The sequence below is a fragment of the Alkalibacillus aidingensis genome (assembly GCF_014595945.1).
GTDB lineage: Bacteria > Bacillota > Bacilli > Bacillales > Alkalibacillaceae > Alkalibacillus > Alkalibacillus aidingensis.
Genome location: NZ_JABXWU010000011.1, coordinates 1 through 56,126, shown reverse-complemented (window position 1 = coordinate 56,126; position 56,126 = coordinate 1). Strand labels below are relative to the sequence as shown.

General features: G+C 40.0%; 70 protein-coding genes and 2 riboswitches (1 of these 72 running past the window's edge). Of the genes, 67 read left to right on the top strand and 3 right to left on the bottom strand.

The features are described 5' to 3' along the window. From rpoC to rpsI, 56 genes are all read left to right on the top strand, one after another. A protein-coding gene (gene rpoC, locus HWQ49_RS12785) for a DNA-directed RNA polymerase subunit beta' (protein ID WP_188208017.1) crosses the window boundary here: on the top strand, positions 1–2,955 show its 3' portion. 669 nt of this gene lie to the left of the window's left edge; 2,955 of the gene's 3,624 nt are visible here — the last part of the coding sequence; the start codon falls outside the window, past its left edge; its stop codon occupies positions 2,953–2,955. Between the two features lie 221 nt (positions 2,956–3,176). Then, positions 3,177–3,428 (top strand): ribosomal L7Ae/L30e/S12e/Gadd45 family protein, encoded by a 252-nt coding sequence (locus tag HWQ49_RS12780; RefSeq protein WP_188208016.1) that lies wholly within the window; start codon positions 3,177–3,179, stop codon positions 3,426–3,428. 98 nt (positions 3,429–3,526) lie between these two features. Beyond that, positions 3,527–3,940 (top strand): 30S ribosomal protein S12, encoded by a 414-nt coding sequence (gene rpsL, locus HWQ49_RS12775; RefSeq protein ID WP_188208015.1) that lies wholly within the window; start codon positions 3,527–3,529, stop codon positions 3,938–3,940. 43 nt (positions 3,941–3,983) lie between these two features. After that, positions 3,984–4,454, top strand: a complete 471-nt coding sequence (gene rpsG / locus HWQ49_RS12770) for a 30S ribosomal protein S7 (RefSeq protein ID WP_188208014.1) — start codon at positions 3,984–3,986, stop codon at positions 4,452–4,454. 41 nt (positions 4,455–4,495) lie between these two features. Next, entirely contained in the window at positions 4,496–6,574 is a 2,079-nt protein-coding gene (gene fusA, locus HWQ49_RS12765; RefSeq protein WP_188208013.1) for an elongation factor G, read from the top strand. A 125-nt stretch (positions 6,575–6,699) separates the two neighbouring features. Beyond that, positions 6,700–7,890 (top strand): elongation factor Tu, encoded by a 1,191-nt coding sequence (gene tuf / locus HWQ49_RS12760; RefSeq protein ID WP_188208012.1) that lies wholly within the window; start codon positions 6,700–6,702, stop codon positions 7,888–7,890. Positions 7,891–8,638: 748 nt separating this feature from the next. Continuing rightward, positions 8,639–8,947 (top strand): 30S ribosomal protein S10, encoded by a 309-nt coding sequence (gene rpsJ, locus HWQ49_RS12755; RefSeq protein WP_188208011.1) that lies wholly within the window; start codon positions 8,639–8,641, stop codon positions 8,945–8,947. 26 nt (positions 8,948–8,973) lie between these two features. Continuing rightward, on the top strand, positions 8,974–9,600 hold the full coding sequence (gene rplC, locus HWQ49_RS12750) for a 50S ribosomal protein L3 (protein WP_188208010.1): 627 nt from the start codon (positions 8,974–8,976) through the stop codon (positions 9,598–9,600). Between the two features lie 28 nt (positions 9,601–9,628). After that, on the top strand, positions 9,629–10,252 hold the full coding sequence (gene rplD, locus HWQ49_RS12745) for a 50S ribosomal protein L4 (RefSeq protein WP_188208009.1): 624 nt from the start codon (positions 9,629–9,631) through the stop codon (positions 10,250–10,252). Then, a complete protein-coding gene (gene rplW / locus HWQ49_RS12740) occupies positions 10,252–10,542 on the top strand; it encodes a 50S ribosomal protein L23 (protein WP_188208008.1) in 291 nt (96 codons plus the stop codon). The genes rplD and rplW overlap by 1 nt, the downstream gene beginning before the upstream one ends. Before the next feature lie 33 nt (positions 10,543–10,575). Next, positions 10,576–11,406, top strand: a complete 831-nt coding sequence (rplB, locus tag HWQ49_RS12735; protein WP_188208007.1) for a 50S ribosomal protein L2 — start codon at positions 10,576–10,578, stop codon at positions 11,404–11,406. 54 nt (positions 11,407–11,460) lie between these two features. Then, positions 11,461–11,739: a 30S ribosomal protein S19 gene (gene rpsS, locus HWQ49_RS12730; RefSeq protein ID WP_188208006.1), complete on the top strand. Its 279-nt coding sequence runs from the start codon at positions 11,461–11,463 to the stop codon at positions 11,737–11,739. A 19-nt stretch (positions 11,740–11,758) separates the two neighbouring features. After that, positions 11,759–12,103 carry a 50S ribosomal protein L22 gene (gene rplV / locus HWQ49_RS12725; RefSeq protein WP_188208005.1) on the top strand — a complete coding sequence of 115 codons (345 nt, stop codon included), beginning with the start codon at positions 11,759–11,761 and terminating at the stop codon, positions 12,101–12,103. Between the two features lie 3 nt (positions 12,104–12,106). Further along, positions 12,107–12,748 (top strand): 30S ribosomal protein S3, encoded by a 642-nt coding sequence (gene rpsC, locus HWQ49_RS12720; RefSeq protein WP_188208004.1) that lies wholly within the window; start codon positions 12,107–12,109, stop codon positions 12,746–12,748. A gap of 18 nt (positions 12,749–12,766) precedes the next feature. After that, a complete protein-coding gene (gene rplP, locus HWQ49_RS12715; protein ID WP_188208003.1) occupies positions 12,767–13,201 on the top strand; it encodes a 50S ribosomal protein L16 in 435 nt (144 codons plus the stop codon). Then, positions 13,191–13,394: a 50S ribosomal protein L29 gene (gene rpmC / locus HWQ49_RS12710; protein WP_188208002.1), complete on the top strand. Its 204-nt coding sequence runs from the start codon at positions 13,191–13,193 to the stop codon at positions 13,392–13,394. The genes rplP and rpmC overlap by 11 nt, the downstream gene beginning before the upstream one ends. 20 nt (positions 13,395–13,414) lie before the next feature. After that, positions 13,415–13,678: a 30S ribosomal protein S17 gene (gene rpsQ / locus HWQ49_RS12705; protein ID WP_188208001.1), complete on the top strand. Its 264-nt coding sequence runs from the start codon at positions 13,415–13,417 to the stop codon at positions 13,676–13,678. A gap of 46 nt (positions 13,679–13,724) precedes the next feature. Next, positions 13,725–14,093, top strand: coding sequence for a 50S ribosomal protein L14 (rplN, locus tag HWQ49_RS12700; protein ID WP_188208000.1), 369 nt, complete (start codon positions 13,725–13,727; stop codon positions 14,091–14,093). Positions 14,094–14,131: 38 nt separating this feature from the next. Then, positions 14,132–14,443, top strand: coding sequence for a 50S ribosomal protein L24 (rplX, locus tag HWQ49_RS12695; protein ID WP_188207999.1), 312 nt, complete (start codon positions 14,132–14,134; stop codon positions 14,441–14,443). Between the two features lie 26 nt (positions 14,444–14,469). Further along, complete coding sequence (gene rplE / locus HWQ49_RS12690) at positions 14,470–15,009, top strand: 50S ribosomal protein L5 (RefSeq protein ID WP_188207998.1); 540 nt, start codon at positions 14,470–14,472, stop codon at positions 15,007–15,009. A gap of 24 nt (positions 15,010–15,033) precedes the next feature. Then, positions 15,034–15,219 (top strand): type Z 30S ribosomal protein S14, encoded by a 186-nt coding sequence (locus HWQ49_RS12685; RefSeq protein WP_188207997.1) that lies wholly within the window; start codon positions 15,034–15,036, stop codon positions 15,217–15,219. A 30-nt stretch (positions 15,220–15,249) separates the two neighbouring features. Further along, positions 15,250–15,648, top strand: coding sequence for a 30S ribosomal protein S8 (rpsH, locus tag HWQ49_RS12680; protein WP_188207996.1), 399 nt, complete (start codon positions 15,250–15,252; stop codon positions 15,646–15,648). A 31-nt stretch (positions 15,649–15,679) separates the two neighbouring features. After that, positions 15,680–16,216, top strand: a complete 537-nt coding sequence (rplF, locus tag HWQ49_RS12675; protein WP_188207995.1) for a 50S ribosomal protein L6 — start codon at positions 15,680–15,682, stop codon at positions 16,214–16,216. 32 nt (positions 16,217–16,248) lie between these two features. Further along, positions 16,249–16,611 carry a 50S ribosomal protein L18 gene (rplR, locus tag HWQ49_RS12670; protein ID WP_188207994.1) on the top strand — a complete coding sequence of 121 codons (363 nt, stop codon included), beginning with the start codon at positions 16,249–16,251 and terminating at the stop codon, positions 16,609–16,611. A 24-nt stretch (positions 16,612–16,635) separates the two neighbouring features. Further along, positions 16,636–17,139 (top strand): 30S ribosomal protein S5, encoded by a 504-nt coding sequence (gene rpsE, locus HWQ49_RS12665; RefSeq protein ID WP_188207993.1) that lies wholly within the window; start codon positions 16,636–16,638, stop codon positions 17,137–17,139. Between the two features lie 13 nt (positions 17,140–17,152). Continuing rightward, on the top strand, positions 17,153–17,335 hold the full coding sequence (rpmD, locus tag HWQ49_RS12660; RefSeq protein ID WP_188207992.1) for a 50S ribosomal protein L30: 183 nt from the start codon (positions 17,153–17,155) through the stop codon (positions 17,333–17,335). A gap of 31 nt (positions 17,336–17,366) precedes the next feature. Further along, a complete protein-coding gene (gene rplO / locus HWQ49_RS12655) occupies positions 17,367–17,807 on the top strand; it encodes a 50S ribosomal protein L15 (protein ID WP_188207991.1) in 441 nt (146 codons plus the stop codon). Continuing rightward, the gene (gene secY, locus HWQ49_RS12650; protein WP_188207990.1) at positions 17,807–19,099 is read left to right on the top strand and encodes a preprotein translocase subunit SecY; all 1,293 of its coding nucleotides are present in this window, start codon (positions 17,807–17,809) and stop codon (positions 19,097–19,099) included. The genes rplO and secY overlap by 1 nt, the downstream gene beginning before the upstream one ends. Before the next feature lie 41 nt (positions 19,100–19,140). Then, entirely contained in the window at positions 19,141–19,794 is a 654-nt protein-coding gene (locus tag HWQ49_RS12645; RefSeq protein WP_188207989.1) for an adenylate kinase, read from the top strand. Beyond that, positions 19,791–20,537 (top strand): type I methionyl aminopeptidase, encoded by a 747-nt coding sequence (map, locus tag HWQ49_RS12640; protein ID WP_188207988.1) that lies wholly within the window; start codon positions 19,791–19,793, stop codon positions 20,535–20,537. Before HWQ49_RS12645 ends, map begins: the two co-directional genes overlap by 4 nt. Positions 20,538–20,553: 16 nt before the next feature. Beyond that, complete coding sequence (locus HWQ49_RS12635) at positions 20,554–20,892, top strand: KOW domain-containing RNA-binding protein (RefSeq protein ID WP_188207987.1); 339 nt, start codon at positions 20,554–20,556, stop codon at positions 20,890–20,892. After that, positions 20,870–21,088: a translation initiation factor IF-1 gene (infA, locus tag HWQ49_RS12630; RefSeq protein WP_017185218.1), complete on the top strand. Its 219-nt coding sequence runs from the start codon at positions 20,870–20,872 to the stop codon at positions 21,086–21,088. The genes HWQ49_RS12635 and infA overlap by 23 nt, the downstream gene beginning before the upstream one ends. Positions 21,089–21,123: 35 nt before the next feature. Further along, positions 21,124–21,237, top strand: a complete 114-nt coding sequence (gene rpmJ, locus HWQ49_RS12625; protein ID WP_003156543.1) for a 50S ribosomal protein L36 — start codon at positions 21,124–21,126, stop codon at positions 21,235–21,237. A gap of 24 nt (positions 21,238–21,261) precedes the next feature. Beyond that, positions 21,262–21,627, top strand: a complete 366-nt coding sequence (gene rpsM / locus HWQ49_RS12620) for a 30S ribosomal protein S13 (protein WP_188207986.1) — start codon at positions 21,262–21,264, stop codon at positions 21,625–21,627. A 24-nt stretch (positions 21,628–21,651) separates the two neighbouring features. Next, entirely contained in the window at positions 21,652–22,053 is a 402-nt protein-coding gene (gene rpsK / locus HWQ49_RS12615) for a 30S ribosomal protein S11 (RefSeq protein WP_188207985.1), read from the top strand. A 183-nt stretch (positions 22,054–22,236) separates the two neighbouring features. After that, positions 22,237–23,181: a DNA-directed RNA polymerase subunit alpha gene (locus tag HWQ49_RS12610; protein ID WP_188207984.1), complete on the top strand. Its 945-nt coding sequence runs from the start codon at positions 22,237–22,239 to the stop codon at positions 23,179–23,181. 46 nt (positions 23,182–23,227) lie between these two features. After that, positions 23,228–23,590 (top strand): 50S ribosomal protein L17, encoded by a 363-nt coding sequence (gene rplQ, locus HWQ49_RS12605; protein ID WP_188207983.1) that lies wholly within the window; start codon positions 23,228–23,230, stop codon positions 23,588–23,590. A 273-nt stretch (positions 23,591–23,863) separates the two neighbouring features. Next, positions 23,864–24,691, top strand: a complete 828-nt coding sequence (locus HWQ49_RS12600; RefSeq protein WP_223155175.1) for an energy-coupling factor transporter ATPase — start codon at positions 23,864–23,866, stop codon at positions 24,689–24,691. Then, positions 24,667–25,533: an energy-coupling factor transporter ATPase gene (locus tag HWQ49_RS12595; RefSeq protein ID WP_188207981.1), complete on the top strand. Its 867-nt coding sequence runs from the start codon at positions 24,667–24,669 to the stop codon at positions 25,531–25,533. The genes HWQ49_RS12600 and HWQ49_RS12595 overlap by 25 nt, the downstream gene beginning before the upstream one ends. Then, positions 25,530–26,327, top strand: coding sequence for an energy-coupling factor transporter transmembrane component T family protein (locus HWQ49_RS12590; protein WP_188207980.1), 798 nt, complete (start codon positions 25,530–25,532; stop codon positions 26,325–26,327). The genes HWQ49_RS12595 and HWQ49_RS12590 overlap by 4 nt, the downstream gene beginning before the upstream one ends. An 11-nt stretch (positions 26,328–26,338) precedes the next feature. Continuing rightward, complete coding sequence (gene truA / locus HWQ49_RS12585) at positions 26,339–27,076, top strand: tRNA pseudouridine(38-40) synthase TruA (RefSeq protein ID WP_188207979.1); 738 nt, start codon at positions 26,339–26,341, stop codon at positions 27,074–27,076. A gap of 100 nt (positions 27,077–27,176) precedes the next feature. Then, positions 27,177–27,278, top strand: a riboswitch (purine riboswitch). Positions 27,279–27,380: 102 nt separating this feature from the next. After that, on the top strand, positions 27,381–27,875 hold the full coding sequence (gene purE / locus HWQ49_RS12580; RefSeq protein WP_188207978.1) for a 5-(carboxyamino)imidazole ribonucleotide mutase: 495 nt from the start codon (positions 27,381–27,383) through the stop codon (positions 27,873–27,875). Next, positions 27,869–29,002, top strand: a complete 1,134-nt coding sequence (purK, locus tag HWQ49_RS12575; RefSeq protein WP_188207977.1) for a 5-(carboxyamino)imidazole ribonucleotide synthase — start codon at positions 27,869–27,871, stop codon at positions 29,000–29,002. Before purE ends, purK begins: the two co-directional genes overlap by 7 nt. Beyond that, entirely contained in the window at positions 28,995–30,287 is a 1,293-nt protein-coding gene (gene purB, locus HWQ49_RS12570) for an adenylosuccinate lyase (RefSeq protein WP_188207976.1), read from the top strand. Before purK ends, purB begins: the two co-directional genes overlap by 8 nt. A 124-nt stretch (positions 30,288–30,411) precedes the next feature. Continuing rightward, positions 30,412–31,131 (top strand): phosphoribosylaminoimidazolesuccinocarboxamide synthase, encoded by a 720-nt coding sequence (gene purC / locus HWQ49_RS12565; protein ID WP_188207975.1) that lies wholly within the window; start codon positions 30,412–30,414, stop codon positions 31,129–31,131. A 26-nt stretch (positions 31,132–31,157) separates the two neighbouring features. Further along, a complete protein-coding gene (gene purS / locus HWQ49_RS12560) occupies positions 31,158–31,415 on the top strand; it encodes a phosphoribosylformylglycinamidine synthase subunit PurS (protein WP_188207974.1) in 258 nt (85 codons plus the stop codon). Continuing rightward, positions 31,412–32,095 (top strand): phosphoribosylformylglycinamidine synthase subunit PurQ, encoded by a 684-nt coding sequence (gene purQ / locus HWQ49_RS12555; protein WP_188207973.1) that lies wholly within the window; start codon positions 31,412–31,414, stop codon positions 32,093–32,095. Before purS ends, purQ begins: the two co-directional genes overlap by 4 nt. Next, on the top strand, positions 32,079–34,304 hold the full coding sequence (gene purL / locus HWQ49_RS12550) for a phosphoribosylformylglycinamidine synthase subunit PurL (protein WP_188207972.1): 2,226 nt from the start codon (positions 32,079–32,081) through the stop codon (positions 34,302–34,304). The genes purQ and purL overlap by 17 nt, the downstream gene beginning before the upstream one ends. Further along, positions 34,280–35,734, top strand: coding sequence for an amidophosphoribosyltransferase (gene purF / locus HWQ49_RS12545; RefSeq protein ID WP_188207971.1), 1,455 nt, complete (start codon positions 34,280–34,282; stop codon positions 35,732–35,734). The genes purL and purF overlap by 25 nt, the downstream gene beginning before the upstream one ends. Continuing rightward, a complete protein-coding gene (gene purM, locus HWQ49_RS12540) occupies positions 35,731–36,771 on the top strand; it encodes a phosphoribosylformylglycinamidine cyclo-ligase (protein WP_188207970.1) in 1,041 nt (346 codons plus the stop codon). The genes purF and purM overlap by 4 nt, the downstream gene beginning before the upstream one ends. Further along, a complete protein-coding gene (purN, locus tag HWQ49_RS12535; protein WP_188207969.1) occupies positions 36,768–37,367 on the top strand; it encodes a phosphoribosylglycinamide formyltransferase in 600 nt (199 codons plus the stop codon). The genes purM and purN overlap by 4 nt, the downstream gene beginning before the upstream one ends. Beyond that, positions 37,342–38,874 (top strand): bifunctional phosphoribosylaminoimidazolecarboxamide formyltransferase/IMP cyclohydrolase, encoded by a 1,533-nt coding sequence (gene purH / locus HWQ49_RS12530; RefSeq protein WP_188207968.1) that lies wholly within the window; start codon positions 37,342–37,344, stop codon positions 38,872–38,874. The genes purN and purH overlap by 26 nt, the downstream gene beginning before the upstream one ends. 82 nt (positions 38,875–38,956) lie before the next feature. Then, on the top strand, positions 38,957–40,219 hold the full coding sequence (gene purD / locus HWQ49_RS12525) for a phosphoribosylamine--glycine ligase (RefSeq protein ID WP_188207967.1): 1,263 nt from the start codon (positions 38,957–38,959) through the stop codon (positions 40,217–40,219). 2 nt (positions 40,220–40,221) lie between these two features. Then, positions 40,222–40,307, top strand: a riboswitch (ZMP/ZTP riboswitch). A gap of 34 nt (positions 40,308–40,341) precedes the next feature. Then, on the top strand, positions 40,342–41,205 hold the full coding sequence (locus HWQ49_RS12520; protein ID WP_188207966.1) for a bifunctional 5,10-methylenetetrahydrofolate dehydrogenase/5,10-methenyltetrahydrofolate cyclohydrolase: 864 nt from the start codon (positions 40,342–40,344) through the stop codon (positions 41,203–41,205). 226 nt (positions 41,206–41,431) lie between these two features. After that, complete coding sequence (gene rplM / locus HWQ49_RS12515) at positions 41,432–41,869, top strand: 50S ribosomal protein L13 (RefSeq protein ID WP_188207965.1); 438 nt, start codon at positions 41,432–41,434, stop codon at positions 41,867–41,869. Between the two features lie 21 nt (positions 41,870–41,890). Continuing rightward, complete coding sequence (gene rpsI, locus HWQ49_RS12510; protein ID WP_188207964.1) at positions 41,891–42,283, top strand: 30S ribosomal protein S9; 393 nt, start codon at positions 41,891–41,893, stop codon at positions 42,281–42,283. A 187-nt stretch (positions 42,284–42,470) separates the two neighbouring features. Here rpsI and HWQ49_RS12505 read toward each other — a convergent pair whose 3' ends face one another. Beyond that, positions 42,471–43,442 carry a sodium:calcium antiporter gene (locus tag HWQ49_RS12505; protein ID WP_188207963.1) on the bottom strand — a complete coding sequence of 324 codons (972 nt, stop codon included), beginning with the start codon at positions 43,440–43,442 and terminating at the stop codon, positions 42,471–42,473. A gap of 394 nt (positions 43,443–43,836) precedes the next feature. Here HWQ49_RS12505 and HWQ49_RS14860 point away from each other — a divergent pair, with 394 nt between their 5' ends. The 9 genes from HWQ49_RS14860 to HWQ49_RS12460 all read left to right on the top strand — a co-directional run bounded on the left by HWQ49_RS14860 (position 43,837) and on the right by HWQ49_RS12460 (position 53,102). Beyond that, complete coding sequence (locus HWQ49_RS14860) at positions 43,837–44,835, top strand: TAXI family TRAP transporter solute-binding subunit (RefSeq protein WP_188207962.1); 999 nt, start codon at positions 43,837–43,839, stop codon at positions 44,833–44,835. Between the two features lie 120 nt (positions 44,836–44,955). Further along, positions 44,956–46,971: a TRAP transporter permease gene (locus HWQ49_RS12495; RefSeq protein WP_188207961.1), complete on the top strand. Its 2,016-nt coding sequence runs from the start codon at positions 44,956–44,958 to the stop codon at positions 46,969–46,971. Positions 46,972–47,223: 252 nt separating this feature from the next. Next, a complete protein-coding gene (locus tag HWQ49_RS12490) occupies positions 47,224–47,664 on the top strand; it encodes an RDD family protein (RefSeq protein WP_188207960.1) in 441 nt (146 codons plus the stop codon). 103 nt (positions 47,665–47,767) lie between these two features. Continuing rightward, the gene (gene sppA / locus HWQ49_RS12485; RefSeq protein ID WP_188207959.1) at positions 47,768–48,757 is read left to right on the top strand and encodes a signal peptide peptidase SppA; all 990 of its coding nucleotides are present in this window, start codon (positions 47,768–47,770) and stop codon (positions 48,755–48,757) included. A 13-nt stretch (positions 48,758–48,770) separates the two neighbouring features. Continuing rightward, positions 48,771–49,256, top strand: coding sequence for an RDD family protein (locus tag HWQ49_RS12480; RefSeq protein ID WP_223155174.1), 486 nt, complete (start codon positions 48,771–48,773; stop codon positions 49,254–49,256). 23 nt (positions 49,257–49,279) lie between these two features. Next, entirely contained in the window at positions 49,280–49,759 is a 480-nt protein-coding gene (locus HWQ49_RS12475) for a PH domain-containing protein (protein ID WP_188207958.1), read from the top strand. After that, positions 49,749–51,188 carry a PH domain-containing protein gene (locus tag HWQ49_RS12470; protein ID WP_188207957.1) on the top strand — a complete coding sequence of 480 codons (1,440 nt, stop codon included), beginning with the start codon at positions 49,749–49,751 and terminating at the stop codon, positions 51,186–51,188. The genes HWQ49_RS12475 and HWQ49_RS12470 overlap by 11 nt, the downstream gene beginning before the upstream one ends. 60 nt (positions 51,189–51,248) lie before the next feature. Then, positions 51,249–51,959, top strand: coding sequence for an N-acetylmuramoyl-L-alanine amidase CwlD (gene cwlD, locus HWQ49_RS12465; RefSeq protein ID WP_188207956.1), 711 nt, complete (start codon positions 51,249–51,251; stop codon positions 51,957–51,959). Positions 51,960–52,046: 87 nt separating this feature from the next. Continuing rightward, entirely contained in the window at positions 52,047–53,102 is a 1,056-nt protein-coding gene (locus tag HWQ49_RS12460) for an Mrp/NBP35 family ATP-binding protein (protein ID WP_188207955.1), read from the top strand. A gap of 135 nt (positions 53,103–53,237) precedes the next feature. Here the strand turns inward: HWQ49_RS12460 and gerD are convergent, their stop codons facing one another. Continuing rightward, positions 53,238–53,888: a spore germination lipoprotein GerD gene (gerD, locus tag HWQ49_RS12455; RefSeq protein ID WP_188207954.1), complete on the bottom strand. Its 651-nt coding sequence runs from the start codon at positions 53,886–53,888 to the stop codon at positions 53,238–53,240. Positions 53,889–54,031: 143 nt separating this feature from the next. Here gerD and HWQ49_RS12450 point away from each other — a divergent pair, with 143 nt between their 5' ends. Further along, positions 54,032–54,700, top strand: coding sequence for a KinB-signaling pathway activation protein (locus HWQ49_RS12450; protein ID WP_188207953.1), 669 nt, complete (start codon positions 54,032–54,034; stop codon positions 54,698–54,700). A gap of 1 nt (position 54,701) precedes the next feature. Here the strand turns inward: HWQ49_RS12450 and HWQ49_RS12445 are convergent, their stop codons facing one another. Then, positions 54,702–55,457, bottom strand: a complete 756-nt coding sequence (locus HWQ49_RS12445; protein WP_188207952.1) for a polysaccharide deacetylase family protein — start codon at positions 55,455–55,457, stop codon at positions 54,702–54,704. 143 nt (positions 55,458–55,600) lie between these two features. Here HWQ49_RS12445 and HWQ49_RS12440 point away from each other — a divergent pair, with 143 nt between their 5' ends. Further along, a complete protein-coding gene (locus tag HWQ49_RS12440) occupies positions 55,601–55,828 on the top strand; it encodes a hypothetical protein (protein WP_188208041.1) in 228 nt (75 codons plus the stop codon). The last annotated feature ends 298 nt before the right edge of the window (positions 55,829–56,126 follow it).

Here is a 56,126-nt window from a genome sequence, read left to right as displayed (position 1 = left end):
GCGTGGATGATTTTAGATGTATTACCAATTATCCCACCGGAATTACGACCAATGGTTCAATTAGATGGTGGTAGGTTCGCAACATCTGATTTAAATGACTTATATCGCCGTGTGATTAACCGAAATAACCGTTTAAAACGCTTGTTGGACCTAGGAGCACCGACTATTATCGTGCAGAATGAGAAGAGAATGCTTCAAGAGTCTGTTGACGCATTAATTGATAACGGCCGTCGTGGTCGCCCAGTTACTGGTCCAGGAAATCGTCCGTTAAAATCTCTATCTCATATGCTGAAAGGTAAGCAAGGTCGTTTCCGCCAAAACTTACTTGGTAAACGTGTTGACTATTCTGGCCGTTCAGTTATTGTCGTCGGTCCAAACTTGAAAATGTATCAGTGTGGATTGCCAAAGGAAATGGCAATTGAATTATTCAAACCATTTGTAATGCGTGAGTTAGTTGATCGTGGATTAGCACATAACATTAAGTCAGCTAAACGTAACATTGAACGTTTACGTCCTGAAATATGGGATGTATTAGAAGATGTTATTAAAGAGCATCCAGTATTGTTAAACCGTGCTCCAACATTGCACCGTTTAGGGATTCAATCATTTGAACCAGTGTTGGTTGAAGGTCGCGCTATTCGCTTACACCCATTAGTGTGTACAGCATATAACGCTGACTTTGATGGTGACCAAATGGCGGTACACGTTCCACTTTCACCAGAAGCACAAGCGGAAGCTAGAATCTTAATGCTGGCTGCGCAAAACATCTTAAATCCAAAAGATGGTAAACCAGTTGTAACACCCTCACAGGACATGGTATTAGGAAACTACTACCTAACACTTGAACGTGAAGGGGCTCTTGGTGAAGGGAAAGTCTTCTCGACACCAAAAGAAGCAATTACGGCTTATGATAATGGTTATGTACATTTACACAGCCGTATTGGTGTTCAAGCAAGCTCGCTAGAAAATCCTCAATTCACAGAGGAACAAAACAAGAAAGTTATTGTGACGACTGTCGGTAAGTTAATATTTAATGAGATTTTACCTGAATCATTCCCTTATATTAATGAACCAACATCATCAAACTTAGAGGTTGCTACACCGGATGTTTACTTTGTAGACACTTCCGAAGATCTTAAGGAAGTCTTAAAGAATCGAGATTTGGTTAAACCGTTTAAGAAAGGGATCTTAGGAGATATCATTTCTGAGGTCTTCAAATACTACAAACTTTCTGAGACGTCTAAGATGTTAGACCGAATGAAAGATTTAGGCTTTAAATATTCAACAAAAGCAGGTATTACCATTGGTGTATCTGACATCGTTGTCCTAGGTGATAAACAAGAGGTGCTAGAGAAAGCTCAAGAGAAGGTTGATAAAGTTCTAAAACAGTTCCGTAGAGGTCTAATCACTGAAGAAGAACGTTATGACCGTGTTGTTGCCATTTGGACTGAAGCGAAGGATGTTATCCAAGATAAATTAATGGATTCATTAGGTACACTTAACCCAATCTTCATGATGAGTGATTCAGGAGCTCGTGGTAACGCATCTAACTTCACACAGTTAGCAGGTATGCGTGGACTAATGGCAAACCCATCAGGTCGAATCATTGAGCTACCAATTAAATCAAGCTTCCGTGAAGGTTTAACAGTTTTAGAGTACTTCATATCCACTCACGGTGCTCGTAAAGGTCTGGCAGATACAGCACTAAAAACAGCCGACTCAGGTTACTTAACGCGTCGTCTTGTTGATGTGGCACAAGATGTTATCATCCGTGAAGAAGACTGTGGTACTGACCGTGGTATGTCGGTTGAGACGTTACGTGAAGGTAACGAAATTATTGTTCCTTTATATGACCGTTTGGTTGGACGTACGGCATTCAAATCTGTGAGAAACCCAGAAACTAATGAAGTAATCATCGGCAGAAATGAATTGATTACAGAAGACATTGCTAAAGAAATCACTGAGGCTGGTGTTGAGCAAGTAGTAATCCGTTCTGTATTCACTTGTAATACACACCATGGTGCTTGTAAGAAGTGTTACGGACGTAACATGGCTACGGGTGATCAGGTTGATGTAGGTGAAGCGGTAGGTATTATCGCGGCGCAATCTATTGGTGAACCAGGTACACAGCTAACAATGCGTACATTCCACACAGGTGGTGTAGCAGGAGACGATATCACTCAAGGTTTACCACGTATTCAAGAAGTGTTTGAAGCTCGTAACCCTAAAGGTCAAGCGGTGATCAGTGAGATCTTTGGTACGGTTAAAGAGATCAATGAACTTAAAGATAAGAAAGAAATTGTCGTACAAGGAGATATCGAACCAAGAACTTACTCAGCATTGTACAATGCAAGAATGAAAGTTGAAGTTGGTGACGAGGTTGTACCAGGTCAAGCACTGACTGAAGGTTCAATTGACCCTAAAGAGTTAATCAAGGTTCAAGGGCTTCAAGGTGTTCAAGAGTATCTCTTGAAAGAAGTTCAAAAAGTTTACCGTATGCAAGGTGTTGAGATTAGCGATAAACACGTTGAAGTAATGGTTAGACAAATGCTACGAAAAGCACGTGTAATCGAAGGTGGGGACACTGATTTACTGCCAGGTTCACTTCTTGACTTCCAACAGTTTAAAGAAGCTAACCAAAAGGTACTCGTTGAAGGTGGTCAACCAGCAGTTGCTAAACCGATCATCCTCGGTATCACTAAAGCTTCACTTGAGACAGATTCATTCTTATCAGCGGCTTCATTCCAAGAAACAACACGCGTGTTAACAGACGCTGCAATTAAAGGTAAGTATGATGAGTTATTGGGTCTTAAAGAGAACGTCATTATTGGTAAACTAGTACCAGCAGGAACTGGCTTACATCGATATCGCAATCTAGAACCAGTAAAAGATCAAGAGTTTGTCGAAACAGAAGAAGAAGTAGTCGAAGCAGAAGAAGTAACAACCGAATCCTAGTCAGTGATTGACGATCTAATATAATCGTGAAAAGCTGACTCGATAAGAGTTACCATGATTTAAGACCAATAACAGGTTATCGCACCTTGAATATACACTGTAATGACAAGGGTGGAACTTTACTCGAGTTTTTCTTACAATATATATTGACAATAGACATAACACAGTGATAATATATTCAAGGTGCTTCATTTAACCTGGTTACTTTGGAGGATGGAAGAATGTCTTATGAAAAAGTAGCGCAGGCACAAAATCGTTTGATTATTGGAGCAAAACAAGTACAAAAGGCCATGAAAAATGGTGAGGTACTAGAAGTCGTTGTTGCCGAAAACGCAGAACGACGTATTACAGATAAAATCATAAAAATTGCTGATCAATTCAAGGTCACCGTAAACTACGTTGATTCGATGAAAGAATTAGGAGAAGCTTGCGGGATTGATGTTGGTGCAGCTACAGTGGCAATTAAAAAGTAAACTTGTGTATTTTGATAATACATAAAGTTTGTTTTTTTGCCCAATTATGAACCACCTGGATGTGTGGCATTGAAAAATGAAGAAGGGAGGAAATAAACATGCCAACTATTAACCAACTTGTACGTAAAGGACGTAAGTCAAAACAAAAAGGTTCAGACTCACCTGCGTTAAACAAAGGTTATGACTCTCAAAAGAAAGTCCAAACAAATAACCCTGCGCCTCAAAAGCGTGGTGTTTGTACACGTGTAGCGACAATGACACCAAAGAAGCCTAACTCAGCGCTACGTAAATACGCTCGTGTACGCCTATCAAACCAAATTGAGGTAACAGCTTATATCCCTGGTATTGGTCACAACCTGCAAGAACACAGTGTTGTACTAATTCGCGGTGGACGTGTTAAGGACTTACCTGGTGTACGTTACCACATCGTACGTGGTGCATTAGACACTGCAGGAGTTGAAGGTCGTATGCAAGGTCGTTCTAAGTACGGAACTAAGAGACCTAAGAAATAAATAACGATTATTATAAAGTCTTCATCGAAGGGAGGAAACAAATATGCCACGTAAAGGATCAGTACCAAAAAGAGATGTATTACCAGATCCAATTCACAACTCAAAACTAGTTACCCGTTTAATTAACCAGATTATGGTTGATGGTAAGAAGGGTACTGCTCAAAAAATTCTATATAAAGCATTTGATCTAGTAGAAGAACGTAGTGGTCAAACGCCTATGGATGTTTTTGAGGAAGCTATGAAAAATGTTATGCCTGTACTTGAGGTACGTGCTAGACGTGTTGGTGGTTCCAACTACCAAGTACCAGTTGAAGTGCGTCCTGAACGTCGTCAAGCATTAGGTCTACGTTTTATCGTAAACTATGCAAGATTACGCGGTGAAAAGACAATGGAAGAACGTCTTGCTAATGAAATTTTAGATGCTGCAAATAATACAGGTGCAGCGGTTAGACGCCGTGAAGAAATGCACAAGATGGCTGAAGCGAACAAAGCGTTTGCTCACTATCGTTGGTAATCAATCAAACAAAAACCTAATAACAGGAAGGAGAAATTATTATGCCAAGAGAGTTCTCCTTAGACAAGTATCGTAATATTGGCATCATGGCACACATTGATGCTGGTAAAACAACAGCTACTGAACGTATCCTATTCTATACAGGACGCATTCATAAGCTGGGAGAAACTCACGAGGGTGCTTCCCAAATGGACTGGATGGACCAGGAGCAAGAGCGTGGTATTACAATCACATCTGCTGCGACAACAGCCCAGTGGAATGACCATCGTATTAACATTATCGATACGCCAGGACACGTAGACTTCACAGTAGAAGTTGAGCGTTCTCTTCGTGTGCTAGACGGCTCTGTAGCCCTACTAGATGCACAGTCAGGTGTTGAACCACAGACTGAGACTGTTTGGCGACAAGCTACTACTTACGGGGTACCTCGTATTGTATTCATTAACAAAATGGATAAAATGGGAGCTGATTACTTATACTCTGTAAGTACACTTGAAGACCGTCTAGGTGCTAATGCACACCCAATTCAGTTACCAATTGGTGCTGAAGATGACTTCGAAGGAATCATTGACTTAGTAGAAATGAAAGCTTACTTCTATGGAGATGATTTGGGTAACCAAATCACAATTGAGGAAATCCCAGATGAGTACCAAGATCAAGCAGAAGAGTATCGCACTCGTCTAGTAGAGGCTGTAGCTGAATTAGATGAAGATTTAATGGAGAAATACTTAGAGGGTGAAGAGTTCACAACCGATGAATTGAAAAAAGCAATCCGTCGCGCAACTTGTGATGTTGAATTCTACCCTGTACTAGTTGGTTCTGCATTTAAGAACAAAGGTGTTCAATTACTACTTAATGCAGTTATTGACTACTTACCGTCTCCGTTAGATGTACCTGCAATTGAAGGTCATATGGCTGGAACAGAAGAAAAGGTTGTTCGTAAATCAGACGATAAAGAGCCTTTCTCTGCTTTAGCGTTCAAGGTTGCAACAGACCCATATGTTGGTAAGATCACATTCTTCCGAGTATACTCTGGTATCCTAGAGAGTGGCTCATACGTAAAGAACTCTACTAAAGACAAGCGTGAGCGCGTCGGACGTATCTTACAAATGCACGCCAATCACCGTGAAGAGGTAAATGCCGTTTATGCTGGTGATATTGCAGCGGGTGTAGGTCTTAAAGATACAGGTACTGGGGACACACTTTGTGCTGAAAAAGACAATGTTATCCTAGAATCAATGGAATTCCCAGATCCAGTTATTGCGGTTGCGATTGAGCCTAAGTCAAAAGCTGACCAAGATAAAATGGCGATTGCTTTAGGTAAACTTGCAGAGGAAGACCCAACATTCAAAACTGAAACAAACGAAGAAACTGGTCAAACGATTATCCATGGTATGGGTGAACTTCACCTAGATATCATCGTCGACCGTCTAAAGCGTGAGTTTAAAGTTGAAGCTAACGTTGGTGCTCCACAAGTAGCTTACCGTGAAACATTCCGTAGTTCAGCAGAGGTTGAAGGTAAGTTCGTACGTCAGTCAGGTGGTCGTGGACAATACGGTCACGTTTGGGTCGAATTCGAACCAAACGAAGAAGGTGCTGGCTTCGAATTTGTTGATAAAATTGTTGGTGGTGTTGTTCCTCGTGAATACATCCCAGCTGTTGAGCAAGGAATTAAAGAAACAATGGAAAATGGTGTTTTAGCTGGTTATCCGTTAATTGATATTAAGGCTACACTTTATGATGGTTCTTACCACGATGTTGACTCTAACGAGACAGCGTTTAAGGTAGCTGCTTCTATGGCATTAAAAGCAGCTAAAAATAAATGTAACCCAGTACTTCTTGAGCCAATGATGAAAGTTGAAATTGTTGTTCCTGAGGAATACATGGGAGACATCATGGGTGATGTAACATCACGCCGTGGTCGTGTAGAAGGTATGGGTTCACGTGGTAATGCATCAGTAGTAGATGCATTCGTGCCGCTATCCGAGATGTTTGGTTATGCAACTGCATTACGTTCAAACACACAAGGACGTGGAACATACACTATGCACTTTAGTCACTATGAAGAGGTTCCAAAATCAATCTCTGAAGAAATTATTAAGAAAAATAGTGGCCAATAATTGATTTTTTAGTTTAAATTAAGTATAAAGAGTATTGTAAGTAGTTATCTTTCGAGGGAAACCTCGAAAGATAACCTAACAATATAAATACATTAAAAATAATTATTTTTAAGGAGGAAATATAAATGTCAAAAGAAAAATTTGACCGTTCAAAACCCCATGTTAACATTGGTACAATTGGACACGTTGACCATGGTAAAACTACTTTAACTGCAGCAATTACTACAGTACTACACAAGCGTTCTGGTTCTGGTGAATCAATGGCTTATGACCAAATTGATGGTGCGCCTGAAGAGCAAGAGCGTGGAATCACAATCTCAACTGCACACGTTGAGTACGAAACTGACAACCGTCACTATGCACACGTTGACTGCCCAGGTCACGCTGACTATGTTAAAAACATGATCACTGGTGCAGCACAAATGGACGGTGCGATCTTAGTTGTATCTGCAGCTGATGGCCCAATGCCACAGACTCGTGAACACATTCTACTATCTCGTCAGGTTGGTGTACCTGCAATCGTTGTTTTCCTTAACAAAGTAGACATGGTAGACGACGAAGAGCTATTAGAATTAGTAGAAATGGAAGTTCGTGACCTACTATCTGAGTACGACTTCCCTGGTGACGACATCCCAGTTGTTAGCGGTTCTGCTCTAATGGCAATCGAAGGTGAAGAGAAGTACGAAGATGCAATCATCGAACTAATGAACGCAGTAGATGAGTACATTCCAAACCCTGACCGTGACACTGACAAGCCATTCATGATGCCAGTTGAGGACGTATTCTCAATCACTGGTCGTGGTACAGTTGCTACTGGCCGTGTTGAGCGTGGTCAAGTATCAGTTGGTGACGAAGTTGACATCATCGGTATGGCTGAAGAGTCAAGCAAGACTACAGTTACTGGAGTAGAAATGTTCCGTAAGCTTCTAGACTATGCTGAAGCTGGCGATAACATTGGTGCACTACTACGTGGTGTTGCACGTGAAGATATTAGCCGTGGCCAAGTACTAGCTAAGCCTGGTTCAATCACTCCACACACTAACTTCAAAGCTGAAGTTTACGTTCTATCAAAAGACGAAGGTGGACGTCACACTCCATTCTTCTCAAACTATCGCCCACAGTTCTACTTCCGTACTACGGACGTAACTGGTGTTATCCAACTACCTGAAGGTGTAGAAATGGTAATGCCTGGTGACAACGTAGAAATGGACGTTGAGCTAATCGCTCCAATCGCGATCGAAGAAGGAACTAAGTTCTCAATTCGTGAAGGTGGACGTACAGTAGGCGCTGGCGTTGTATCAACAATCGTTAAGTAATTAAATAATCTTTTAATATAAAAACTACCGGGGAATTTTACTCGGTAGTTTTTTATTTTGTTTAATAGCCCTACTGTAGCAGCATAATAGACGGATGATCTTCATAATCACTCAGACGTTCTTGGGCTCTCAATGACGTTTTGGTCTAGTGTGAAGCGCAAAATGTAAGAGAGAAGCGGTCTCAATGACGTTTCGACACCAAGTGAGGCGCAAAATGTAAGAGAGAAGCAGTCTCAGTGACGTTTCGGCCTCCTGTAAAGCGCAAAGTGTAAGAGAGAAGTGGTCTCAATGACGTTTTGGTCTCATGTGAAGCGCAAAATGTAAGAGAGAAGCACCCTCAATGACGTTCTGCAACCGTATGAAGCCCGAACCGTCAATTAAAAAAACGGCCTAGCCAAAAGTTACTGAACATCATATAACATATGCCCAACAAAACATAATTTACATGATTAACAAAGCACTAGACCTTACCGATTTACATGCTCGCAATAACATTTTTCTGAATATTACCTTGAGGCTTGAAATTTATAGTCTAGATTTGTATAATACTTGAGTGGCTGCAAAAGGAAATATAGTGATTTCCCTTGAAAAACAAGAGAGATTTATATATAATGAGAAATGTTGCAGTCGAAACAAGGCGATGAAGTGGAAGGTTGCTGACACACCCGGCCCCTTTGCCATGGCAAGGTGTGGGGAAATTTCCGCGGAGAATGTCTGTTGAAAAGATAGGCGTAAAGGAGGGAAAGTAATGGCAAGTGAAAAGATTCGTATTAGATTAAAAGCTTATGATCACAAGGTGTTAGATCAATCAGCTGAAAAAATCGTAGACACGGCAAAGCGTGCTGGAGCAGAGGTTTCTGGTCCAATCCCATTGCCAACTGAGCGCTCTGTTTATACAATCTTACGTGCGACACACAAGTACAAAGATGCTCGTGAACAATTCGAGATGCGTACTCATAAGCGTTTGATTGACATTCTGAGCCCAACTCCACAAACTGTGGATTCTTTAATGCGTTTAGATTTACCATCTGGCGTAGATATCGAAATTAAACTATAAATTTATTTTTTTAGGAGGTGTAACGGATGGCGAAAGGAATCTTAGGACGTAAAATCGGTATGACACAGCTTTTCTCTGATGATGGAGAATTAGTCCCTGTAACAGTTGTTCAAGCTGAGGGTAATGTTGTACTTCAGAAGAAAACAAACGAAAATGATGGTTATGAAGCAGTCCAAATCGGATTCGCTAATGAGAAACCAAACCGCGCAAATAAAGCGGAAAAAGGTCATGCTGAAAAAGCTGAAGCAGACCCTAAGCGCTTCGTTCGTGAAGTCCGTAACGCAAATCTTGACGAGTATGAAGTAGGTCAAGAATTGAGTGTGGATATTTTTGAACCTGGACAAATGGTAGATGTAACTGGTACATCTAAAGGTAAAGGTTTCCAAGGTGCGATCAAGCGTCACAACCAAGGTCGTGGGCCTGAAACTCACGGTTCTCACTTCCATAGAGCACCAGGTGCGATGGGTGTAATTGACCCAATGCGCGTGTTTAAAGGAATGAAGGGACCTGGACAAATGGGTGGAGAAACTGTAACAATCCAAAACCTTGAAGTGGTTAAGGTTGATACTGAGAATAACCTAATCCTTATTAAAGGTAATGTTCCAGGTGCGAAAAAGTCTTACGTAAAAATCTCAAGTGCGGTTAAGGCGTAACAATTAACTAACGAAGGGAGGATATGTCATGCCTAAAGTAGCACTATATAACCAAGCGGGATCTCAAGTAGGCGATGCTGAACTTGCAGAAAACGTATTTGGTATTGAGCCTAACGAAAAAGTCTTAAAAGAAGCTATCGTGATGCAACAAGCATCTAAACGTCAAGGAACTCACAAAGTGAAAGGTCGCTCTGAAGTTAGTGGTGGTGGACGTAAGCCATGGCGCCAAAAAGGTACTGGCCGTGCACGTCAAGGATCTATTCGCTCACCTCAATGGGTAGGTGGAGGAACTGTCTTTGGTCCAACACCTCGCAGCTATAGCTACAAGCTACCTAAGAAGGTCCGTCGTTTAGCACTATTATCTGCACTAGCTTCTAAAGTGAAGACTGAAGATATTTTTGTGTTAGATGGTTTAAACATCGAAGCACCAAAAACAAAAGAAGTTGTATCTATGTTAAATAGCTTCAATGTTGAAGGTAAAGCATTAATCGTTACAGCTGATGCTGATGAAAATGTGGCACGTTCAGCTAATAACCTACCAGGTGTTGAAGTTCTATCATTAGATCAAATCAATGTTTTAGATTTAGTGAAGCATGACACGCTGTTTATTACTAAAGAAGCAGCTGAAAAAGCAGGGGAGGTGCTTGCATAATGAAGGAACCAAGAGATATCATTAAGCGCCCAATTATCACTGAGCACTCTGCTGATTTAATGGCTGATAAGAAGTATACGTTTGAAGTATCACCTAAAGCTAACAAAACAGAAATTAAAAATGCAGTAGAGTTAATCTTTGATGTAAAAGTAGATAAGGTTAACACATTGAACTTAAAAGGTAAGTTTAGAAGAATGGGTCGTTACGGTGGTTACCGTCCAGATCGTAAAAAAGCAATCGTTAAACTTACAGAAGATAGTCAAGATCTAGATTTCTTTGAAGGTGTATAAAAAGATATTTTAATTTAAAAGGAGGGAAAACAGATGGCGATCAAAAAGTATAAACCAACTTCAAATGGACGTCGTCACATGACAACATTAACAAATGATGAAATTACGACATCCACGCCGGAAAAATCCCTACTTGCGCCAATTAAAAAGCGTGCAGGTCGAAACAACCAAGGGAGATTAACCGTTCGTCATCAAGGTGGAGGTCATAAGCGTAAATACCGTGTAATTGATTTCAAGCGTGATAAAGATGGTATACCAGGACGCGTTGCTACTATCGAATACGATCCTAACCGTTCTGCTAACATCGCGCTAGTTCATTACGCTGATGGTGAGAAGCGCTATATCCTTGCACCTAAAGGTCTAAAAGTAGACCAAGAGATTATGTCAGGTGAAAAAGCTGATATTACACTAGGAAACTCATTACCACTTAAAAATATTCCAGTAGGTACAACTGTACACAACGTTGAGTTAAAACCAGGTCGTGGAGGACAGTTAGTACGTTCAGCTGGTTCTCAAGCTCAAGTACTAGGACGTGAAGAAAAGTACGTATTAGTACGTCTATCTTCAGGTGAAACTCGTAGAATCCTTGCAACTTGCCGTGCAACAGTAGGTCAAGTTGGTAATACTGAGCATGAGCTTGTTAAAGTTGGTAAAGCTGGACGTAGCCGTTGGAAAGGTATTCGTCCAACAGTACGTGGTTCTGTAATGAACCCTAGCGATCACCCACACGGTGGTGGTGAAGGTCGTGCGCCTATCGGAATGCCTTCTCCAGTAACACCATGGGGTAAACCAACGCTTGGATATAAAACTCGTAAGCGTAACAAAGCTTCAGACAAATATATCGTACGTCGTCGCAAGAAGTAATGATGGTAAGCAACCTAAAAAATTAGTTGCTTAAACACGAAGGGAGGTTTATTCATGGGTCGTAGTTTGAAAAAAGGACCTTTCGCGGATGATCATCTGATGAAAAAAGTCGAGAAGTTAAGTGAAGAAGGTAGTAAGCAGGTCATTAAAACATGGTCTCGTCGATCTACAATCTTCCCACAGTTCGTAGGGCACACAATCGCCGTTTATGACGGACGCAAACATGTACCAGTATATGTAACGGAAGATATGGTTGGTCACAAACTAGGTGAGTTTGCACCAACACGTACGTTTAAAGGTCACTCTGGTGACGATAAGAAAACAAATCGCTAGATGAGAGGAGGTATGCATGATGCAACAAGCTAAAGCTGTAGCTAAAACGGTACGTATCGCTCCTCGTAAGGCTCGTTTAGTTATCGATTTAATTCGAGGAAAAGAAGTAGGCGAAGCTTTCGCAATCTTAAAGCACACAAACCGTGCTGCTTCACCACAGATTGAAAAAGTTCTTAACTCAGCTGTTGCTAATGCAGAGCACAACTACGAGTTAGATGTTGATAACTTAGTTGTATCTGAGGCATACGTAAATGAAGGTGTAACGCTAAAAAGATTCCGCCCACGTGCACAAGGGCGTGCGAGCGCTATTAATAAGCGCACTAGCCACATTACAGTAGTGGTATCAGAAAAGAAGGAGGGATAAGTAGTGGGTCAAAAAATTAACCCTAAAGGTCTTCGTGTTGGCGTCATTCGCGACTGGGAGTCTAAATGGTACGCTGAAAAAGACTACGCAGATCTTTTGCATGAAGATATTACAATTCGTGAATATATCCAAGGCCGCCTACAAGATTCAGCGGTATCAAAAATCGATATTGAACGCGCAGCAAACCGTGTAAACATCTCCGTTCATACTGCTAAGCCAGGCATGGTTATCGGTAAAGGTGGTTCAGAAGTTGAAGCACTACGTACAAACTTGAGCCAGTTAACTGGTAAACGTGTTCATATCAATATCGTAGAAGTTAAAAAACCAGAATTAGATGCAACATTAGTTGCTGAAAATATTGCTCGTCAATTAGAAAATCGTGTATCTTTCCGCCGAGTACAGAAACAAGCAATCCAACGTGCTATGCGCGCAGGTGCAAAAGGTGTTAAAACACAAGTTTCTGGTCGTCTAGGTGGAGCAGATATCGCTCGTGCTGAACAATACAACGAAGGAACTGTACCACTTCACACGCTTCGTGCAGACATTGATTACGGTACTGCAGAGGCTGACACCACTTACGGTAAGTTAGGTGTTAAAGTGTGGATCTATCGTGGTGAAGTCCTTCCAACTAAAACTGATGAATAAGGAAGGGGGATCAGCAATATGTTAATGCCTAAACGTGTAAAATATCGTAAACAACACCGTACAAACCTAAAAGGTAATGCAAAAGGTGGAACTGAAGTATCATTTGGTGAATTCGGTTTGCAAGCGCTAGATGGTGCTTGGATTACAAGCCGTCAAATTGAGGCTGCTCGTATTGCAATGACTCGTTATATGAAACGTGGCGGTAAAGTCTGGATCAAAATCTTCCCAGATAAGCCAAAAACAGCTAAGCCACTAGAAGTTCGTATGGGTTCCGGTAAAGGTGCTCCTGAAGGATGGGTAGCTGTTGTTAAACCAGGTAAAGTAATGTTTGAAGTAGCAGGTGTAAGTGAAGAGGTTGCTCGTGAAGCACTACGTCTTGCATCTCATAAACTTCCAGTAAAGACGAAGTTCGTAAAACGTGAAGAAATTGGTGGTGATAGCAATGAAGGCTAATGAAATCAGAGAACTAACCACTGCCGAAATCGAACAAAAAGTTAAATCATTAAAAGAAGAACTGTTTAACTTACGCTTCCAACTTGCTACAGGACAGTTAGAAAACACTGTACGTATTCGCGAAGTTAAAAAAGCAATTGCGCGTATGAAAACAGTTATTCGTGAAAGAGAACTCGGCGTTAATAATCGATAATTGAGAGGAGGTTAACCTCAATGGCTGATCGTAAATCTCGTAAAGTATATAGTGGTCGTGTAGTTTCAGATAAAATGGATAAGACAATTACTGTTTTAGTTGAAACATATAAATTCCACCCATTATATGGTAAGCGTGTTAAGTATTCAAAGAAATTTAAAGCTCATGACGAAAATAATCAAGCTAAAACAGGCGACGTTGTACGCATTATGGAAACTCGTCCATTATCAGCTAGCAAACGTTTCCGTCTAGTAGAAGTCGTTGAAGAAGCTGTTATTATTTAATTAAAGATCGCTCGGAAGAATGTTTCCGAAGGGAGGTTACTATCGTATGATTCAAGAGGAAAGTCGTTTAAAAGTTGCTGATAACTCTGGTGCTCGTGAAGTTCAAGCGATTAAAGTACTAGGTGGTTCTGGACGCAAAACAGCTAATATTGGTGATGTTATCGTTTGTTCGGTCAAACAAGCAACACCAGGAGGCGTTGTTAAAAAAGGCGAAGTTGTTAGAGCAGTAATCGTTCGTTCTAAGAGTGGTGTTCGCCGTAAAGACGGATCTTACATTCGTTTCGACGAAAATGCAGCTGTTATCGTACGTGATGATAAAAGCCCACGCGGAACTCGTATCTTCGGACCTGTAGCACGTGAATTACGTGATAACAAGTTTATGAAGATCGTTTCCTTAGCTCCAGAAGTTTTATAGAAGAGAAAAATGAGCCTTGTTAAGGAGGTGCACGATTCATGCATGTAAAGAAAGGCGATAAGGTAAGAGTGATTACCGGTAAAGATAAAGGGAAAGAAGGCACGGTGTTAGAAGCTTTTCCTAAAAAAGAACGTGTTTTAGTAGAAGGTGTGAACCACGTGAAGAAGCACACACAACCTTCTCAAGAAAACCCACAAGGCGGAATCTTAAACCAAGAGGCGCCAATTCATGTTTCTAACGTTATGCCTATTGATCCTAAAACGGATGAACCAACTCGTGTTGGATATGAAGTTCGTGACGGTAAAAAAGTTCGCATAGCTAAGAAATCTGGTGAAGCATTAGATAAATAGTCTAGCGATGAAAGGAGGGCTACTTGATGAACGAACTTAAAAAGAAGTATCAAGAAGAGATCGTACCAAGTTTAGTAGAAAAATTTAATTATAGTTCTGTGATGCAAGCACCAAAAGTTGAGAAGATCGTAATCAATATGGGTGTTGGTGATGCAGTACAAAATTCAAAAGCACTTGATAATGCAGTTGAAGAATTAGAGTTAATTTCCGGTCAAAAACCGACAGTTACTAAAGCGAAAAAATCAATCGCAGGTTTCCGCTTACGTGAAGGAATGCCGATTGGAGCTAAAGTAACACTACGTGGTGAGCGTATGTATGAGTTCTTACAAAAACTGATTGCAGTTTCACTACCACGTGTTCGTGACTTCCGCGGAATCTCAAGCAAAGCGTTTGATGGACGTGGAAACTACACTTTAGGTGTAAAAGAACAATTGATTTTCCCGGAAATTGATTACGATAAAGTAAGTAAAGTACGTGGTATGGATATCGTAATTGTTACATCTGCTGATACGGACGAGGAAGCTCGCGAATTACTTGGACAATTCGGAATGCCGTTCAGACAGTAACCTTGACCTAAAGGAGGGAAAATTGTGGCTAAAAAATCTATGGTTGCGAAACAACAACGTAAAGCTAAGTACAAAGTACGTGAATATACTCGTTGTGAGCGTTGTGGACGTCCACATTCGGTCATTCGTAAATTTAAATTATGCCGAATTTGTTTCCGTGAATTAGCATACGAAGGTCAAATTCCAGGCGTTAAAAAAGCTAGTTGGTAAGCCCAGTGTGGGGAAGGAGGTAATGTAAAAATGTCAATGACAGATCCAATTGCAGATATGCTAACAAGAATTCGTAATGCAAACATGGTACGTCATGATCAGTTAGAAGTACCTGCTTCTAAACTGAAACAAGAGATTGTTGATATCTTGAAGCGTGAAGGTTTCATTCGCGATTACGAATTTGTTGAAGATAATAAACAAGGCGTTTTACGTCTATTCCTTAAATACGGTTCTAATAACGAGCGCGTTATTACAGGAATTAAAAAGATCAGTAAGCCTGGCTTACGTGTGTATGCAAAAGCTGAAGAGCTACCACGCGTATTAAACGGTCTAGGTATCGCTGTAGTTTCAACTTCCAAAGGTGTTTTAACGGATAAGGAAGCTCGTGAGCAAGCAGTAGGCGGCGAAGTGCTAGCTTACGTTTGGTAATCAAAACTGAACAGTCAGGAGGTGTAAGGGAATGTCTCGTGTAGGTTTAAAACCAATTGAAATCCCAAACGATGTAGAAATTAAAGTGGATGGTACAACAGTTACAGTTAAAGGCCCTAAAGGCGAATTGTCTCGTACAATTCACGATGAAATGAAAGTTAACATTGAAGATAATCAATTAACAGTTGAACGCCCAAGCGAATCTAAGGAACACCGCTCATTACACGGTACAACACGCAGCAACATTGCTAATATGGTTGAAGGTGTGTCTAAAGGTTACGAGAAATCTTTAGAGGTTGTCGGTGTTGGTTACCGTGCTCAAATGCAAGGTAAGAAGTTAGTGGTTAACGCTGGATATTCACACCCAGTTGAGGTTGAACCAACTGAAGGTGTTGATATTGAGTGTCCATCTAACACAAAGATCGTTGTTAAGGGTATTGATAAAGAAAAAGTCGGTGCTGTAGCAGCTAACATTCGTGCTATTCGTACACCTGAACCTTACAAAGGTAAAGGAATTCGTTATGAGAACGAACATGTACGTCGTAAAGAAGGTAAGACTGCTAAATAATATCCGTTAAAAGACAGAAAGGAGTGACCTAGATGATTACGAAACAAGATAAAAACGCTGTTCGTAAAAAGCGTCATAGCCGTGTTCGTCGTCATTTAACCGGTACTTCAGAGCGTCCACGCTTGAATGTTTACCGTTCGAATAAACACATTTATGCACAGTTGATTGATGACCTTACTGGTGTAACAATCGTTAGTGCCTCAACGGTTGACCCTGAATTCAAAGCTGAAGGTACGGGTAATGTTGAAGCCGCTAAGCAAGTAGGCGAATTGATCGCTAACCGTGCTACAGAAAAAGGTTATAAATCAGTCGTTTTTGATCGTGGTGGTTACTTATACCATGGTCGTGTTAAAGCATTAGCAGAAGCTGCTCGTGAAGCAGGTTTAGAATTTTAATAAAGTTATAAAGGAGGGAAAGGCATGAACACAAAAATTGATGCAAGTAAGCTTGATATCGAAGAGCGCGTTGTTACAGTTAACCGTGTATCTAAGGTTGTGAAGGGTGGTCGTCGTTTTCGCTTCACAGCACTAGTCGTTGTTGGTGATAAAAATGGTCACGTTGGTTTCGGTACTGGTAAAGCACACGAAGTACCAGAAGCTATTCGCAAGGCGATTGAAGACGGTAAGAAAAACTTAATCCGTGTACCAATTAAAGGTACGACAATTCCACACGAAATTCATGGTCAATTTGGTGCTGGGAACATCCTACTAAAACCTGCAGCTGAGGGTACTGGAGTAATCGCAGGTGGTCCGGTACGTGCGGTGTTAGAATTAGCAGGAATTCACGATATTTTATCTAAGTCTTTAGGTTCAAATACACCAATCAATATGGTTCGTGCAACTATTCAAGGTTTAAGTGAACTTAAATCAGCACAGGACGTTGCTAAGTTACGCGGTAAATCAGTTGAGGAACTGTTAGGATAAGGAGGGATAAGACATGGCTAACAAATTAGAAATTACCCTCACACGTAGTGTTATTGGTAGAAAACAAGATCAACGTGACACGGTTAAAGCTCTAGGCTTAAGCAAAATTAGTCAGACAGTTGTTCATGAAGATACAGCTGCAATCCGTGGAATGATTAACAAAGTATCCCACTTAGTAGAAGTAAAAGAAGCGTAAGTGACGATTAACGTAAAGAGGAGGTGCTCGAATGAAACTTCATGAGTTAAAAAAGGCTGAAGGATCTCGTAAAAAGCGTAATCGTGTAGGACGCGGTATGGCTACAGGAAATGGGAAAACTTCAGGTCGTGGTCATAAAGGACAAAAAGCTCGTTCAGGCGGTAGTGTACGTCCTGGCTTTGAAGGTGGACAAATGCCTTTATATCAACGCCTTCCAAAGCGTGGTTTCACAAACATTAACCGTAAAGAGTATGCGATTGTGAATTTAGATTCATTAAATCGTTTCGACGAAGGTACAGAAATAACACCAGAACTTCTTTTAGAGACTGGTGTCATCAGCAAAGTGAAAGCAGGAGTTAAAGTACTAGGTAGTGGTAACCTAGAGAAAAAATTGACTGTAAAAGCTCATAAGTTCTCAGCTTCTGCTAAAGAAGCTATTGAAGCGGCAGGCGGTCAAACTGAGGTGATTTAATGTTCCGCACACTTTCCAATTTAATGCGTGTAGCTGACATCCGACGAAAGATCCTTTTCACACTTGCTATCTTAGTTGTTTTCAGACTCGGAACATTTATTCCTGTTCCTTTTTCGGATAAAGAAGCATTAACGATGATGAATGATGTCAATGCATTTGGTTTCATTGACACATTCGGAGGCGGAGCGTTAAGTCAATTCTCCGTTTTTGCTATGGGTGTTTTCCCATACATCACAGCTGCGATTATTATGCAGCTACTGCAAATGGATGTCGTTCCGAAATTTACTGAATGGCGTAAGCAAGGTGAAATGGGACGTCGTAAGCTAGCTCAGTTTACGCGTTATTTCACAGTGATTTTAGCATTCATTCAGGCAATTGGTATGTCAATTGGGTTCAACTACATGACAGAAGGTGCTTTGATTAGTAATCCTAGTCCGATGACTTACTTCATTATTGCGGTTGTCTTAACGGGTGGTACAACATTCTTAATGTGGTTGGGCGAACAAATCACTGAATTCGGCGTTGGTAATGGTATTTCCATTCTTATTTTTGCAGGTATTGTTGCCGGAATACCGAACAGTGTCAACCAATTATGGGAACAGTATATTGCAGGTTCTGGAGATCAGCTGTTTATCAACCTAGCTATTTTGGGAATCATTTTATTAGTGGTTATTGCCGTAATTGTTGGTGTAATCTTCATTCAACAAGCGCTACGTAAAATCCCAATCCAGTATGCTAAACGAACAGTTAATCGCTCTCCAGTTGGAGGTCAATCCACGCATTTACCTTTAAAGGTTAATGCAGCTGGGGTTATCCCAATTATCTTTGCAATATCTTTTATTGTCGCACCTCAGACGATAGCTGGATTTTTTGAAGGTAATGAATTTGCAGCAACAATGCAGTGGATTTTTGATTACAATGAGCCAGTAGGTATGGTTCTCTACTTTGCTCTAATCATTGCATTTACGTATTTCTATACATTTGTTCAAGTTAACCCAGAGCAGATGGCTGAAAACTTACAAAAACAAGGCGGTTATGTACCGGGAATTAGACCTGGTAAGAATACAGAAACGTATTTAACTCGCGTAATGTACCGCTTAACGTTCGTTGGAGCCTTATTCTTAGCTGTTGTAGCGATCTTCCCAATTATTTTAGGAGGTATCGCAAACTTGCCAGCAGCTGTACAAATTGGCGGAACTAGTTTACTAATTGTTGTCGGTGTTGCATTAAACACGATGAAACAGCTAGAAAGTCAATTAGTCAAACGTCACTATCGTGGCTTTATCAAGTAGGGCTTTAACGGATATGGATAAATGAGAGCGAGGGGAAAGATATGAATCTTATATTGATGGGACTGCCAGGTGCTGGTAAAGGCACACAGGCAGAAAAAATCGTGGAAAAATATGATATCCCTCATATCTCAACTGGAGATATGTTCCGTTCTGCGATCAAAGAAGGAACGCCACTAGGAAAAGAAGCAAAGTCATATATGGATCAAGGGGATTTAGTACCTGATGAAGTAACTGTGGGTATTGTTAAAGAACGTTTAAGTAAACCCGATTGCCAAAAAGGTTTCTTATTAGACGGTTTCCCAAGAACAGTTGCTCAAGCTGAAGCTCTTGAAGCCCTTTTAGATGATTTAAATAATAAACTTGATTATGTTTTACATGTTCAAGTACCAGAAGAGAAGTTAGTTGATCGTTTAACAGGTCGTAGAATCTGCCCTGAGTGTGGAGCGACTTATCATGTTGAATTTAACCCTCCTAAAGAGGAAGGTAAGTGTGACCTTGATGGCGCTACTTTAATTCAACGTGAAGATGATCAACCTGAAACCGTCAAAAATCGCCTTAGCGTAAACATGGAGCAGACAAAGCCATTATTAGATTTCTATCAAGATAAAGGTTATCTAGTAGATGTTGATGGTGATCAGCATATCGATGATGTGTTCAAGCAGATCGACGAAACAATCGGAGGCTTAGCTAAATGATTATTCGTAAAACTCCACGAGAAATAGAATTAATGCGTGAAGCCGGTAAAATTGTCGCTTTGACTCACCAAGAGTTAAAAAAGCATATTAAACCTGGTGTCACTACCAATGAATTGGACCAGATTGCTGAGGACTTCATCAGAAGTCACCAAGCAACACCATCATTCAAAGGTTATAACGGTTTTCGTGGCAGTATATGTGTTTCAGTCAATGAGGAGTTAGTTCACGGGATTCCAAGTGATCGAGCATTAAAGGATGGCGATATTATTAGTATCGACATCGGTGCCAATTTTCAAGGGTACCATGGTGATTCGGCCTGGACTTATCCAGTAGGAGACGTTGATGAAGAAACACAAAAATTACTAGATGTGACGGAAAAATCATTATATGAAGGTTTAGAGCAAGTTAAACCTGGCAATCGTTTAACCGATATATCACATGCTATTCAAAGTTATGTTGAACTATATGGTTATACGATTGTTCAAGAATATGGTGGTCATGGTATTGGGCAAGATTTACATGAAGATCCTCACATCTCAAACTTCGGACCACCTAATAAAGGTCCACGTTTGAAAAAAGGTATGGTATTAGCTATTGAGCCAATGGTTAACTTAGGCGAACGTTTTGTTCGAACACTAGATGATAATTGGACTGTTGTAACAGCTGATGACAAATACTGCGCTCACTTTGAGCATACGATAGCTGTTACGGATCATGGTTATGAGATTTTAACGAAAGCTTAAGTGAAGGTGATGACGATTGAACGATGGTGAATCGGGGAGTCCTAAGCTCGGACAAATAGTTAAAATACTAAGAGGTCGAGAAGCAAACCAGTATGCAGTGATTATTGGATTCGTGGATCAAAAGTTTGTTATGCTAGCAGATGGAGATAAACGAAAATTTGATCGACCGAAGCGCAAAAACCTTCATCATGTTGAATTAACTGATTTTGTCTCTCCTGAAGTTAAAACTAGCCTAGAAGAGACGGGTCGTGTAACGAACGGAAAACTTCGCTTCGCAATATCAAAATTTGTCAACGAAGCGCTGACAGATTGGAAGAAGGGAGATTCTCTCGATGGCGAAAGACGATGTAATTGAAATGGAAGGAACGGTCCTTGAGACTCTACCAAATGCAATGTTTAAAGTAGAGTTGGAAAACGGACACGAAATCCTAGCACATGTTTCAGGTAAAATTCGTATGCACTTTATCCGTATTTTGCCTGGAGATAAAGTTACGGTTGAGATGTCACCTTATGATTTATCAAGAGGTCGAATCACATATCGTTATAAATAACGAGTAGACTCCGATCTAATAAGGAGGTAGGAAAAATGAAGGTAAGACCGTCAGTAAAACCTATTTGTGAAAAATGTAAAGTTATCCGCCGTAAGGGTAAAGTAATGGTAATTTGTGAAAATCCTAAGCACAAACAAAAACAAGGATAATTTTAAAGGAGGTGCAATGCACTCATGGCTCGTATTGCAGGTGTAGATATTCCACGTGAAAAGCGTGTTGTTATCTCATTAACATACATTTACGGTGTTAGTCATTCAACTGCTAAAGAAATCTTAGAAGCAGCTGGTGTAAGTGAAGATACACGCGTACGTGATCTAACTGAAGAAGAACTATCAAATATCCGTAAAGAGATGGACAATTACACGGTAGAAGGTGACCTTCGTCGTGAAACATCTCTAAACATTAAACGTTTAATTGAGATCGGGTCTTATCGTGGAATCCGTCATCGTCGTGGCTTACCAACACGTGGTCAGAAGACAAAGAACAACTCTCGTACACGTAAAGGTCCACGCCGTACAGTAGCGAATAAGCGAAAATAATAGAAAAAAGGAGGTATGCTAGTCATGGCTCGTAAGGGTAATAAAACAACAACGCGTAGAAAGCGTCGTGTGAAAAAGAATATAGAATCCGGTGTTGCTCATATCCGTTCTACTTTTAACAACACTATCGTAACCATCACTGATACAAATGGTAACGCAGTAGCATGGAGCAGTGCTGGAGCTTTAGGTTTCAAAGGTTCTCGTAAATCAACTCCATTTGCAGCTCAGATGGCAGCAGAAGTAGCGGCGAAATCAGCTCAAGAAAACGGCATGAAAACTATTGAAGTGGCCGTAAAAGGTCCAGGGGCAGGTCGTGAAGCAGCAATTCGTTCTTTACAAGCTGCAGGTCTAGAAATCACTGCAATTGTTGATGTTACACCAGTACCTCACAATGGTTGCCGCCCACCAAAACGTCGTCGTGTTTAATTAGAAGTATATAATTTGTCATCCCGTCTATAATGGGATATGATAGCTAAAAAAGCTTTGCACGGTTATTTGGGTTTTTGTTCCGCGTTTTTAAAACGTGGGACCCACCCGCTTTTGGCGAATAACGATGATTTTAGATAAGTAATCATCGTTGTTTCGACGTTTTGAAGGAGGGTTTTGTGAATGATTGAAATTGAAAAACCGAAAGTTGAAACAATTGAAGTTAGCGATGATGCTAAGTTCGGTAAGTTTGTAATTGAACCATTAGAGCGTGGATATGGTACAACGATGGGTAACTCTATACGTCGTATCCTATTATCCTCACTTCCAGGAGCAGCAGTGACATCAGTTCAAATTGAAGGTGCTTTACATGAGTTCACAACTTTAGATTATGTTGTTGAGGATGTAACAACGATCATCTTAAATCTTAAGAAGTTAGCTTTAAAGATTTACTCAGATGATGCCAAAACTTTAGAGATTGAGACTCAAGGTGAAGGTGTTGTTACGGCAGCAGATATACAGCATGATAGCGATGTTGAGATTCTAAACCCTGACTTGAAGATTGCAACGATTACTGGTAATGGTAAGCTTAACATGAAGATTTTCGCTGAGAAGGGTCGAGGTTATCGCCCTGCAGATGCAAATAAGAGTGATGAGCAACCAATTGGTGTCATTCCAGTTGATTCGATCTTCACACCAGTGGAGCGTGTGACGTACCAAGTAGAAAATACACGTGTCGGTCAAATCAGTAACTATGATAAGCTGACATTAGATGTATGGACTGATGGTAGCATTCGCCCAGAAGAAGCTATTTCTCTTGGTGCGAAGGTGTTCACAGAACATTTAAATGTGTTCGTTGGCTTAACTGATGAAGCGCAAAATGCGGAGATTATGGTTGAAAAAGAAGAAGACCAGAAGGAAAAAGTGTTAGAAATGACAATTGAAGAGTTAGACCTATCCGTTCGTTCTTATAATTGTCTGAAGCGTGCTGGTATTAACACGGTTCAAGAACTAACACAAAAATCCGAAGAAGACATGATGAAGGTTCGTAACTTAGGACGTAAATCACTTGATGAAGTGAAACACAAGCTAGAAGACCTTAACTTAGGCTTACGTAAAGAAGATTAAGTATAAAAGACATCGTATGAATTCCTAAACGAAGGAGGTTTTGAGGATGGCAAAAGCGAAATTAGGTCGTACAACTGACCAACGTAAAGCTCTGTTACGTAACTTAGCTACTGATCTTATTGTTCATGAACGGATTGAGACAACAGAAGCTAAAGCTAAAGAGCTACGTCCAGTTGTTGAGAAAATGATTACATTAGGTAAGCGTGGAGACCTTCATGCTCGCAGACAAGCAGCATCTTATCTACGTAAAGTAGAAGCAGATGAAGAAGGTAATAACGCATTACAAAAACTATTTTCTGATATTGCTCCACGTTTTGAAGAACGTCAAGGCGGTTACACTCGTATCCTTAAGCTAGGTGAGCGTAAAGGTGACGGAGCAAAGACAGTGATTATTGAATTAGTTGACTAATTGAATGATTGATAAGAAAGGGGTGCTCAGATTCCATTAACTTGTGGGAGCTGTGCCCTTTTTTTGTTTCTTCTCCTGTTCAGAGGGTAATCGGCCTTGGGTGACTAGAAGAGATAACGCATCATTTGGGGTCATTACGTACCTGTTATTTCCACGGCAATATCCGTATTCTGTTAGTCTTTTCAGTAATTATATATAACGCAATTAAGATAAAAATTAAAACAAACTATGTGGTACAATGAAAAAAAGTGTGATTGAGGAGTGTACAAGAGGTTGATCAAATTTGATCGTGTATCATTTCGTTACCGGGATGATTCGTCGAAAGTAATAAATGATATAAATTTATCTATAGACCGTGGAGAATGGGTTGCCTTAATTGGTCATAACGGATCAGGGAAATCAACGGTTGCCAAGATGATGAATGGATTACTGCTTCCATCTGAGGGACAAGTGTTTATAGATGACATAGAACTCACAGAGCAGAACTTAATTGAGGTTAGGCAAAAGGTAGGAATGGTTTTTCAAAATCCCGAGAATCAGTTTGTAGGTACGACTGTTCTTGATGATGTAGCGTTTGGGTTAGAAAACTTAGGTGTTGATCCTGAGTATATGTATGAGCGTATCCAACAGAGTTTAAAACAAGTTAGCATGGATGGATATGAGCAACATGAACCCCATCGTTTATCGGGAGGACAAAAGCAACGAATTGCGATCGCAGGTGTATTGGCCATGTTGCCTGAAGTTATTGTTTTCGATGAAGCAACAACGATGTTAGATCCAATGGGGAGGAAGGACTTACTACAAACGATGAAAACGTTAAAGGAAGAAAGAGGCCTTTCGATCGTTTCGATTACGCATGATCTAACAGAAGCCGCTTTTGCCGATCGTGTTTTGGTTTTAAATCAAGGAGAGGTTTGGTTTGAGGGTGAACCTAGACAATTGTTCGCAAAAGGTGAAGAGCTTGAGAATATTGGTCTAGAACCCCCTTTTGTCACTAAATTATACCATCAATTGAAGTCTGAAAATATCACTTTAGAGCGAGAGCCGTTAGATTTTAAGGAACTGGTGGATGAACTATGGACATTACATTTAAAGAAGTAGATTATATTTACCAATATAATACCCCTTTTGAACACCAAGCGTTACATAACTTATCGTTTCATATTCCGAGTGGTTCGTTTACGGCTATAATTGGCCATACAGGATCCGGTAAGTCAACGTTAATTCAACATTTGAATGGTTTGATTAAACCCATACAAGGAGAGGTCACTATAGGGGAATTTACGCTTAGTAGTGAAAAGAATCATCAAGTGAAAGATTTGCGCAAACATGTTGGAGTTGTCTTCCAATATCCTGAACATCAGCTGTTTGAGGAAACGGTTAAGAAGGATATTTTATTTGGTCCTAAGAACTTCGGGTTTGATTTAGATAGGAAAGAGGACGAACTGGCAGATGTATTAAACAACGTGGGATTACCAGTGGACGTACTTGACCGGTCTCCTTTTGAACTAAGTGGTGGACAAATGCGTCGTGTGGCGATTGCAGGTGTGATTGTACTAGAACCAAGTGTACTAGTTTTAGATGAACCGACAGCTGGATTAGATCCATTAGGAAGAAGTCAAATGCTCAAACTTTTTAGTCATTTACATCAAAGCCGTCAGCAGACAACGGTGTTAGTTACACACCATATGGAAGATGCATTAGCTTATGCCGATCAGGTTATTGTCATGAACCAAGGCAAAGTCGAGATGATCGGTGAGCCTAAGGAATTGTTTAAGAAGAAAGAACGGTTAAGGGATATTGGCTTAGATATTCCAGAGGTTTTTGAATGCGCTAATTATATTGAGAACAAGTTAGGAGTATCAGTTAATGAATGTCAGTCCAACATGGAGGGAATTAGCCAGGTCTTGGTGGACTTCGTGAAGGCAGGTGCGCGTTCTTGAATCAGTCACTAATTATTGGTCAGTATGTGCCAGGCGAATCGTTTATTCACCGATTAGATCCACGTTTGAAGATTCTGATCGTCTTTATATTTGTTTTAGTTATTTTTTCAGCGGAAACTTGGATGAGCTTTATGACTCTCTTTACCCTAGCGATTGGAAGTGCAATCATTTCACGTATTTCGGTTTCATATATCCTAAAAGGGTTAAAGCCTGTCTGGTTTATTATTGCCTTAACATTCATACTACATATTTTCCTAACTCGTGAAGGGAATATTTTATATTCGTTTTGGGGGGTTAATCTATATGATCAAGCCTTGATTCAAGGGGCTAATATTTCTGCACGGTTATTTTTGTTGATATTAATGACAACTTTGTTAACGTTAACGACAACACCAATCTCGATCACAGATGCAGTTGAGGCCTTATTAAAACCTTTAAATAAGTTACGGTTTCCTGTACATGAATTAGCTTTAATGATGTCTATATCACTTCGTTTTATTCCGACATTAATGCAGGAAATGGACAAGATCTCAAAAGCTCAGGCTTCACGAGGATTAGATCTAACTACAGGCCCGATAAAAGAACGTGTTAAAGCCATTATCCCTCTGTTAATTCCACTATTTATTAGCGCTTTTAAACGTGCAGAGGATTTAGCCTTAGCGATGGAAGCACGTGGTTATCGTGGGGGAGAAGGTCGGACCAAGCTAAGAGAATTAACGTTTCAGAAGGTTGATCTTCTTGCCGCGATTGTATTTATTGGTATCATGATTGTTTTTTGGTTGACCAGAACGTAAGGAGAATAGCTATGGAACGGATTAAAATCACATTTGCATATGACGGGACTTATTTTTCAGGTTACCAGGTTCAGTTAGAAAAAAGAACGGTCCAACTTGTTATTGAAAAGGCATTAGCTAAAATGCACGGTGAAGAAGTACGCATTTATTCTTCAGGTCGTACGGATGCTGGTGTCCACGCTTATGGCCAAGTGATTCATTTTAATTCACCTTTATCCCTTGATAGAAATGCTTGGCACCGTGCTTTAGAAACGTTGTTACCAAATGATATTCAAATCCAAAGGGTTGAAAAAGTAGACGATAATTTTCACGCACGAAAAAGTGCTAAGGGTAAAACGTATCGTTATATCGTACTTAATGATCATGAGTACGATCTATTTCAGCGATTATACGAATGGCATGTCAAGAAGCCCTTAAACGTTGAAAAAATCCAAGAGGCGGCACAACTTTTAGTTGGAAGACATGATTTCACGGCTTTCTCTGCTTCAAAATCGAATGTCAAGGGAGATAAAACCCGAACAATCTATTCGCTTGATGTATGGCAAGAGGGGAAGCGTGTCATTTTTCAAGTGCGTGGAGATGGTTTTTTAACCCATATGGTACGGATTATTGTTGGAACCTTAGTTGAAATAGGGTTAGGTAAACGAAATTCATCATGTATAAAAGACGGCTTGGAAACCTTTAATCGTCAGGTGGTGGGAATGACCGCACCTGGACATGGTTTGTGCTTATGGGAAGTAAATTACTAAAATCCGAACATTAATTTGATTTTTTATATTTTTTTACGGTTTTTGGTTTTATATGTTTCATTATGGTTGAGATGATGTTATAATGGCACTGTAATTACGAAGGTTAACAGTTAAATACCCTCATATAAAGTTGGGAATAAGGCCCAAAAGTTTCTACCTAGTCGCCGTAAACGACTAGACTATGAGGGAAGTTATCTAATCATAAAGGACGTAGTGTCTCTTTGGGATACATATGTGCAGATTACTTTCCTTGTAGTGTAGGAGAGTAATCTGCATTTTTATTTTAACAGGGAGGATGGAATCGATGAAACCAGTTGTTGGAGTCATTATGGGGAGCACATCCGATTGGGATACGATGAAGCACGCATGTGAGATTCTAGAAGAGTTAGAGGTACCATATGAGACGGAAGTGGTCTCAGCACATCGTACGCCTGAGAAGATGTATACATATGCAGAGCAAGCTTATGATCGTGGTTTAAAAGTGATTATTGCAGGGGCGGGCGGAGCTGCACATTTACCAGGAATGGTTGCAGCTAAGACAGTTGTACCAGTCATTGGTGTTCCAGTTCAATCCAAAGCTTTAAATGGCTTGGATTCTTTGTTATCGATTGTTCAGATGCCAGGTGGTGTTCCAGTAGCAACAGTAGCGATTGGTAAGGCTGGTGCAACGAATGCTGGGTTATTAGCTGCTCAACAGCTTGCTATATTTGATTCAAAATTATATCAAAAACTTTTGACCTATCGTGAGCAATTACAAGAGAAAGTTGAACAAAGTAATGAGGAGTTAAAATCATGGTGAACTCTATACAGCCGGGTAAGACAATAGGAGTCATAGGTGGAGGACAGCTTGGACGAATGATGGCTATAGCTGCTAAGCAGATGGGTTTTCGTGTGGTTGTTTTAGATCCAAAAGATCATTCGCCAACAGGTCAAGTGGCAGATCTTGAAATTGTCTCAGCTTATGATGACTTTGAAGCTGCTAAACACTTAAAAGAGGAAGCAGATGTCATAACTTACGAGTTTGAAAATGTGGATTCAGAGACTTTGAAATGGTTAGAAGAGCATGCATATGTGCCACAAGGAAGTAAACTTATTCAGACCACACAAGACCGAGCTTATGAAAAACAAGCGATTGAACGAAGTGGTGCGAATGTCGTTGGCTACGAACTAATCAGCAGTATGGAAGAATTGAAGAGTGGTCTTTTAAAGATAGGTTATCCGGCCGTTATAAAAACACGGCGCTTCGGCTATGATGGCAAAGGCCAAATGAAATTAGAAAGTGAAGCTGATTTGAAGGATGCAGAACCTATCTTAGCAAAGGGACCATGTATCTTAGAACAGTTTATTGCCTTTGATAAGGAAATTTCAGTGATGGTTGCTAGGAGTGTCAGTGGTGAAGCGATGACCTATCCAGTCTCTGAAAACATTCATAAAAACCATATATTACACCAATCGATTGTACCGGCTCGAATTAATGAAAAAACCGAGTCTAAAGCGAAAAAGCTAGCTTTACAAATTGCGGAATCTTTGAAGTTAGTTGGGGTACTTGGGGTGGAAATGTTTTTAACTGCTAGTGGTGAGATATACATAAACGAAGTAGCACCAAGACCACACAATTCAGGACATTACACGTTGGACGCTTGCGAAACATCACAATTTGAACAGCATATTCGTGCTGTTTGCGATTGGAAATTAGGAGAAGCTAATTTATATACACCTGTTGTCATGACGAATATCTTAGGACAGCATGTTGATAAGGTCTATTCAGATATTCCTGGTGATTTAAAAGCAAAGCTACACTTATATGGTAAGGATCAGGCAAAACCAAACCGTAAAATGGGACATATTAATTTTATCGGTGATAACATAGAAGACCTATTAGAACATATTAAACAATTATCAATTTGGAGGGTACAACATGATTGAACGCTATACACGAGAAGAGATGGGAAGCATTTGGACAGAGGAAAATCGTTTTAAGGCTTGGTTAGAGGTTGAAATTTTAGCCTCTGAAGCTTGGGCAGAATTAGGCGAAATCCCTAAAGAAGATGTTAGGCGGATTCGAGAAAAAGCTAGATTTGACGTTGATCGAATTAAAGAGATCGAAGCGGAAACACGCCATGACGTTGTTGCCTTTAGTAGAGCCGTTTCAGAAACGCTAGGTGATGAGAAGAAATGGGTTCATTACGGCCTAACTTCAACAGATGTTGTCGATACCGCATTATCCTATTTAATAAAGCAAGCTAATGATCTTTTAAGAGATGACTTAGAGCAATTCTTGAATGTAATCAAGGAAAAAGCAAAAGAGCATAAATACACTATCATGATGGGGCGTACTCACGGTGTCCATGCTGAACCAACTACCTTTGGCTTAAAGTTAGCCCTTTGGTATGAAGAGATGAAACGCAATATAGAGCGCTTTGATGCAGTGGCAGCAGGCATTGCTTATGGAAAATTATCAGGGGCAGTAGGTACATACGCTAACATTGACCCATTTGTTGAAAAATATGTTTGTGAACAGCTTGGCTTAAAACCGGCGCCTATTTCAACCCAAACTTTACAACGTGACCGTCATGCCGATTATATGTCAACCTTAGCATTAATCGCAACATCGATAGAAAAAATGGCAATAGAAATTCGTGGTTTGCAAAAAAGCGAAACTCGTGAAGTTGAGGAGTTTTTTGCTAAGGGTCAAAAAGGTTCATCAGCGATGCCGCATAAACGTAACCCAATTGGTTCTGAAAATATGACCGGAATGGCACGTGTAATTCGCGGTTATATGATGACAGCCTATGAGAACGTTCCGCTATGGCATGAGCGTGACATTTCACACTCATCAGCAGAACGTATCATTATTCCAGATGCTACAATCGCTCTTGACTATATGCTTAATCGATTTAGTGGCATTGTGGAGAAGCTTACTGTGTTTGAGGACAATATGAAAGCTAACATGGATCGGACTTACGGATTAATTTACTCACAGCGTGTGTTGTTAACACTAATTGATAAAGGCTTCGCTCGTGAGCGTGCCTACGACTTAGTGCAACCTTTAGCTATGCAGGCATGGGAGGAAGGACGTTCATTCCCAGATTTAATTCGAGCAACAGAAGAAATCACTTCAGAACTGAGCGAATCCGAGTTAGAGGATTGTTTCGATCCAACTTACCACTTAAAGAATGTCGATATGATTTTTGAACGTGTAGGATTATAGTTGCTCCTCACGGATAGAACGCTGACTTTCACGGATTGGAGAACGAAATCTACGGATAGAACGACTAGGCCCACGGATTGAACCTTCAATTATTTAAGCCAATTGCCAATAAGGGGGCGTTATTTTGAGAAAAGGTCCACTGCTATACGAGGGAAAGGCTAAGCGTTTGTTTGAAACGGAACAACCAGATACCTTGTGGGTGCAATATAAAGACGATTTGACGGCGTTTAACGGTCAAAAGAAGGAGAGGCAACAAGGAAAGGGGCGACTAAATAATGAAATTTCGTCGCTTTTATTCCACCAATTATCAGCTATTGGACTACCTAATCACTTTATTAAAAGAATTTCAGAAACAGAGCAACTAGTTAAAAAAACAACGATTATTCCTATTGAAGTCGTTGTTCGTAATATAGCGGCTGGTAGCTTAGCTAAGCGATTAGGCTTAGATGAGGGGGCCAAACTTAATCAAACCATTGTGGAGTACTACTATAAGGATGATGAACTCGGTGATCCGTTGATAAATGAAGATCATATCAATCTACTAGAGTTAGTTACCAAAGGTGAATTAGCTAGTATGAAGGGGATGGCCTTAGGTATCAACCAGAAGTTAATCGATCACTTTCAAGCATGTGACGTCATTTTAGTAGATTTTAAATTGGAATTTGGTTTTGATCAGGAAGGCGAAATCATTTTATCAGACGAGATTTCCCCTGATACATGTCGTTTGTGGGATGCTAAGACTCACGAAAGATTAGATAAAGATGTATTTCGCCAAGGAATTGGTCATGTTGAAAAAGCATATGAGACGATTTTGAACCGATTAACTGCAAACACAGTTAAATAATTCTTCTATAAGGGAGTGGGGAGACAATGGTAAAAGTAAAGGTGTACGTAACATTAAAAGAGGGTGTGTTAGACCCACAAGGTAAAGCAATTGAGCAAGCGTTAAGTACGATGAACATAGACAATGTAAATGACATGCATGTGGGCAAGTATATGGAGTTTATTTTAGAAGAAAGTGCGACTGAAAATGACAACGAACAGATTGAAATGATGTGCGAACAGCTGCTATCCAACCCGGTTATTGAGGATTATCGATACGAAACAGAGGAGGTTGTGACAGCATGAGATTTGCAGTGATCGTTTTTCCTGGTTCAAATTGTGATACAGACCTTTTTCATGCGATCCGTGATGAATTAGGTGAGCAAGTTGACTATGTCGATCATACGGAAACTAATTTAGCTCATTATGATGCCGTGTTACTACCTGGTGGGTTTTCATATGGTGATTATTTACGTTCTGGAGCGATTGCAAGCTTCTCAAACATTATGCCAGCTGTTAAAGGGTTTGCAGACTCTGGAAAGCCGGTACTAGGTATTTGCAATGGATTTCAGGTTTTACTTGAAGCAGGGTTACTACCAGGTGCGATGAAACGAAACGAGGAATTAAAATTCATCTGTCGCCCGGTGGAACTAATCGTTGAAAATAACCAAACTATCTTCACAAGTGAATACCAACTAAAGGAGGCCATCCAAGTTCCGGTCGCTCACGCTGAAGGAAATTATGAGTGCAATGAAGCAACACTAGAAAGCTTGCAAGTTAACAATCAGATTGTTTTTAAATACAAACAAAACCCAAACGGCTCAACAGCTGATATAGCAGGGATTACCAATGAAAAAGGTAATGTTCTTGGCATGATGCCCCACCCAGAACGGGCGGTTGATCAATTATTAGGTAGTGCTGATGGATTACGTTTATTTCAGTCGATCTTAAAGAATTGGAGGGAACAGAATGCCATTACTTCTTGAACCAAATACAACAGAAGTGAAAGAAAAGAAGCTTTATCAAGACATGGGGTTAACGGATGAGGAATTTCAGCTAATTGAACAGATTCTTGGAAGAACACCGAATTATACAGAAACAGGAATTTTTTCAGTGATGTGGAGTGAGCATTGTAGTTATAAGAAGTCTCGTCCACTTCTTAAAAAATTCCCAACAGAAGGAGAGCGTATTCTACAAGGTCCTGGAGAAGGGGCTGGAATTGTCGATATCGGTGATGGGCAGGCAGCAGTCTTTAAAATTGAAAGCCACAACCACCCTTCTGCCATCGAGCCTTATCAAGGAGCGGCCACAGGTGTGGGCGGGATTATTCGAGATGTTTTTTCGATGGGCGCGCGCCCGATTGCGTTACTAAATTCATTGCGCTTTGGTGAGCTTAACGATTCACGCACGAAGTATTTGTTTGAAGAAGTAGTGGCAGGTATTGCTGGTTATGGAAATTGTGTTGGGATTCCGACAGTCGGTGGAGAAATTCAAATAGATGATTGTTACAAAGGGAATCCACTTGTCAATGCGATGTGTGTTGGGATCATCGACCATACAGATATTCAAGTCGGTCAGGCCAAAGGAATTGGTAACACGGTGATGTATATTGGTTCGGCAACGGGTCGTGATGGCATTCACGGAGCAACCTTCGCATCAGAAGAGCTAACCGATGAATCACAGGAAGACCGGCCTGCTGTGCAAGTTGGCGATCCGTTTATGGAAAAGCTACTTATTGAAGCTTGTCTAGAAATTACGAAATCAGATGCTTTAGTTGGTATTCAAGATATGGGAGCAGCTGGTTTAACATCATCTGCAAGCGAAATGGCAAGTAAAGCTGGTACGGGAATAGAAATGAACCTTGATTTAGTCCCACAGCGGGAGCAACATATGACACCATACGAAATGATGCTCTCAGAGTCGCAGGAGCGTATGCTAATCGTTGTTAAAAAAGGTCACGAACAAGAAATGAAAGATATCGTTGCAAAGTATGACCTGGAAGCTGTAGAAGTTGGAACTGTGATCGAAGAGAAGCAGTTACGTTTAACATATAATGGTGAAGTGGTTGCAGATATGCCGGTAGATGCTTTAGCTGAAGATGCACCCATTTATCATTTACCGTCCAAAGAACCAAAGGACTATCAAATCAATCAAACGATGTCTTTTAATTTACCTAAAATAGATAACCCAGAGGAACTGTTAATTAAGTTGCTTCAGGCTCCAACGATTGCAAATAAGGAATGGGTTTACGACCAATATGATTATATGGTGCAAACGAATACCGTCGTTTCACCGGGATCCGATGCAGCGATCCTTCGTATTCGGGATACGGGAAAAGCTTTAGCCATGACAACAGATTGTAATTCACGTTATTTACACTTAGATCCTAAAACGGGTGGGAAAATTGCTGTTGCAGAAGCAGCGCGTAATATCATTTGTTCTGGAGGCGAGCCACTTGCCCTAACCGACTGTTTAAACTTCGGTAATCCTGAGAAAGCAGAAAATTTCTGGTCCATGGAACAAGCCACAGATGGTATGGCTATAGCAAGTAAACAACTTAGTACGCCAGTTATTAGTGGTAATGTATCACTTTATAATGAAACGAATGGAGTGAGTGTTTATCCGACGCCAGTCGTTGGTATGGTTGGTCTAGTACATGATTTAAATCATATTACAACTCAACACGTCAAACAAGCAGGGGACCACATCTATGTCATTGGTGAAACAGATTTAGAGATTGGTGGAAGCGAGATTCAAAAGTTATTGACTGGGAAATATGAAGGCAAAGCACCAGTGATTAATTTAGAGAAGGAAAAGGATCGACAGAAGCAGCTATTAACAGCTATCCAAACAGGTGTGATTGAATCAGCGCATGACATATCTGAAGGGGGCTTAGCTGTTGCTCTAGCTGAAAAGGTCATGACCACAGAACATGGCTTAGATATTAATCTATCAGGTAGTCAATTGCTAGAGTTGTTCAGTGAAACTCAATCACGGTTTGTCGTCACGGTAAAAGCAGAAAATCTTCGTGCTTTTGAAGAACTAGTTAACGATGCCAATTGGATTGGAAAAGTCACTACAGATGGCTACTTGGATGTGAAATGGAATGGAGAAGGTGTGATTAAGGCTTCAGTTCAAACATTAACAGATTATTGGAAGGGAGCGATCCCATGCTTACTGACATCAAAGGTTTAAATGAAGAGTGCGGGATCTTCGGAGTATACGGTCACTCTCAAGCGGCGCAAATGACTTATTATGGTTTGCATAGTTTGCAACACCGTGGTCAAGAAGGTGCTGGTGTTGTGGTGTCGGATAGTCAGAGGTTACAACAAACAAAAGGTCATGGGTTGGTCACAGAAGTTTTAGATGAACACTCGTTAGCTAAATTAACAGGGGAGAGTGCAATTGGCCATGTTCGGTATTCAACAGCGGGTGAGAAATCTTATGAGAATATTCAGCCTTTACTTTTTCATTCTCATACTGGATCACTTTCAGTTGCACATAACGGTAATTTAGTCAACGCGACCAAATTGCGTGCAGAGTTAGAAAGCTTTGGAAGTATCTTTCAAACGACTTCAGATACAGAGGTGATTGCCCATTTAATTAGGAGAGGTGGGAAAGTCCCTCAACTTGATCGTATGAAAGCGGCTCTTCGGCAACTTGAAGGAGCCTTTGCGGTGGTCATGTTATTGGAAGACAAATTAATCGCAGCATTAGACCCACGTGGAATGAGGCCGTTATCTTTAGGTAAGATAGGCTCTACTTATGTCGTTGCATCTGAGACATGTGCCTTCGACGTTGTGGGTGCAGAGTATGTACGTGAAGTTCAACCAGGTGAGTTTTTGGTGATTGATGATGACGGTCTTCATTCTAGTACCTTTACAGACCCTGTTGACCGATCTATATGCACGATGGAATATATTTATTTTGCACGTCCAGATAGTAATGTTGATGGGGACAATATTCATAGCACGAGAAAACGGTTAGGTAAGAAATTAGCAGAGGTGGCACCAGTTGAAGCAGATGTGGTGACTGGAGTACCTGATTCTAGTATTTCTGCTGCTATAGGGTTTGCTGAGCAGTCCGGGATTCCTTATGAACTTGGACTTATCAAGAATCGTTATGTCGGTCGTACATTCATACAACCAACACAGGAAATGCGTGAGCGTGGGGTTCGCATGAAGCTATCTCCAGTCAGGAAAATTGTTGAAGGTAAGCGAGTGGTGATGGTGGATGACTCAATCGTTCGTGGTACAACTTCTAGAAGGATTGTAACCATGCTCAAACAAGCAGGGGCGAAAGAAGTCCATGTCAGAATCAGCTCACCACCAATCAAGTACCCATGCTTCTATGGCATAGATACTTCTACTTCTTCAGAGTTGATTGCATCTAATTATTCTCTTGAAGAAATTAGGAAACAAATCGATGCTGATTCACTAAGCTATTTACCAACAGATGAGATGGTCGATGCAATTGGCCGTCATGACTCAAGTAAAAACTGTGGACATTGTCTAGCGTGCTTCACTGGGAAGTATCCAACGGAAATATATGAAGATTCAGAGCTACCACATAAAAAAGGTCAACTTGTCGGTGAAGTTGCCAGTCAAGGAGCGAGTAAATCATGACAGATGCTTATCGCCAAGCAGGAGTGAATATAGAAGCGGGTTATGAAGCAGTTGAGCGCATGAAATCTCACATTAGCCGTACAAATCGTCCAGGGATCTTAGGTAGTTTAGGTAGTTTTGGTGGGATGTTTGATTTATCGTCCCTAGATTACCATGAACCAGTTTTGGTTTCCGGTACAGATGGAGTTGGCACCAAGCTAAAGCTAGCCTTTATGACAGAATCACACGATACAATTGGGATTGATGCTGTAGCGATGTGTGTGAATGATATTGTCGCACAGGGTGCAGAGCCATTATACTTCCTTGATTATTTAGCATTAGGTAAGGCTAAGCCTGAAAAAGTCGAAGCAATTGTGAAGGGGATAGCAGATGGTTGTGAGGAAGCGGGTTGTGCCTTAATTGGGGGAGAGACAGCTGAAATGCCTGGACTATATGATGAGGGTGAGTATGATGTAGCTGGGTTTGCTGTTGGTGTGACAGAAAAATCCTCTATCATTAAAGGTGATCGGATTAAAATAGGTGATCGTCTGATTGGCTTGCCCTCTAACGGTATTCATAGTAATGGATTCTCACTAGTTAGAAAAGTGCTTTTAGAAGATGCTCAGCTAGATTTAAATGAAACTTATCCACCGTTTATGGTACCGTTAAAAGATGTCTTGTTAACCCCGACTCGAATCTATGTCCAGCAAATACTAGCTTTGAAACAACAGATTGATTTAAAAGGTGTTGCTCATATTACGGGTGGAGGTTTTGATGAAAATATCCCGAGAGTACTTCCAAAGGGATTAGGAGCGTCGATTGATGTGGATACATTTCCTAAGCCGGAAATTTTTTCTTTTGTTAAAGATTATGGAAACTTATCTATTCGTGATATGTATAGCGTCTTTAATATGGGGATTGGAATGGTACTTGTCGTTGATCAACGAGATGTCCGACAATGCCTGGAAATACTTGATGGATTAGGCGAAACAGCCTATGAGATTGGAACGGTTAATGATACTGGAGTATTAAAGTTTGCTGGAGGAATGATGCTATGAAGCGAGTTGCCGTATTTGCATCAGGAAGTGGGTCAAATTTTGAATCGTTAGTGGAAGCATCAAGGCAATCAAACTTAGGTTATGAGGTTGTATTATTGGTCACCGACCGTTTAGATGCTTATGCTCTAGAACGTGCTAGTCGTTTAAACATTCCCACTAAGTCATTTGCTCCCAAAGCTTATGCAACTAAAGGTGAATATGAAATTGCTATTTTAACGATACTTAAACAATTCAAGATAGACTGGATTGCTTTAGCAGGGTATATGCGTTTGGTAGGCTCTACGTTACTAGAGCCTTACCAGCAACGTATAGTTAATATTCACCCCTCATTACTACCACATTTCCCAGGAAAAGATGCGATCGGTCAGGCACTTAAGGCAGAAGTTGCACAAACTGGTGTAACGGTTCATTACATTGATGAAGGAATCGACACAGGACCAGTCATTTCCCAGGAAATAGTCGCAGTTCGACCAGAAGATACATACGAAACATTACAAAAGCGAATAAAACAAGTTGAACATCACATCTATCCCAAAACGCTAGCGAAGATCATGAGAGAGGATGAACTAAATGTCAGTAAAACGCGCGTTAATTAGTGTGTCTGATAAAACAGGAATTGTCGAATTTGCCAAGGAGTTAAATAAACGAGGTATTGAGATTATTTCAACAGGTGGTACGAAAAAGGTGTTAGAAGAAAATGGTTTAGACGTGATTGGGATTTCTGAGGTGACAGGGTTCCCCGAGATTTTAGACGGTCGAGTTAAAACACTCCATCCAAATATACATGCCGGATTGTTAGCAAAACGTGAGGTTGAAGGGCATGTGCAAGCTTTACAAGAACAGAAAATCACGCCAATTGATCTAGTAGTTGTTAACTTGTACCCATTTAAAGAAACAATAGCTAAGGAGAATGTTTCTTTTGGTGAGGCGATTGAAAATATCGATATTGGTGGTCCGGCAATGCTACGGGCAGCGGCTAAGAATTACCAAGATGTAACGGTTGTGATTGACCCAAGCGATTATCATAAGGTTTTGTTGGCCATTACGGAGTCTGAGGTGACGAACGATTTTAAACAGCAGCTAGCCGCAAAAGTTTTTAGGCATACTGCTCATTACGATGCATTAGTAGCAGAGTACCTTACTGAGCAAGCTGGCGAGCGCTTTCCCGAAACCAAAACCGTTACTTTTGAGCATGAAGAGACGCTACGATACGGCGAAAATCCACACCAGCAAGCAGCTTTTTATAAAAAGGCGTTTGCCAATGAATCCTCTTTAGTACATGCGAAACAACTTCATGGTAAGGCATTGTCGTATAACAACATTCAAGATGCGGATGCGGCTTTAGCTATTGTGAAAGAATTTACAGAACCGGCAGCAGTTGCAGTCAAACATACAAACCCGTGTGGTGTGGGGATTGGGGATTCAATTATAGACGCCTATCACAGAGCCTATGCAGCTGATCCCATTTCTATATTTGGTGGAATTATTGCACTTAATCAGGAAGTCAATCAAGACCTTGCTAAGAAATTAAGTGAAATTTTCTTGGAGATTATCATTGCACCAAGCTATACAGACGAAGCCTTGACTACTCTGACTAAAAAGAAAAACATTCGTTTGTTAGAGGTGCCGATTAAACAAAATGAACCAGAAGAGAAGCTGCAAACTGTATCTGGTGGTTTATTGATCCAAGATGAGGACCAGTACTCAGAAGATATATTAGAACTTAAGGTTGTAACAGACCGTGTCCCAAGTGAGGAAGAATGGATCGATCTAACATTCGCATGGAAAGTGATGAAGCATGTTAAATCGAATGCGATTTTGCTTGCTCATGGTCAACAGACAATCGGAGTTGGTGCAGGACAGATGAATCGAGTAGGAGCAGCGAAGATCGCCATTGAGCAAGCTGGAGAGCAAGCACAAGGAGCGGTGATGGCATCAGATGCGTTTTTCCCAATGGATGACACCGTTGAAGCGGCACATCAAGCAGGAATTAGTGCAATTATTCAGCCGGGTGGTTCGATTCGTGATGAGGATTCAATTAATAAGTGTAATGAACATGGGATCGCGATGGTCTTTACCGGAGTTCGCCATTTTAAACATTAGAGGGTAATGCGACGTTTGCCGAAAAATTCGGCGAACGCCGGGTTAAATAAGGTTTTGCCGGAATAAACTAAGGGGTGACACGATGAAGGTTTTGATTATTGGGCGCGGAGGAAGAGAACACGTATTAGCATGGAAGATCAGTCAAAGTGACCGAGTTGACACTGTCTATGTTGCACCGGGAAATCAGGGGATGATAGATGTAGCGAAAGTCCAGTCGATTGATGAAAACGATCATGAACAATTGGTGCAATTTACTAAACAAAATAAAATTGATTTAACCATTGTTGGTCCTGAAGCGCCACTTATAGATGGAATCGTTAACCGGTTTAATGAAGAAGATCTCGCTATTTTCGGCCCAACGAAAGAAGCAGCGTTGATTGAAGGAAGTAAGGACTTTGCCAAACAACTAATGAAAGATTATCAGATCCCAACGGCTAAATATCAAACATTTGACAATGTAGACCATGCAAAAGCTTACATAAACAAACAAGGTGCACCTATTGTGATTAAGGCAGATGGTTTAGCTGCAGGTAAAGGAGTGGTCGTTGCCATGACTCTTGATGAGGCCTATGAAGCAGTTGAGTCCATGCTTGGGGAACGACAATTTGGAGGTGCTAGCCGTCGTGTCGTCATCGAAGAATTTTTGGCAGGTGAAGAATTTTCACTGATGGCTTTTGTGAAGGGTGAACATGTATATCCGATGGTCATCTCCCAGGACCATAAACGAGCCTTTGATCATGACCAAGGTCCTAACACAGGTGGGATGGGAGCTTATTCACCTGTCCCTCAAATTCCTGAAGATATATATGAATTAGCTATCAAACAAATCTTAGAGCCTACAGCCAAGGCGTTAGTAAAGGAAGGTCGTTCATTTACAGGAGTTTTATATGCAGGGTTAATTGTAACTTCAGAAGGTCCAAAAGTGATTGAATTTAACGCTAGGTTTGGAGACCCAGAAGCGCAAGTTGTTGTACCTCGCATGAAGAACGATCTTTCAGAAGTCCTCCTTAACGTGTTACATGAAGAGCCTGTTAGTATTTCATGGTCAGAAAAAGCGATAGTCGGCGTTGTCCTTGCATCAAAGGGCTATCCAGGTAGCTATGAAAAGGGTCAACCAATAATCGGATTAAATTTGCTGGATTCAGAAACGTTAATTTTCCACGCAGGCACCAAAAGGGAGGGCGACGAGTGGTTAACTAATGGAGGGCGAGTTCTTTTAGTAGGTGCTCAAGCACAGTCACTAACTGAAGCGCAACGCAAGGTATATAAGGAAGTTCAAAAAATGGATTCATCCAGTCTGTTTTATCGCAAAGATATTGCTAATAAAGCTATGCAAGTGTTATAAATTAAGCATGTAGTAACTGACGACTCTTAAATGGAACTAACCATAAGGGAGCTACATGTGAATTTTGTCGGTCGTCTGGGCAGGAGAAGTTACTTCTCTTAAACTTTCAGGAGGTATATTAATTGAAAGAGCCATTACTATTAGACGGAAAACAAGTATCATCATCTATTAAAGATGAGTTAAAAGGTCAAATTGATGTGTTGAAAAAACAAGGAATTACTCCCAAGTTAGTAACGATATTAGTTGGAGATAACCCTTCATCACACACTTATGTCCAAATGAAAGCGAATGCTTGTAAGCGGATTGGTATGGAATCAGAACGAATCTACTTGAAGTCAGAAACGACGACAGAAGAATTGTTAGCAACCATTAAAAAATTAAATGAAGATGACCAAGTTCATGGAATTTTATTGCAACACCCTGTCCCTGAGCATATTGACGAACGTCAAGCCTTCGATGCAATTACTCTAGAAAAAGATGTTGATGGAGTAACTAGTCATGGGTTCGGCTCAACTGCCTTTCAGCTAAACGCCTACCCTTGTTGTACCCCAGCAGCTATTATGGAAATGATTGATTATTATCAAATTCCAATTGAAGGTAAGCATGCAGTGGTCATTGGTAGAAGTCCAATTTTAGGTAAGCCTGTTTCCATGATGCTGTTAAATCGTAACGCAACAGTAACGATTAGTCACTCTAGAACGGAGAATTTAGAAGAAATTGTTAAACAAGTGGACCTAGTAGTAGCTGCTGTCGGAAAACCTCGTTTTGTTAAAGGTGAGTGGCTAAAAGAAGGTGCCATTGTGTTAGATGCCGGTTATAATCAAGGGAATATTGGGGATTGTGACTATGACTCTTGTTATGACAAAGCCAGTGCGATCACACCGGTTCCAGGTGGTGTCGGCCCAGTGACAATCGCGATGCTCTTGCGCAATACAGTGTTGGCAGCAGAACAAAAAGTTTCTATGAACGCCATGAAAATTGTATAGAATCTATAATCTGTGTCGACCCTTTAGAGAGAATTAGTGACAGAACACAACATGAAAATAATCTTTAGCAAAAAGTCGCGAAATATCGCGCTTATGCTTGACATCCATACCATAGATATTATAATATATTCTATGGCATTTTATCATTACCACGTATAGCCCCGGAAAACTATTCGTGATGAGATAAAAAAGACAATGATTTCGGAAAATATAGGAGGGAAACGCAATGCGTACAACATTTATGGCAAACGAAAATAACGTTGAGCGTAAATGGTATGTAGTTGATGCTGAAGGCCAAACTCTTGGTCGTCTAGCTACAGAAGTGGCAACTCTACTTCGTGGTAAGCATAAACCAAGCTACACACCACACGTTGATACTGGCGATAATGTGATCATCATTAATGCTGATAAAGTTGAACTAACAGGTAAGAAATTAACAGATAAGATTTACTACCGCCATTCTAACTACCCAGGTGGTTTAAAAGAGCGTACAGCTGAAGAAATGCGTACGAAGTATCCAGAGAAAATGCTTGAACAAGCAGTTAAAGGTATGCTACCTAAAAATAAATTAGGTCGTAAAATGGGCAAGAAGCTACACGTTTACCGTGGCGCTGAACACAACCATCAAGCACAAAAACCAGAAGTTTACGAACTTCGCGGGTAATTAAGAAGGAGGGTAATCTAAGTGGCACAAGTACAATACTACGGCACAGGCCGTCGCAAAAGTTCTGTAGCACGTGTACGACTAGTACCAGGTAATGGTAAAGTCGTTGTTAATAAAGTAGATGCGGAAGACTACTTCCCACACGAAACTCTACGTCGTGTAATTAACCAACCATTAGATGTAACTGAGAATACTGGTAACTATGATATCTTAGTAAACGTTAATGGTGGTGGATTCACTGGTCAAGCTGGTGCAATCCGTCTTGGTGTGGCTCGCGCTTTATTAGAAGCAGATCCTGAGTACCGCACACCACTTAAGCGTGCGGGTCTATTAACTCGTGACGCTCGTGAAAAAGAACGTAAGAAATACGGTCTTAAAGGCGCTCGTCGTGCACCACAGTTCTCGAAGCGTTAATATATTTATATGTATACAAACGTCTCTTCTGTTATGGAAGAGGCGTTTTTTATGTTTTTGTGAAGGCAGTTTAGTGTTTTAAGGCAGTGATCAGGAATTTAAAGAAGCTAGCAAACAGAGAACCTAGATGATGCTACCTTTACTTTAAATCATAAAGTAAAAAAGCACGGGGAACTCCCGTGCTTGATCAATAATTAAAAATTTGATATGAAACGACTATATAAGTAATGATGATAATCATAGGTGGTAACGCATATGTGATCAGGTTTTTGGTTTGCTTTCGAATCAACATAAATAGCGTGATCACCATCATTCCAAGGCTTAAAGATGCAGTAGCAATCATTGAAGGACTCGCTCCTTGTAGGATAGGCCCCTTCTGATAAAAGGCGTCTGTAAAAGCAATTAGTAATAAATTAAAAAGGTTGCTTCCCAAAATTGACCCAATCGCCATGGCATAATTAGCAATTTTAAAAGCTGCGATCACTGCAACTAGCTCAGGTAGTGATGTAGCAGCGGCGATTAGTACACTACCGACAAAGCTTGAATTCATGCCAGTTTGTACGGCGAGAAGATCCCCTGAAATGGATAATATACTACCAGCAACTAAAACAGCGATTGCGGAAAAAACAAAATAACGAATGGCCTTCTTTAACGAAATATCCTCATTTTCAATCAACTCGTCTGCTTCTAAGGCAGGCTCCTCTTGATCAAAGAGTTTTACACAAACAATATATAAAGCGACCAAGACGAACATTTCAATTCCGATATTAAAAATGCTAACGTTATAATCCCAAATTAGTGCTACAATAACAATTAAGGTCATAACAACCCCAAATAAAGCAGCGGGAAGTTGATGACTTGAGTTGACATGGTCGAAAGCTCTTTTTCTTCGGTAAATAAAATCAATAAGTGCAATAATTAATAAATTAAAGACATTACTTCCTAACATATTACCAACAGCAATATCGACATTATCAATGTAAACAGCCGTAACACTTGTCGTTAACTCTGGAAGTGAAGTTGCCCCGGCAATTAAGACAGTTCCTACCATCGCACCACTCATTGCCGATTTTTGACTAATAACATCACCATATTTATTTAATTGGATCGCGCCGTATACGACAAAAACGGCAGCAATTATGAAGACAATATACACCATAATAGTATGGTTCCTCCTTTGATTTGACAATAAAGATTTAATAGGGTTAAATAATAAATGGTCTAAAAAACAAAAAGACCTCGGCTCCATAGTAAAATAGAGCCAAGGTCTTGCGTATGACTTGATGAACCGGGTGAACAGTCACCGGGTATGACGATTCATCAACCGTATTATACGGTCGCTACTCCCCTTGCTATTACATAATATAGCCTAATAGAGAGTAAGAGTCAAATGTCGAAAAGTGACAAGTTTATTTAGTATAGTTCTAATTATTAGATTTTTATGATAAAATAAGTTAGAATACCTAAAAGAATGATTATTTTCTATTTTGTGTAAATACTAGATTACGTAATAGTAATCTAGTAAAATATAATAATATAGGGGGAAAGCTCACATGAGAAAGTCTATTTTACTTTTAATCTCAGTAGGGTTTTTAGCAACATTGGTACTATCAGCATGTGGTGGAGGTAGCTCTAGTGTTGCAATTGGACCTGCAGGTAGTGGTACACAAGCTGCAGCGAATTCAATTCTTGAAGGTGCAGGTTTAGGAGACGATGACATCGATACTTACGAAGAAGGTTTCGGTGATGCTAGTGATGGTCTTCAAGATGGAAACATTGACTTGTCATTTGGTCTATTAGGACTTCCGGCAGGTAGTGTTGATGACTTACAGGCGAATACAGGTGACGCTAAGTTAGTAGGGTTGTCTGATGATGTTATTGAGTATGTTGAAGAGAACTTAGGTTACTTACGTTATACAATTCCAGCTGATTCTTACGATTTCATGGATGAAGATGTGGAAACGGTAACGGCTTATGCTGTATTAGTTGGTAATACAAATACGATTGATCACGACTTAGCTTATGAACTCGCTCGTGTATCTGTAGAGCATGCAGATGAAAATACACACGCTCAATCAGACCATATGACTCTTGAGAATGCTCTAAATGGTTCTGATGGTTTACCAATTCACCCTGGTGCTGCTGAATATTATGAGGAGCAAGGTTTAGATGTATCAGGTGAGATTGCTGATGTTAGTGCAACAGCAGATTCTCGTCCGGAAGAATTAATCTTAGGTACTGGTAGCTCTGGTGGTACTTATTATCCACTAGGTGGAGAGATGGCAACTGTTTGGAATAACCATATTGATGGTGTTAACGTTACATCAACTGAAACAGGTGCATCTGTTGAGAACCTAGCAGACATTGGAAGAGATGATCAGGACCTAGGTATGACAGTTCACGTACCAGCACAAGAGGCTTACAATGGTGAAGGTGACTTCGAAGGTGCAGCAGTTGGTAACTTCGCGTTTATTGGTCATATTTACCCTGAGGTTATGCAGATCATTACACGTGAATCAACAGGTATTGAGAGTTTAGATGATTTAAAATAAGAGAGATAAAGTGAACTAATTTAGTACATGTAAAGGGACCGACACAGTGTGCCGGTCCCTTTTATGCCAAATATGTAGGGGTATTGGCAGGTTGAACCCATTTATAAGGTGGTGAAAGGTGTGTCTAGAAAAAAGAACAACGAGACTGATAATCGGAATGAGCAACCAATAAACCCATCACCAGAAGTAAACGAAAATGGTGAAGCAGTTGATCAAGAAGAGTTACTTAGGAAATATGACAGGGAAAGTAACACAAGGACGAATATTGGAAAGTGGGCTTGGATTGTTACGTTTCTGGCTGTGTATTTAACAGTGTTCCATTTGTGGACCGGTTTAAATGGTACGTTGCAATCACAAATCCAAGGAGCTATACATGTAGGAACTGCTCTAGGTTTAATTTACTTACTATATCCAGCGAAGAAAGGATTACATGACCGAGGCGTACCTTGGTACGATGTGATTTTGGCTTTTACAGCAATATATGTTGGGTATCATAAAATCATCTTTTTTGATGAAATACTTAATGCTCGTGTCCACGGTTATGAGACATTTGATGTCATTGTAGCGGTTGCTGGTGTTCTGTTATTGTTAGAAGCAACTAGAAGGGCAGTCGGTTTACCAATTGTCATCGTGGCGAGTGTAGTGATCTTATATGCACTCTACGGTAATCTCATACCTACTCAAATTCTCTCACATAAAGGCTTCTCATTTGAGCGTGTGATGACAGACCTTTGGTATAGAGAAAATGCGATTTTCGGTATTCCAGTTCAGGTTTCCGCTAAGTTTATTTTCCTTTTCCTTTTATTTGGGGTTATTTTAGTACACTCCGGAATTGGGAAGTTCTTTAATGATTTAGCGTTTGCCTTAACAGGGCGTTTTACGGGAGGTACAGCAAAAGCAGCTGTATCCGCAAGTGCATTACAAGGGATGGTATCTGGTAGCTCCATTGCGAACACGGTTTCATCTGGGTCCTTTACAATTCCGATGATGAAAAGAGCTCGATTTAGACCAGAATTCGCAGCGGCAGCAGAAGCTTCTGCTTCAACCGGTGGACAATTAATGCCACCAATTATGGGTGCTGCAGCTTTTATCATGATTGAGTATACGAGTACCGATTACCAAACCATTATGTTAGCTGCATTGATCCCAGCGATGTTGTATTTTACAGGTATCTTTATGGGATCACATTATGAAGCTAAAAAACAGGGTATTTTCGGTGTTGCGAAGGAAACGTTACCTAACACATGGCATCTCTTAAAGACGAAGGGTTATATGCTCTTACCTTTAGTTGCGATTATTACCACGTTATTCATGGGCTTTACGCCTCAACGTGCAGCACTAATGGGTATTTTAACAGCATTTCTCGTGAGCCTTGTTAGTAAAGAAACTCGTATGTCGTTTAGGAAAATTATTTATGTCATTGAACAAGGTGCACGTGTTGCCTTACCGGTAATTGGTGCAGTTGGTACAGCGGGAATAATTGCTGGTGTTGTTGGAATGACTGGTCTGGGTGGTAAAGTAGCATCCGGTATTATTGCTCTATCTAATGATGTACAGTTGCTTGCATTAATCTTTACGATGATTGCGTGTATTATCCTAGGGATGGGGCTTCCAACAACGGCAAACTACGTTGTGACAGCTACGATTGCTGCCCCAGCGTTGATTAACGGTTTTGGTGTTGAAGTACTTGCTGCTCACTTATTTGTTTTCTATTTTGGTATTGTTGCGGATATTACTCCACCAGTATGTCTGGCAGCTTATGCCGGCTCAGGAATAGCTAAGTCGAATCCGTTTAAGAGTGGGCTTACTGCCGTTAAATTGGCCATCGCTGCCTTTATTATCCCATATATATTTGTCTACAATCCGATTCTTGTCACGCCGCTTGAACATCCGTTTATGATGTTGATCTTGGCTGTGGCGACTGCGTTAATTGGTATGATGGGTATCAGTAGTGCGGTTATGGGATATTTCCAGCGTCGCACATACGTCTGGGAGCGATTTGCGTTAATTGCAGCTGGCTTAATGTTAATTGTCCCTAACGTTTATATTGATATTATTGGTATTGTAATCATTGCGCTTATTTGGTATATCCAAAAGCGCCGACCAGAGGATCATGAGAGTGCAGTGGCTGCATAAACATTAATTTGGAGTTAACAGAGAACAGAGGGCTAACCCTCGTTCTCTGTTTTTTTTGTGTATATTGAGTAGGTGTGAATATAATCCATTGCTGCTGAATCGCCAATATTAATTGCTTAGTCATCCATTTTTTTGAATTAGCTCTTACCCTCAAAACGCCAATATAATTCATAATTAGTTGGTAATATCATGAAAAATGATATAATAGTAAACTATATAGAAAAGAATAATGCGTGAAGGGGGAGTGTAAGTGTGCCTTTAGAAGAACACAGGCCTGCCGGGTTCTGGATACGCTTTTTAGCATGGTTTATAGATGGAATTTTTGTCTTAGTTCTTGCGTGGATGATTGCTGTTTTAATCAATGACCAAGCTTATTTTGAATCTTGGCAAGCAACAAGTGGAGAACAATCGACACTTTCAGACGGGATAGCAAGTTTAATTTACAATGTGGTTTTTGTCGTTATCTTTACAGCTAGCACGCTAAAAGGAACTCCTGGTAAACTTATTTGCAAGATTCAAGTGGTTAATCCTGATATGACGAAAATCAGTATGTTAAAGTCAATTGGTCGACTGTTTGCTTATATCATATCTGCATTGCCCTTACTTATTGGCTTTATGTTAGCAGGATGGAATCAAGAGAAGAAAGCATTACATGACATCATTTGTCGAACAAGAGTGGTTTATCGTCAATAATAGATCTAAGTTTTGTAAATTAATTGAGTGTTCTTGGATAAAATATGAAAAATATATAGCTACAAACTCTCATATATTATGTGGATGAAAGAGAGGATTAATAATGGAGAAAAAACGTTGGACAGCTTTAGCGATTGCTGTTGGGTTGTTTTTTGTATCATTGATTGCCCAGTTTTCATCAACTGTTGCAACTACTCAATGGGGCGAGTTGATATCTGATGAAAACGATTTTGCCGAAGAGGTTCGTGAAGATGGCACAGGCTCAGAAAAAGTAGCGGTGATTCATTTAAACGGGGTTATTCAAAGTGATGATGTAGGTGGGGTTATTAATGCTAGTACCTATAATCATCGAGTTTTATTAGAAATGTTGGATCATGCTAAAGAAGATGAGGGCATCGAAGGAGTAGTATTAAGAGTTAATACGCCAGGGGGAGGCGTTGTTGAGAGTGAAGAGATTCATGATCAGATTGTCAGTTTGCAAGAGGAGGACAAGCCTGTTTATGTATCAATGGGTAATACGGCAGCTTCAGGTGGTTATTATGTGTCTGCACCAGCGGAGCAAATTTTTGCCCACCCTGCGACATTAACAGGGTCGATAGGTGTCATTATGGAGTCGATCAATATTGCCGAATTGGCTGATGATTTAGGAATTGACTTTAACACCATTACGAGTGGTGAGTATAAGGATATCATGTCGATTTCACGTCCAATGTCAGAGGATGAGGAAGATATTTTACAAACTATGATTGATGAAATGTATGATGACTTTGTCAATGTCATTGTTAATGGTCGAGATATGGATGAAGCTACTGTGCGTGAATTGGGAGATGGTCGTGTTTATACGGGTTCCCAAGCTAAGGATGTCGGGCTTGTTGATGAGCTAGGCTCTTTAGATGATACAATTGAACAGCTTCAACAAGATTATAACCTAGAGAATGCGCAAGTTGTGGAGTACGAGTATTCATTAGGTATTGGTTCGTTGTTTGGAATGACTGCAGAGAAAATGTTCGGTGATGAGCTTCAGTTATCAGGCCTAACTGAGATGTTACGAGTCTCTAATTCGCCTAGAGCTATGTATTTGTATACGGAGTAAGGGGGTGCCTTAATTGTGTGAGGATCAGTTGGATCAATCAGTAAAACAAGTTGACTCTTTAGAGAATGTTCGTTTCGCTGGATTTTGGATGCGCTTTTGGGCATACCTTATTGACTTGGTGATTGTCTTTAGTATTAATGGAATCGTTATTGTTCCTTATCAATTACTAACGGGTAGTGCGGTCTATGAGATTGGTTTTTGGACCGTGACAACCATCGTCAATACGATTGTCCTTTATATGTATTTCCTGGTTATGACCAAATATTTTAATCAAACTTTAGGAAAAAGAATTTTAGGGCTCAGAGTTATCCGTAAAGATTTCAGACCACTTGAATGGAGTGATTTAATCTTCCGTGAAATAGTTGGTCGCTTTTTTCACCGGGTATTGTTTTTTACAGGTTTATTATATTTAGTGGTCGCATTCGATTCACAAAAACAAGGTATTCACGACATGGTTGGCGACACGAGAGTCATTCATGAATGGTCGCTCCCGGAGTAGTCAATCATAAAGGGGAGGATGAGATGAGAGAACCACCACGTTTAAAGATTGCACAAGATGCTATTAAAGCTTGGAAATTATCAGCAGCATTATTGATGATTATTCCTTGGTTGATGGTTGTGGCTACTTTTATAGCCGGAAAATACCTAAACTTAACCATTTGGTTTGGTGTGATTACCATTGTTCTGACGATTGTTTTAACTTACTTATCTATTTTTTTAATACCTAAAGTACGTTGGCGTTGCTGGCGTTATGAAGTGTTTGATCAGGAAATCTATATTCAGTATGGGATTCTTGTCGTTTCACGGACCTTGGTGCCGATGATTCGTGTCCAGCATGTTGATACTAAACAAGGTCCCATTTTAAAACGATATCAATTAGCTGGTTTAACGGTTTCAACAGCGGCAACAACTCATGAAATACCAGCTCTACCTGAAGAAGAAGCAGCCAAATTACGAGATCAAATTTCGGAGTTGGCACGGGTGGATGAAGATGATGTTTGAGCCTAGACGACTTCACCCGACCGCTATTATTTTTAATGTTATATATATATTAAAGAATTTAATCTATGTTATTGGTGCAATTGTAATTGCCTCATTTGGAGATGGGATGTTTATATATGTAGCTTTTGGCATAGGAAGTATAATGGCTGCTTTGATTATTTATAGCATTCTTGCATGGTTTCGATTTAAGTACTCGATAGTGGGTGATGAGTTAAAGATTGAACAAGGTTTGATAATTAGGAAAGAACGTTATATTTCTAAAAACCGAATCCAATCAATTGACTTAACACAAGGGGTCATCCACCGAATATTCAAGCTGACTAAAGTACAGATCGAAACGGCCGGTAGTGATCAGAGTGCTGATGCATCATTAAGTGCGGTAACATTTACAGAAGGTGAGGCGATTCGGCAAGAGTTAAAGCTTAGAAAAGAAGTCTTGGATGCTAAGGATTCAGAAGATGAGGCTGCCAATCATCCAACGATAAAGGTGTCGCCCAAGCGATTAATTATTGCAGGATCAACCTCTGGAAGTGTGGGAGTGATTTTAGCGTTATTTTTCGTGGCGTTTAGTGAGATTGAACGTTTTATACCTGAACAAGCTTATGATGAAGTGGCGCGATGGATGATGACACAGACGCTTGAAATTGTTATGTTCTTAGCAATACTTCTGTTAGTATTCCTCTGGATTTTAGGAATTCTGGGGACAGTCATTAAGTATGGAAATTTTCAAGTGACACGCCAACATAATGAGCTCTTTATTACTCGTGGTTTATTAGAAAAGCGTCAGATGACTCTCCCTCTCAAGCGAATCCAGGCTTTTGGGATTAAAGAAAGTTTAATTAGGCAACCACTTGGGTTTGCAACACTCTATGTAGAGATTGCAGGTGGAGAGGTCAATAATGCTAATGCCAGAACGTTAATATTTCCTATTATTAAAACTCAGGAGATTGAATCGTTTTTACAAAGACTATTGCCAGAATATCAACAGGTTCCAACAACATATACATCCGTACCCAAACGTGCATTTCCTTATTATTTAGTTAGGACACTATTTCTGCCTGTTATCTTATTCGTGATGGTGTTAATATACTTGTCGAATTTTATAGTTGTACCAATTGTTTTAATGATCCTAGGAGCATTATTAGGTTGGCTTCGTTACCATACAGCCGGATACCACCTAGACGATGAACAATTAACCATAGTTATGAGAGACTTCGGCAAGGATACGTTGGTCATGAAACATAGTAAAGTTCAATCGATGCAAAGAAAGCAAAACCTCTTGCATCGTAAACAGCAATTAGCAACCGTTCGTTCATCGATGTTAAATAACTTTGCTGGCCGACATGCTATCTTAAAAGAGGTGGACGTAGAAGAGGCTAACCGCATTTCGGATTGGTTTTCTTTAAGAGGAACTTTTGAACATAAATAAATGTATATTAATCATGAACAAACCTTCTCGTCCATATATTTAGGTGAGGAGGTTTGTTCGATGAGACGATTGTTTTTAGTTTGTTTGTGGATTGGAGGCTTATTGTTACTAATTTACTTGCTTAAAATACCTGTGCCTAGTTCAACCCATTTCACGAATGTGACCATGCCCCTTGCTAATAAAGTAATTGTAATCGACCCAGGACATGGAGGTGTCGATGGAGGTGCCGATCATGGCGAGATTAAAGAGAAAACCATTACGCTTAATACTTCTTTTTTCCTTCGAGATTACTTGCAGGAAGCGGGGGCGCAGGTGTATTTAACGCGAGAAGACGATATTGACTTAGCACCTAGTGATATGAGTGGTTATTCAAAAAGGAAGGCGCATGATATCAGAGAGCGAGTCAAGTTTATTAAAGATAAAGATGCTGACCTATTTGTCAGTATACATCTCAATTCGGTATTGAATCAAAGTTGGAGTGGTGCTCAAACATTTTTTTATCCAGGAGAAGATAATGAGGCTTTGGCTCGTTCAATTCAAGCTCGACTGCGTGATTCAACAGATACCAATAGACAAGCGTTAGGTATTAATCAGATATATATTTTAAAAAACGCTGATACAACTGGAGCTTTAGTGGAAGCTGGCTTTCTCTCTCATCCCGGGGAAAGGGAATTGTTAATAACTGAGGATTACCAACGAGTGTTGGCATCATCTATATATGAGGGAATTATTGAATACGCCTCGACCGAACAGCGAATCGATCAAAACTAATAAGAGTTAAGAACTGAGGGATTTTAAAATTTATGTTATACTAGCCGTGGCGTTAAATTGAACTCATACTAAAGGAAGGTGTCCTAGTTGATTACAGAAGAGCGCGTTAGAGAGTTATTAAAGCCAGTACAAGATCCACATATACATAAAACGTTTGAAGAAACCGATGCGGTGGAGAGCGTCAAAATTAAAGAGGATAAAGGTCATGTTAGTGTCAAAATTGCTTTAGCCGAACCTAATTCTGGTGAGCAATTACAGTTACAACAAGAGATTGTTGGTATGCTTAAAAAAGAAGGTGCAGCTACAGTAGGTCTTCGATTCACTGAACTTCCAGAAGAAAAGCGTAACGCATACTTATCAGAGGCAAATGATGAACAAGAGGCTAATTTAATTGGTCAAAAAGGTACAACCTTTATTTCGATCGCTAGTGGTAAGGGAGGCGTTGGTAAGTCAACAGTGACAGTTAACTTAGCGATAGCTCTTGCCAGGTTAGGTAAAAAGGTTGGTATTGTTGATGCAGATATATATGGTTTCAGTGTCCCAGATATGATGGGGATTGAAAATCGCCCACAAGTTCGAGGGAAGAAAATTATCCCTGTAGAGCGTTTTGGCGTACAAGTGATTTCAATGGGATTCTTTGTAGAAGATAATTCGCCAATCATTTGGCGTGGCCCAATGTTAGGGAAAATGTTAACGAGCTTCTTCCAGGAAGTTGAATGGGGCGATCTAGATTATTTATTATTGGACCTACCACCAGGTACAGGGGATATTGCTTTAGATGTTCAAGAGCTGTTACCGTCTTCTAAACAATTAATCGTCTCAACACCACATCCTACTGCTGCATTTGTTGCAGCACGTGCTGGACAAATGGCTCTTAAGGCCGATCATGAGATACTAGGTGTGGTGGAAAACATGTCTTACTTTGAAAGTAACCTCACAGGACAAAAAGAATACGTCTTTGGTGAAGGTGGTGGCGATAAGCTAGCTGAGGTTCTTGATACCGATGTTTTAGGTCGCTTACCGTTACAACAGCCTTATGAGGAGGAAGACATGTTTGCCCCGGGTGTTTATCAAGAGGATCATCCGACAGGTAAAATCTTCTTATCCATTGCCAATCAAGTGATTAAACGTGCAAATGATTAAGTAAAAAGAAAAGCTGCCTCTAAAAGTCTTTAAATCGACTTTTTAGGGCAGCTTTTATTAGATAAGATCAAGTTTAAGCGAGTGACTAGGTAGAGAAGAGAAATTATTTAATGACATCAGAAAACATCTTGTCATTTATGCTCCACCACCTCCACCACCTGAGTCACCACCACCATTTCCACCACCTTGTTGGTCTTGTTGCTGTTCCTCAGCACCACCCTGTTCTTCTTGTGGCGGGTCCATTTCTTGGGCGGCTTTGATTAAGGCTTCCGTGATTTGCGCTTTAAATCTTGGGTTGTTTAATGTCTCTTCGATTGTTTGTTCTAGGTGTTGCTTATAATCTTGACTTTGAAGAATTTTAAGAATCATCTTTTGCATATCTTCGTTGTTAAAAATGGTTATAATTTGTTCTTGGTAGCTCGAGTCATGCATCAATCCTTGCATGATCTCGATACTTTGATCTTCCGTTGCGTCAATATAACTTTGTACGAATTCTGGATCTTCGAATAGATCTTTCCAAAAAGTCTTTCCCTCTTCGCTATTAATTGCCTCTTCAATAGCTTGGCCAATGGTGTCGGATTGAAGGACTAAGTGTTGTTTCATTTCATCTTCTTTAAGAACTTCTTGCAATGCACTTTTACCATCATCCGTTTTTAGTATATCAACAACCATTTTCTTCGTTTGTTCGTAGTCAGGACTTTGAGACTGTTGGCTTTCACCACCACCGTTACACCCAACTAATAAAAATACGGGTATCATAAATATTATGATGCATTGTCTAATCATATCGACATGCTCCTCAAGTTAGGAATCAGTACTTTTAATATTAGATGGTTGTGAAAAAATATACATATATGAAGAAAGCAAAATCATCCAAATCATGATAAAATACGTGTGGTAACGACTATTTTCTTTAGGGGGAACGAATTGTGACAGTCCGTATCTGGTTTAGATTCTTTATAACATTACTTGTCATTGGTGCTCTTTCAACCGTTATAACAAGCTTCTTTGTCCAATCGCATGCTTATGAACCATATTTAGATCCTTTTAATACTTGGGAAATCTTTGGCGCATTATTATGGTATGCAGGCTATGGACTTGTATATAGTGTCATCGCACAAATGGGCTTTTTTGCATATTTAACTTTACACCAGTTTGGTAAAGGTTTCTTCGGATACTTCTGGAAGCATGCGCAAATAATTATGATTGGATTTGTTTTGTTTGAGTTGATCTATTTAAGGTATACACGAGCCGATGATCCTGATAGTTTATTCCCTTACATAGTAGTGGCACTTGTCTTATTCTTATATGGACTAGCTGTAGCCTATGTAAAAGCAATGGAAACTCATCGACGTGCCTTCTTACCTGCTATTTTCTTTATGGTTGTGGTCACAACCATCGAATGGGTTCCGGCTTTACGAACTGATGATGCAGAGTGGATAATATTAATGGTTGTTCCATTGCTCGCATGTAATACTTATCAGTTATTAAAACTACACCGGATTGTTGGTTTTAATAACCCGGAAGATACTCAATCTGAATCAAATGAATCTAAATCTAATCATCAAAAGTCAAATCAAAAAAATAGCCAAAAATAAGTTATTCAAGTGGGTTTAATTCCACATCTGCTGGGGAAAGAAGCTCTGAGATCGTGTAAAACTGATACTCATCTTCTTTCTTTTGTTTAATCAGGCGTTCGACAATCTCGGGCGTCGCAGTTAGATTATCTTGAGCAAAAAACAAGACGATATCTCCTTCATCCACTTCCTGAATTAGATGGTTACTAACTTCCTCAGGATCACTATCGTGTTTAACGTTCGCATAAACACTCCAAAAAACTGTTTGATACCCTAGTTGTTGAATCGTATCAATAACCATTTGGTTGTATTCATTCTCTGGAGGTCTAACAAGAGATAGAGGGTCATAATCCAAATTAGATAATACGGTCACCCCATTTTGGATATCTTCTTCTATATATGAAGTAGATTGATCTTCATATGGATCTCCCTTAAAGCCAAGTAATCCCACTTCATGATTTTCTTCAATTATAAGTTCGGCAATATCTTCGTTTCTTAATGCCCATTCACCATTTATGAAAAAAGTCGCTTTAGTATTCTGCTGTTGTAAAACATCAAGGATATCTACTATAACATCATCCCCCCACATCACATTAAAAGTTAGGGAAATTTCCCTTTCACCTTTTAAGCTTTTTGTGATTGCACCCGACGGAGTTGAATCTGCCCCAACGTTTAAAACCACTAAAGATGAAAAATGAACAGATAAATAAAACAAGACCATTAAACAAATAACTATTCCAACCTTTTTTAACCTTGTCCAATTTAATGCAAAGAACATTGCTACCCAACCTTTTTATAGAAGATTACTTTACAGAAATATATATATGAATAAATGCATACTTTTAGAATGGTTACTGTACATAATGAGATGATGTATGGAAAAAATGTAAGTATAAAAAGAGAAGAATGGAAGTGGATGAAATGATTGGATTAATGGTAAATGAATATGAGCAAAAGGAAATTGAGTACTTACTAAGGAAGGAAATGGATGAGTTATTATATGATTTCACTCATATGGACTTAGAAGAACAAGTAAAAGAGGCAATCAGGGAACGTTATATTTTATTATTTAATATTTATAAGCGGTTTGCTAGCCAGAAAGACTGCCTTAAATATACACCTAATCGTAATTTGTTTTATGTAAAATAAAAAAAGTGCTAAAAACTATTGATTTCTTTAATAGGGGTATGGTATATTTATTTTCGTCGTTGCGAGACAGACAATTAACGACAAATGCTAACGAAAAAACATTTAAAAATGTGTTGACACTTGTTAGCTATTATGTTAAATTAATTCTTGTCGCGAAAAACGACAAACACTTTGAACCTTGAAAACTAAACAAAATAGCCTGACGTCAATTCGGTTTTCTTTCTAACTCAGAGAGAAAACAACGAATGATAAGTAAGAAGCCAATCAAACACTATTTGGAGAGTTTGATCCTGGCTCA

Excerpts from the sequence above, each read along its gene's own strand:
- HWQ49_RS12780 (WP_188208016.1), top strand. The coding sequence starts at position 3,177 with ATGTCTTATGAAAAAGTAGCGCAGGCACAAAATCGTTTGATTATTGGA.
- rpsL (WP_188208015.1), top strand. The coding sequence starts at position 3,527 with ATGCCAACTATTAACCAACTTGTACGTAAAGGACGTAAGTCAAAACAA.
- rpsG (WP_188208014.1), top strand. The coding sequence starts at position 3,984 with ATGCCACGTAAAGGATCAGTACCAAAAAGAGATGTATTACCAGATCCA.
- fusA (WP_188208013.1), top strand. The coding sequence starts at position 4,496 with ATGCCAAGAGAGTTCTCCTTAGACAAGTATCGTAATATTGGCATCATG.
- tuf (WP_188208012.1), top strand. The coding sequence starts at position 6,700 with ATGTCAAAAGAAAAATTTGACCGTTCAAAACCCCATGTTAACATTGGT.
- rpsJ (WP_188208011.1), top strand. The coding sequence starts at position 8,639 with ATGGCAAGTGAAAAGATTCGTATTAGATTAAAAGCTTATGATCACAAG.
- rplC (WP_188208010.1), top strand. The coding sequence starts at position 8,974 with ATGGCGAAAGGAATCTTAGGACGTAAAATCGGTATGACACAGCTTTTC.
- rplD (WP_188208009.1), top strand. The coding sequence starts at position 9,629 with ATGCCTAAAGTAGCACTATATAACCAAGCGGGATCTCAAGTAGGCGAT.
- rplW (WP_188208008.1), top strand. The coding sequence starts at position 10,252 with ATGAAGGAACCAAGAGATATCATTAAGCGCCCAATTATCACTGAGCAC.
- rplB (WP_188208007.1), top strand. The coding sequence starts at position 10,576 with ATGGCGATCAAAAAGTATAAACCAACTTCAAATGGACGTCGTCACATG.
- rpsS (WP_188208006.1), top strand. The coding sequence starts at position 11,461 with ATGGGTCGTAGTTTGAAAAAAGGACCTTTCGCGGATGATCATCTGATG.
- rplV (WP_188208005.1), top strand. The coding sequence starts at position 11,759 with ATGCAACAAGCTAAAGCTGTAGCTAAAACGGTACGTATCGCTCCTCGT.
- rplP (WP_188208003.1), top strand. The coding sequence starts at position 12,767 with ATGTTAATGCCTAAACGTGTAAAATATCGTAAACAACACCGTACAAAC.
- rpmC (WP_188208002.1), top strand. The coding sequence starts at position 13,191 with ATGAAGGCTAATGAAATCAGAGAACTAACCACTGCCGAAATCGAACAA.
- rpsQ (WP_188208001.1), top strand. The coding sequence starts at position 13,415 with ATGGCTGATCGTAAATCTCGTAAAGTATATAGTGGTCGTGTAGTTTCA.
- rplN (WP_188208000.1), top strand. The coding sequence starts at position 13,725 with ATGATTCAAGAGGAAAGTCGTTTAAAAGTTGCTGATAACTCTGGTGCT.
- rplX (WP_188207999.1), top strand. The coding sequence starts at position 14,132 with ATGCATGTAAAGAAAGGCGATAAGGTAAGAGTGATTACCGGTAAAGAT.
- rplE (WP_188207998.1), top strand. The coding sequence starts at position 14,470 with ATGAACGAACTTAAAAAGAAGTATCAAGAAGAGATCGTACCAAGTTTA.
- rpsH (WP_188207996.1), top strand. The coding sequence starts at position 15,250 with ATGTCAATGACAGATCCAATTGCAGATATGCTAACAAGAATTCGTAAT.
- rplF (WP_188207995.1), top strand. The coding sequence starts at position 15,680 with ATGTCTCGTGTAGGTTTAAAACCAATTGAAATCCCAAACGATGTAGAA.
- rplR (WP_188207994.1), top strand. The coding sequence starts at position 16,249 with ATGATTACGAAACAAGATAAAAACGCTGTTCGTAAAAAGCGTCATAGC.
- rpsE (WP_188207993.1), top strand. The coding sequence starts at position 16,636 with ATGAACACAAAAATTGATGCAAGTAAGCTTGATATCGAAGAGCGCGTT.
- rpmD (WP_188207992.1), top strand. The coding sequence starts at position 17,153 with ATGGCTAACAAATTAGAAATTACCCTCACACGTAGTGTTATTGGTAGA.
- rplO (WP_188207991.1), top strand. The coding sequence starts at position 17,367 with ATGAAACTTCATGAGTTAAAAAAGGCTGAAGGATCTCGTAAAAAGCGT.
- secY (WP_188207990.1), top strand. The coding sequence starts at position 17,807 with ATGTTCCGCACACTTTCCAATTTAATGCGTGTAGCTGACATCCGACGA.
- HWQ49_RS12645 (WP_188207989.1), top strand. The coding sequence starts at position 19,141 with ATGAATCTTATATTGATGGGACTGCCAGGTGCTGGTAAAGGCACACAG.
- map (WP_188207988.1), top strand. The coding sequence starts at position 19,791 with ATGATTATTCGTAAAACTCCACGAGAAATAGAATTAATGCGTGAAGCC.
- infA (WP_017185218.1), top strand. The coding sequence starts at position 20,870 with ATGGCGAAAGACGATGTAATTGAAATGGAAGGAACGGTCCTTGAGACT.
- rpmJ (WP_003156543.1), top strand. The coding sequence starts at position 21,124 with ATGAAGGTAAGACCGTCAGTAAAACCTATTTGTGAAAAATGTAAAGTT.
- rpsM (WP_188207986.1), top strand. The coding sequence starts at position 21,262 with ATGGCTCGTATTGCAGGTGTAGATATTCCACGTGAAAAGCGTGTTGTT.
- rpsK (WP_188207985.1), top strand. The coding sequence starts at position 21,652 with ATGGCTCGTAAGGGTAATAAAACAACAACGCGTAGAAAGCGTCGTGTG.
- HWQ49_RS12610 (WP_188207984.1), top strand. The coding sequence starts at position 22,237 with ATGATTGAAATTGAAAAACCGAAAGTTGAAACAATTGAAGTTAGCGAT.
- rplQ (WP_188207983.1), top strand. The coding sequence starts at position 23,228 with ATGGCAAAAGCGAAATTAGGTCGTACAACTGACCAACGTAAAGCTCTG.
- HWQ49_RS12595 (WP_188207981.1), top strand. The coding sequence starts at position 24,667 with ATGGACATTACATTTAAAGAAGTAGATTATATTTACCAATATAATACC.
- truA (WP_188207979.1), top strand. The coding sequence starts at position 26,339 with ATGGAACGGATTAAAATCACATTTGCATATGACGGGACTTATTTTTCA.
- purE (WP_188207978.1), top strand. The coding sequence starts at position 27,381 with ATGAAACCAGTTGTTGGAGTCATTATGGGGAGCACATCCGATTGGGAT.
- purK (WP_188207977.1), top strand. The coding sequence starts at position 27,869 with ATGGTGAACTCTATACAGCCGGGTAAGACAATAGGAGTCATAGGTGGA.
- purB (WP_188207976.1), top strand. The coding sequence starts at position 28,995 with ATGATTGAACGCTATACACGAGAAGAGATGGGAAGCATTTGGACAGAG.
- purS (WP_188207974.1), top strand. The coding sequence starts at position 31,158 with ATGGTAAAAGTAAAGGTGTACGTAACATTAAAAGAGGGTGTGTTAGAC.
- purQ (WP_188207973.1), top strand. The coding sequence starts at position 31,412 with ATGAGATTTGCAGTGATCGTTTTTCCTGGTTCAAATTGTGATACAGAC.
- purL (WP_188207972.1), top strand. The coding sequence starts at position 32,079 with ATGCCATTACTTCTTGAACCAAATACAACAGAAGTGAAAGAAAAGAAG.
- purF (WP_188207971.1), top strand. The coding sequence starts at position 34,280 with ATGCTTACTGACATCAAAGGTTTAAATGAAGAGTGCGGGATCTTCGGA.
- purM (WP_188207970.1), top strand. The coding sequence starts at position 35,731 with ATGACAGATGCTTATCGCCAAGCAGGAGTGAATATAGAAGCGGGTTAT.
- purN (WP_188207969.1), top strand. The coding sequence starts at position 36,768 with ATGAAGCGAGTTGCCGTATTTGCATCAGGAAGTGGGTCAAATTTTGAA.
- purH (WP_188207968.1), top strand. The coding sequence starts at position 37,342 with ATGTCAGTAAAACGCGCGTTAATTAGTGTGTCTGATAAAACAGGAATT.
- purD (WP_188207967.1), top strand. The coding sequence starts at position 38,957 with ATGAAGGTTTTGATTATTGGGCGCGGAGGAAGAGAACACGTATTAGCA.
- rplM (WP_188207965.1), top strand. The coding sequence starts at position 41,432 with ATGCGTACAACATTTATGGCAAACGAAAATAACGTTGAGCGTAAATGG.
- HWQ49_RS12505 (WP_188207963.1), bottom strand. The coding sequence starts at position 43,442 with ATGGTGTATATTGTCTTCATAATTGCTGCCGTTTTTGTCGTATACGGC.
- HWQ49_RS14860 (WP_188207962.1), top strand. The coding sequence starts at position 43,837 with ATGAGAAAGTCTATTTTACTTTTAATCTCAGTAGGGTTTTTAGCAACA.
- sppA (WP_188207959.1), top strand. The coding sequence starts at position 47,768 with ATGGAGAAAAAACGTTGGACAGCTTTAGCGATTGCTGTTGGGTTGTTT.
- HWQ49_RS12475 (WP_188207958.1), top strand. The coding sequence starts at position 49,280 with ATGAGAGAACCACCACGTTTAAAGATTGCACAAGATGCTATTAAAGCT.
- HWQ49_RS12470 (WP_188207957.1), top strand. The coding sequence starts at position 49,749 with ATGATGTTTGAGCCTAGACGACTTCACCCGACCGCTATTATTTTTAAT.
- cwlD (WP_188207956.1), top strand. The coding sequence starts at position 51,249 with ATGAGACGATTGTTTTTAGTTTGTTTGTGGATTGGAGGCTTATTGTTA.
- gerD (WP_188207954.1), bottom strand. The coding sequence starts at position 53,888 with ATGATTAGACAATGCATCATAATATTTATGATACCCGTATTTTTATTA.
- HWQ49_RS12445 (WP_188207952.1), bottom strand. The coding sequence starts at position 55,457 with ATGTTCTTTGCATTAAATTGGACAAGGTTAAAAAAGGTTGGAATAGTT.
- HWQ49_RS12440 (WP_188208041.1), top strand. The coding sequence starts at position 55,601 with ATGATTGGATTAATGGTAAATGAATATGAGCAAAAGGAAATTGAGTAC.